This is a genomic window from Donghicola sp. XS_ASV15, assembly GCF_041224595.1.
GTDB lineage: Bacteria > Pseudomonadota > Alphaproteobacteria > Rhodobacterales > Rhodobacteraceae > Donghicola.
The window spans coordinates 56664-114334 of sequence record NZ_JBGFGN010000116.1 but is presented as its reverse complement, the minus strand read 5'-3'; the positions used below and the strand labels follow the sequence as shown (position 1 = coordinate 114334).

Genomic DNA, 57671 nt, shown 5'->3' with positions numbered 1-57671 from the left:
CCTTTGGCGTGCCGATCACCGCCCAAAGCATGGGCGTCATGCTGTGCGGTACCGTTCTGGGTGCGCGTCGCGGTGCATTGGCCGTGCTGCTGTTCCTTGTGCTGGTTGCTTTGGGGTTGCCGTTCCTTGCCGGTGGTCGCGGCGGTCTTGGTGCTTTTGCCAGCCCGTCGGTCGGTTTTCTGATCGGCTGGCCCGTTGCGGCATTTGTGACCGGCCTGATCGTGGAGCGGTGCACCGCCAATCTGGCGCTGGTTGCCTCTGTCGCGTCGATCGTGGGTGGGATCATTGTGATGTATGTCTTTGGCATCGTCGGGCTTAGCGTGATGCTGGACAAAACTCTGGTTGATGCGACGCTTCTGGTCACCGCCTTTATCCCGGGTGACGTAATCAAAGCGGTTCTGGCTGGCTTTATCACCGCAGGTCTTGCGCGGTCGCGTCCCTCGAGCGTGCTGTCGCGCTCGTGACCCTGTCGCACGTTGAGAAAGCGCTACTCGCGCGCCATTCGGTTCGGGCCTTTCGGCCCGATCCTGTGCCGCGTGCGGATGTTGAGCGTATCTTGCGTGCAGCGCGGAGCGCCCCCAGCGGGGCGAACCTGCAACCGGGGCGATTTCATGCCCTGACGGGGGGGCCATTGGCCGACCTCAAGGACGCCTTGGCCCAAGCCATCGCCACTGATCGGCCCATGGTGTCAGAGTATAGCTACTTTCCCAAACCCATGCCTGCCGCGCTCAAGGCCAAACAGCGTGCGGCGGGATATGCGCTTTATGCGGCGTTGGGGATCGAAAAACGCGACCTTGCGGGGCGAAAAGCGCAGTTCGCGGCGAATTACCGGTTCTTTGATGCGCCGGTGGGACTTGTGGTCACCATCGATCCGGCCATGGGCAAAGGCTGCTTTATGGATCTGGGGCTGTCGCTGATGGCGGGGCTGCTCGCGGCCGAGGATATGGGCTATGGCACCTGCGGAATTGGCGCGCTGGCAAATTTTGCGGATGTCGTTCACGACCATCTGGCGCTGGACGACACCGAAATGGTCGTCTGCGGGATCGCTTTGGGCAGACCGGATCCAGAGGCACCGGTGAACGCCACGCGCACCGAGCGGGACCCTTTGGACAGCTATGCGACCCTGAGCGGCTTTACCGAGACATAAGGACGGCGGTTCCCAGACCACCGGCCGCTGCAATCGCGGCAATCCCTGTCCCGCCGGTGTTCCGCAATTCGTGAAAGAGCCGCACAGCATTGATCGCCCCTGACGCACCAATTGGATGACCGCGGGCCAATGCGCCGCCGCCGCGGTTCACGATCTCGGGGTCGATGCCCGCGCCGCGAATGCACGCCAACGCCTGAATGGCGTAGGCTTCCATGATCTCTGCTGTGTGTAGCGCGCCCGCTGGGACATCCGCCTGATGCAGGACGTTCCGGATTGCCGCGATTGGGGCCGTACCGGGCATGTCGGGCCGGTCCCCCAAAGTTGCGCCGGCGCGGTACACCATACCTGCATCCGGCAGTCCTTGGGCGATCGCATCGGACACCATGACCACAAACGCTGCGCCATCTGCGGCGACAGCTGCATTTGCCGCGCTGATCGTGCCGCACAGACGCGGGGCGCGGGCGGCCAGCGCTGGCCGTAGATTTCTGGCGAAGGCATCCCGGTCCAGTCCGTTGAGCGGCAATATCTCTGCGGAATGATCGGCGGCCAAGGCGCGGGCGTGGCTGCGGACGGCCCATGCGTCCTGTTCGCCTTGGGTGATCCCGGTCTCTTGGGCCAGTGTGTCGGCGGCGGCGTCCATCTCGGGATCGCGGTCGGCAAACGGAACAAACGGCGGGCGATCATAGGCAACGGGATCCCCCCCATCCGGATCTGTGCGCAGCCTTATGGGCCTGCGGGAATAGGACTCCGCGCCCCCTGCGATCGCGACCTGTGCCTGACCTGACGCGATCAGCGCGGCCCCCAGAATCAGCGCATCGAGCCCGCCGCAGCATTGCCGGTCGATGCTCAGACCCGCCACGCGCTCTGGCAAGCCCGCCGCGAGCGCGATCATCCGCGCCGGATTGCCGCCTGCCCCCAAGGCATTTCCGACGATCACTTCATCCACCATTTCTGGTGAGAGCCCGGCGTCCGCCAAGGCTGCCAGTAGCACCGGAGCGCCAAGCTCGTGCACAGTGAGCCGCGAGAGTGCGCCGCCTCGGGGCGCGACGGGGCTGCGTTTGGCCGCGATGATGTGCGCTGTCATGTCTGATCCTCTAGCCAGATGCCGATGGCGCTCAGGTCCGGTTTTCCCGCAACCGTCAAAGGGAAATCCTCGTGCCAATAAAACGCTCGCGGCGATGCCAAGGGCCCAAAGTGCTGGCGGCACGCCTCTCGCAAATCTACGGTGCCTTCGCCCTGGATCACAGCAACCAGTACGGACCCGCGCACCGGATCCACACGGGGCATGACGGCGCAGTGTCGAACTTGCGACCAACCCAGCAGATAACTCTCGATATCCTCGGGAAAGACATTTTGGTCGGCAATCGTGACCATCCGGTTCTTGCGGCCCAAGACAGTCAAATGTCCGCGAGCGTCCAGACGGCCGATTTCCCCGACGGCCAGATAGCCATCTGACCAGCGCGTCTCATCGCAGCCGCCATTTGCGTATCCGTCAAAGAGATAGGGACTTTTGACCCAGATCTCTCCGGTTTGGCCCTGCGGGGCATCAATGCGGATCGAGACATGGGGATAGGCTTGCCCCACCGACCCTAGGGGCGTGCCGCGCCCACCCCAAGCAATAAAGCTGGTTTCCGAAGCGCCGTAAAATTCCCGAAGCTGCGCGTTGGGGCAGGCCGACTGGATCTGTTCAAAAAGCGCCGCGTCGAGACGACCGCCGCCGCACAGGATGTTGCGCAGAGATGGCAGGTCGATGCCCGTATTGCAGAGGAGCCGCAACTGTGTCGGCGTCGTGTATAGAACCGTGATCTCGGCGTCTCGCAGGGCGTTGGCTTGTTCGCGCGGACGCAGGCCCGAAAAGCTATGCACCTCGGTTCCCAGATGCGCCCCTTCGAGCACGCCATATAGCGCGAGCGAATGGGCGATATCCCCAAGGACGCCGTACTTGTCTGCACCTGTCAGACCAAGGACGCTCTGGTTCACATCAAAGCTCGCAATCCAAGAGGCATGGGTGCGTCGGATCGTTTTGGCTGGCCCCGTGGTCCCGCCAGACCGCGTGTAAAACAAGGCATCCGACGTATCGGCGACGATGCTGGCCTCCTCTGGCCCAACCAAGAACGGGCGGGCGTCTCTGACCGCGTGCTCTAGCGCAGTGATGGATGGCCAGGATCCGCGCCCATGCACCATGACCCCCTGCGGGCTGCGCCACGCAAATCGCAGGTCATGGGGGGGAGGGGGCATCGGGGTCTCTTTCACAGTCAGAATATGCGGCAACTATGCAGAAAACCGCTCTGACTGCGAGAGGATATCGGCGGGGCCGCGCCCGCTAAATGTTTAGAAACGCGCGCGGCCCCCTGTGCCGGCAGGCATATCGGGGCCGCGTGATGGGCCTTAGACCAAGTCGGGCAGGGCTGTGAACAGCCGCTGTTCGTCGAGCAAAGCACCGTCCATTTCGACTTCGAGGATCTGCCCGCCGCTATCTTCGAAATAGTCGAGTTCAATGGCGTAGAAACCACTTTCGCTGAACACAATCTGGGTATGGGTGGTGTCGGACCCCCGCAAACCGGCGTATTCAGCGACCACTGTGCCCCCGATCGTCATCGAGAACCCGTCATCGCTGGTGACGTCAAAGGTGTGGGTGCCTGCCTCTACGAAGATGAAACCATCCATCGACAGGCCAAAGGTCTCTGCCACGGCGGTGCCTTCGCCGCTGATGGACGAGCCTCCGCTTTCGACAAATTCCTGAACCGTGCCATAGGAGCGTGACGAGAATTGCAGCTCGTCCGCAACGAATTCGAGCGCGGCGTCGGTCCCTGCGATGGTTTCGCGGTAGTCCGCGATGGACCCCAACGTGCTGTCCACATCAAAGAGCGCACCGTTCAGGCCATCGCCGTCCGCTGCCGTAGTTGCGGCAAGCGCGATGGTATCAACGGTCACCGTGCGGTCGTAGGTTCCGGACTGGTCCAGATAGGCCATTTCAGCGGTGCTGAAGGCGGTGTCATAAACCGAAACGGCTTCGATCGTTCCTTCGAATGCGTTCCAAGGCCAGATCTGCCCTTCGGAGCCCATGCTGAACGAGGCCCCCAGCATCAGCTCATCGTCAATCTGGCCGAAATCAATGCCCGGATTGACTTCGACATCTACAGCGGCGCCGTTCAGATAGATGCTGACGCTGTCACCGTCGTAGCTGACTGCCGCCGTGTAGTCGGTGCCGGTCTCAATCGTGACGCCCTCGCTCTTCAGGCTCAGCAATTGACCGTTCTGGCCTGCCTCGAGCCGCAGATCTCCGTTCTGCACATAGAGCCGGAAGTAGCCGTCCGTGTCACCCCAAGCGCCCCGCTGGAACAGAGTGAGCTTGCCGGATGCGTCATCTTCCAAAGTAAACCGCGTGACGACCGACCCTTCGCCGCTGTTCGACAGGTAGCGCAGTTCGGCATCCTGTTTGTTCTCGATGCTCAGGTCTGTCCGAGAGAAGAGGGGATCGGCGTCAAAACTCTGTGCGTCGATGGTTTGGCCAGCCAGACTGCCATTCGACAACTCTGTGGCCAAGAGATCCGACAGCCACACAGCAACATCAGACAGACGCTCGTCGGTGCCGCCCGTTTCGGTGACAACACGGTCCCATTTGTAGCCAAAGCCCAGATTATAGAGGCCATCCATCACTGTGCGTACGGCGCGTTCACCATATAGGGCCGTTTGAGCATCCATTGCCTGAGTGAAACCGGAACTGCTGTCTCCGTTCAGGGCTGCCCAAGTGGCGCTATGGTTGTCCTGAATATATGCCGACATTTCCTTGAGATCTGCCGTGGTCAGGGCGCCATCGTCGGCAGCGTTGGTCGCGATGATCGCCTCGAGGAGCAGCGCGTTCAGCCCATCGGCTGCGCGCGCGGCATCGGCGATTTGATCTGTCCCAAGTTTGTTCTGGAGTTGATCATCGTTGGTGATCAGATCTACCAGATCATCCAGACCGGTCCCGGTCGAGCCTGTGACATAGGGGGTGGCGGAGTCGCCTGTCACCAGAGAGCCATCCAGAAGCTCTTGTTCCAGCGCCGCCTCGAGCCAGTATGCCACATCGGTCAGCTTCTGGTTGCTGTTGCCATCCTCGTTGATCAGGCGACCGGACGTATTGTAGCCAAAGCCCAAGTGGTAGACCCCGTCGAGAACGGTATTCACCAGATTTTCGCCGTAGATTTCGGCTGTTGCCCCATCGTTCTGGACCAGATGAAAGCCGGTTTCGACCCCGCTTTCGTCATCACCATGGGCGATCGCAAAGGACGACGTCGCGCTGCCGCCGTAATAGGTCTCGGCGATGTAGTCCGAAAGAACACGGATGTCCGCCGCGCTAAAGCTGCCGTTGCGCGCAATTCCGGTCGCCATAATGCCGTCGACGATCATCGCATTGATCTGATCAGCGTATTGCGCCCCTGTGGTGATCTCTGTGACCGAAATTTTCTGGTTCAGTCCGATGTCCGCAGGGATCAGGTCGACCCATTGGTCTAGCCCTGTCCCTGTTGTGCCGCTGACCACGGTGACGTCCGCGTTCATCAGATTGGTCATGTCATCGGCGAGCAGCGTGTTCAGCCAATCGGTGACATCGGCGATGGTCTGGTTGCTGTTGCCATCTTCGTTAATCAACCGGCCCGAGGCATTGTAGCCAAAGCCCAGATGATAGATGCCATCGGCGACCGTGTTCACCAGATTTTCGTTGAACAAACGTGTGCGCGCCCCATCGTTCTGCACCAGATGGAAACCGGTCTCTTCGTTGTTTTCATCATCCCCGTGCAGGGTTAGCCAGATGCCGTCATTGCCGTTCACATAATTGGCTTTGATGTACTCGGCCAAACCGCGCACTTCGCTTTCCAAGAGTGTGCCGTCATTGGCATAGCCAAGCGCCTGAATGCTCTCGACAATGATCTGGTTCATGCCGTTGGCAGCGGCGGCACCGTCGTTGATCTCGGCCAGTGTGATCCGCTCTTGCAGGCCCAAATCCGTACCGATCCCGCCAACCAGCAGATCCAGTCCCGTACCCGTGGTGCCCGTCAGCACCGGAGATACGGCCGTATTGGCCAGCGTCGCTGCATCTTCGGACAGCAGATTGGTCAGCCATTCGCCCACACTGTTCAAAGAGGCATTCGCATTGCCGTCCTCGTTAATCAGGCGACCAGAGGCGTTGTACCCGAAGGGCAGGTGGTAAATCCCGTCCGCAACAGTGTTGATTGCGTTCTGAGCGTAAAGCCGTTCGCGCGATCCATCGTTCTGGATCAGGTGGAAGCCCGTTTCCTCGGCGGCCTCGTCGTCGCCATGCGCCTCGATAAAGGTCGCAAGACGCGTGGCGTCTGCACGGATCCAGTCTGACAGACCCGCGACCTCGGCTGCCGTGATCTGACCGTCATTGAACAGACCGAGGGCTTGAATGCCTTCGATGATCAGGGCATTCATGGTGTTCATGGCCTCTGTTCCATCGATCAACTCGCTTTCGGCGATGTTGCGATTCAACTCAGGGCTGGCAGCTGCGATCTCGACCAAGGCATCCAGTCCGGTGCCGGTGGTCGCACTGACTTCGGCGACCACCGAAGATGCCAGAGTCCCGTTTGCCAGATCATCGGCCAACAGATCATTGAGCCAATAGGTGACTTCTTCGACCCGCGCATTGTTGTTACCGTCCTCGTTGATCAGTCGGTTCCCCGAGGAATAGCCAAAGCCCAGATGGTAGATGCCGTCCGCGATTGTGTTGATCGCATTCCGCCCAAAGGCATAAGTCGATGCGCCGTCGTTCTGAACCAGATGGAACCCGGTCTCGACGCCGGCCTCGTCATCCCCGTGAAAGGCGGTCCATTCTGTCAGGCGGTTCGCGTTGATCCAGGTCGCGATGTCCATCACTTCGCCGGTGGTGAGCGCGTCCCCATCCGCAGCGCCCGTGGCCTTGATCGCCTCGATGATAATGGCGTTCATTTCGTTCACGGCGTCGATTGCTTCTGCCCGCTCGGCTGCAGTCGTGCGGCGGGCCAGACCGTCATCGGATTCGATCCACTCGATGATCTGGTCCAGTCCGGTCCCGGTTTGCACGGGGCCGTCCACAGTGATTGGCGATCCGGCCTCATAGGCTTCGACGCTGGAATAGAGGCTGGAGCTGTCCAGAACTTCGCCGTCCAGCGAGACTTCGAGCACCTGAGCGCCGCCGTTATCGTAGTAATAGAGATCGACTTCGTACAAGCCGGCCTCGAATGTCTGGGTCGTGCTGCTGGTGGCCGCCGAACGCGGCGCAACATAGGCCAAAATCTCGGTTCCGCCGATGGACAGAGAGAAGCCATCGTCAGAGCGCACAGCAAAGGTATGCTCCCCGCCATCAAGCCAGACATAGCCCGTGGCATGGAACCCGATCTTGTCCATCGCGGCCGCGCCATCGCCCGATGTAATCGCCCCGCCGTCGCCCAAGAAATCCGTCAATTGCTGGTTCTTGGCGCCTGAATAGGACAACTCCGTGAGGGTACCCACATGCGAGGGCGCATCCTCGGCTTTGACCAGTGCGATCAGGCTGTCAACGGTTTGGAAGTTGGAACTGACGTCATAAACATCGAGATTCAGACCGTCTCCGGCCCGTCGAACGGCCTCGACCCCCAGCGTTTCGGCCTCGGGCGGTGTTTGCGCTAGGGCGGTGTCCAGCCCCGCGACTTCTTGCTGGGTTAGGTTCCGGTTATAGAGCTGTACAGTCTCGATCACGCCATCGAACTGGTTCCCATCGGTCAGGCCGTCATTCCATGCCCAAAGGCGCGACTCTCCGATCGCGATCGGGTTGTCGTTCAGGGTCCAATCGATCTGGATCGTGCTGTCCTGAATGGCCAGTTCCCCGTCGATATAGACCTCTAGGCCATCCGCACCGAAGTTCACGACAAGATCCGTGGATTGGTCCGCGCGGAACATGCCTGCGGGGGAATAGACCTTGTAGGTTTCGTCTGCCGCCGCTGCGATCACCTCAATCTTGCCTGCGATGACGGAAACGGTCAGGTGGCCGCCATCCTCGTTGCCGCGATAGTCCTTGGACACGAGTGTGCGGCGCGTCCAACCGTCAATCGACTCTGCGGTAAAGGTGATGGCGATCGCGCCTTCGGACAGCTCTTGGCTGGCGGTATGGGAAATCAGGGTCGCCGACTGGCCCTCGCCCATCTCGACGGGGCTATCGAGTTCCAGCACGAGCGCGTCGGTAAAGGTCGCGGGCGAGACGGCCAGAAGCGCGGTATTGATCAAGCTACCGTTTTCCAGATCATCGGCGAGCAGCAGGTTCAAGGACTCTGCAACTGTGCCCACGTGCGTGGTCCAGCGATTGTTTTCGTCATAGACCGAAGTGTCCCAGCGGATGTCGTGCCCCAGCGCATAAAGGCCGCGTGCCACGTTATCAAGGCTCAGCGCCCCACCCACGAGCGAGGTGCCGCCTTCCCAGCGCAGTTTCAGGAAACCGTCGCTGTCGGTGTTGTCCTCGCCGATCAAAGCGTCCCATTCGGTGATCGCGTTTTCAGCGATCCAGTCGCTGATAAGGCGCACGTCGTTGTCGCTGATTTCTCCGTTGTTTGCAGCACCCGTCGCGCGGATGGCCTGCAACAGGATGGTGTTCAGGCCATCCATGGCGTTGGCCGCTTCGGCCAGTTCCGAGACCGAGAATTTATGGGCCAGACCTTCGTCTGTCATGACGTTCTCGACCAGAATATCCAAACCGGTGCCGGTGGTCGCAATGTCATAGGGGTCTGCCGCGCCGACCAGCGCGCCGCTCGCCAGATCGTCTGCAAGCAGTGCGTTGAGCCAAGACGCCACGGTGTCGAGGCCGGCGTTCCGGTTGCCATCCTCGTTGATCAGGTTCCAGGCGGAATAGCCAAAGCCCAGATGATAGATCCCGTCTGCGACCGTGTTGACTGCGTTCTGAGCAAAGAGCCGCGTGGTCGCGCCGTCGTTCTGAACCAGATGGAAGCCCGTTTCCACTCCGGCCTCGTCATCGCCATGAAGGGTGATCCAGTCCGCAAGCCGGTTGGTGTTGATCCAGTCTGACACCTCGCGCACGTCCGCCGCAGAAAAGATGCCGTTCGCAGCAACGCCTGTTTCCTTGATGGCCTCGATGATGATGGCATTCATGCCTTGCGCCGCTTCCATCCCGTCCAATATTTCGGACAAGGGCAGGCGGTTGTTCAACTCCGCATCCTCGGCGATGATCGAAACGAGCTGGTCCAACCCTGTCGAGACAGGGGTCTCTGCCGCTGCATTCTGCCAGTCAGCCAGGTCTTCGGACAGCAGTTCATTCAGCCAGTAGGCCACGCTTTCGATGCGGGCATTCCTGTTGCCATCTTCGTTGATCAGGCGGTCGCCGCTGGTGCCAAAGACCAGATGGTAGATCCCGTCCGCAATCGTATTGACCGCGTTCGCGCCGAACAGGCGCGTGACCGCGCCATCATTCTGGACCAAGTGAAAGCCGGTCTCTGTGTCGTTTTCGTCATCGCCATGGGCCGCAGTAAAGGCGGCGCGGTGGGTCTCGGCAATCCAGTCGGACAGGGCGACAATTTCAGAGGATGTCAGCGTGCCATCCGAACCAAGCCCAAGGCTTTCGATGCCCTCGACGATGATGGTGTTCATGGTATTGGCTGCCGTGGCACCGTCGTTCAGATCCGCGTCAGAGATCGACTGGCGCAGGCCCTCGTCCTGAACAATCAGGGTCACCAATCGGTCCAGCCCTGTGCCGGTCGTTCCGGCAACAACCTCGGACACCTCTGGGTTGGCCAGTGTTTCCATGTCGTCGACCAGCAGACGGTTCAACCAATCCGCGACATCCTCTAGACTGGCGTTCTTGTTTCCGTCTTCGTTGATCAGGCGGCCTTGGGTATAGCCGAAGACCAGATGATAGATCCCGTCGGCAACGGTGTTCACGCCGTTCTCGCCAAACAGGCGGGTGTTTGCCCCATCGTTCTGGACGAGATGGAAACCTGTTTCCACGCCGTTCTCGTCGTCTCCGTGGCTCGTTATGAACGCATCAGAGTGATTTTCGGCAATCCAGTCGGACAAGGCCATGACATTGGAAGCCGAGAGACTGCCGTCATTCGCAAGACCAAGCGCTTTGATACCGTCGATGATGATCTCGTTCATCGCATTGGCGGCTTCGGCGCCACCTCTTAGGTCGTCCAAGGGCAGGCGCTGGTTCAGCCGTTCATCGGTGAGGATCATTGCGACAATGGCATCAAGGCCGGTGCCCGTGGTCGCAAGGGATGGCAATGGGGTGTCCGCGGCAAACACGCCGTCAGCGACGTCCTTGGCCAGAAGGGCATTCAGCCAGAACGCGGCATCATCTACCTGAGCATTTCGGTTTCCGTCCTCGTTGATCAGGTTGTTCCCAGAGGTCCCGAAACCCAAGTGGTACAGCCCATCAAGAACAGTGTTCACCATGTTTTCGCCAAACATGATGGTCGTCGCCCCGTCATTCTGGACAAGATGAAAACCGGTTTCGGTGCCGTTTTCGTCATCCCCGTGTGCGTCAATCCACACAGCGCTGTAATTTGCTGCTATGTGATCGGACAACGCGAACATATCGGGGGTCGAGATATCGCCATCCGCCGCAAGACCCGTTTCATGTAGAGCATTCACAATAATGGCGTTCAGTTTCGCCATTTCAGTGACTGCGGTTTGAATTTCTGCGGTGTTCACACGGGCATTGAGCCCCTGATCCTCTAGGACCAGAATGAGCAGGTTATCCAGAGCGGTGCCTGTCAGCAAAAGTCCGTCCGGAGCGTTTGTGCGATCTGCAATGGTTTCAATATCAATCGGGTAATCAACATACGTGGCGAGCGACAAGGCGGGCTCCGTCGGTTTGCATTAAGCGTCTGGGATTCGTGCAAAGATTGCATTCTTGCAGATAGGCTTACCGCAAAACGGAAATCATGAAATCTCAAAATTGTATTTATTTGTGCGTTGGTGGTGGTTTTGCTTTGAGAACTTTGGGGGATTTTCGGACAGGCCCCGACTAATCGTAAAATTCCATCAAAGGAAAAGCCGAATGAAATTGATAAATATCTCTGAAACGTAATTAAAACTAAATAATATCAGGCGCCGCAGCATTTCGACTTTGATGCCCAAAAATAACTTCAAATCTGACGTGCGCTCAATTTGATAGAGATCATTGTCGCTGAAAAGCGCTTCAGGCGCTCAGCCGGACGTCATCTGCGACCAGAGTGCGAAGCAGTCGCGCTTCGGCGGATTTCAGACACATGCGCGCGGCCGGGCCGTATGCTGTCCACCCTCTGCGCAGCGCCGGAAAGGTCGCGACCAGACGCGCGGCATCACCAGCCGACATCATCGCCATGGCTTGTGTGCCCGGAAGGAGCGTTTCCGTCAGCATGCCTTCGGCGCTGACAATCTCGTGCTTGTCGCAGGCAAAGTGCACGTAGGTCACGGCGCGGCGCGGGACACGCTGGACGGTCGTGCCGTTCACCAAATCTTTGGCGGCCACCAGAACTTCTGGGACACCAAAGAGCATTTCAACCTCTGCGCCTTTGACCAATACGCGGTGATGCGGCGAGACCAAGACATCGCGTTCATTGCCCATGCTGCGCGCGCGGAACAGGATCGGCGCATTCGCCCCCATGCCGCAGGTCGTGGTCTGCGCGGTCCAGCGCACCTGTGCGGGCCCGCCGTCCGCAGTAACGACTTCGTCGCCTTCGGACAAAGCCTCGACGGGGACGCTGCCGTTGGGTGTCAGAAGTCCCGTGCCTTGGACAAAGCAGATGAACATCTGGTCCACGGCCGACAGGACGATCCCGCCATACTCGACACCGTTCCATGTGCCCAAGGTGATCGCGGTGACGTCCTTGTGGTGGCCGGCGGGCAGGTCGTAATCCATGATCCGGACACCGTAGGTGCCGTCCGTGAACAGGGTCACTTCCATATCGACTGTGTAGGAGACGCCCTTCAAGACAACTGTTGATCCAGTGTAGAGCGCGATTTCCTGCGGGATGAGTGAGAGGTTGGGCCCGTCAACATATTCGCCAGGCGCGGTGCTTGTCCCGTCAAAGCCGTCATTGTCCGAGATGATGCCGTCATTGTTGGCGTCGACCATATCGAACTCGACATAGCCCGCAGGGTTCACCGACAGACCATTTCCGCTCGCGTCGAGGTTATTCTGATCAGAGCTACTGTAACCGGGGAATAGGCTTGGGACGTACCACCCCCAAGTTGCGACTCTAGCCATGACTGTGCTCTCTTCGTTGATGTCAGGCGCAGATATAATTGAGCAAAAGCAACGATCCGAGGCACACAAACGGACGATCCCAGAGCCATTGTGCGGGGCGATACGTTCGATCGAACGTAAATCTGTACGAGGTGGGTGAGAGAGCTTGGTCTTCGGATGCCGCTTCCAAGTAAAGCGCATCCACGTCCATCCCGGCGCAGCGCAATCTCTGCAGTCCCACCACAACCGCTTCGGGCACTGAATCGTTGTCAAGAGCACCGCTAAAGTGACCATCAATGAGACCGTCCAGCTCGTGACGGAAAACCAGTCCGTCTACATCCCCCTCGGGGCTGTCCACCGGATGGAAAACCCAGGCAAAGTCCCCATGGTCCTCATCGAGGTTCAGACCGGCTCTTACCTCGGCGAAGATGACATTATCCGCTGCGAAGATATCTACGCACGCGGACAAGGCGCGAAGGGGTAAAATCCGTTCAACGCATGTATTTGCGGGGCCGGATAAAGAGTTCGGCCTCGCTTTTAGGAGTTGTCTACGGATCTCAGCGATCTTCGGAAGCTTGGACAGTTTGCTGCCGAGGCTACCCCAGTTCAGGTGTATACCTTTCTTTTTGAGCCGAACATTCTATTGCTAGGTACTCTGAAGAATCGGTAATCGGTCCCTTCAGGGTAGGCCTTTTTCACACAAGCATCGTGTTCAGCTCTAAAATTGTCGTATCGCGAATTTCTAGGATGTCGGTATCCGAGAAAGACAGAAGTACATCTGCCCCAAACTCTGTGCCATAGCTGTCCAGATCAGAACGGATGTCGTCGTTGGTTAATTCGTCAAACTCGATGATGAGCAAGTCCGTAGCTTCAGCGTCGTAAATAATGTCTAAGCCTCGGCTATAGACAAAAGTATCCACACCAGAACCACCATACAGGCTGTCGTTTCCAGCGCCGCCATTCAGCGTGTCGTTCCCGGCGCCGCCATTCAGTAAGTCGCGTCCTGCGTGGCCAAGAAGCAAATCATTGCCTTGTTCGCCAGAGATGTCGTCGTTGCCTTTACCGCCATAGGCTTTGTCACTTCCTGTGCCAAGCTTGATCGTGTCATGGCCACCATTTCCGCGGACTTTGTCACGCGCGCCGCCGCTGTCGATTTCGTCGGAACCAGCCCCGCCTTGGATAATGTCTTTTCCCTGCCAGCCGTCGATGCGGTCAGCGCCGCCTCCACCAAGGAGTTTGTCATTACCGGTGGAGCCTACGAGCCAATCCGATCCTGCGGACCCGCGCAGCGTATCGTTGCCGCTATCTCCGAAAAGAGTGTCATCTCCTGTCCCACCGATTAATAGGTCGTGACCCCCGGCGCCATTCAGCCAATCACGGCCACCGGCACCGTTCAACGTGTCGCTTTCGTCTTGACCGCCAACGAAGTCCATTCCGCTATCACCGCGCCACTTAATTCCTGGCGCGTCTGGTTCGCTGATTGCGCCACCCTCATAATATCGAAGCATGTCCCATGTATCGTAGCTCAGACCCGAGTTGGGAATTGTGGCTGGCCCGACTTCAGATACGTAATTTTCGTACATGGACAGTTCATCGCCTTCAATCTCCAGAAGCAAGGTGTGCCGGTAGCCATCGCTGACGACTGGAGTGTATTCGAACTCCAGTACCAGTGTGCGGAAGCGGTCGTCGGGGGCACCGCCGTCTGTCACTTCGGCAAGGTAAAATTCACCCTCTAAGGTGATTTGCAATGCGCCCGGTGAACCATCCTCCGACGGGTCTCCGCCAAGGTTCAGGCTCTCGGTCAGAAAGTTTGAAGAGACACTCGAATAGGTTGCGCCGCTGCCCCATGTATTCAGAAACCCGACATCCAGAGATGCGCTGTTACTTTCGCGCTGAAGGTCGAGCTGCCCCCAGTAGATTGGCGAATAGATGGTGAGGTGATCGTATGACTTTTGAACAAGCGATCCGTCGGTATCCCAAATTCCAGTCGTGACGTCGAAGGTGGTAAAGTAGTACATGCTGGCTCGCTTGTTGGAAACTTCATCGTATGTCGGGGCGCGCAATCTAAGATGGCATTGCGTCACGCAGTCTTAATCTTTGGGTAGTGTGGCGTCTAGAGCAGCGTGGGCTTGGCTGACGACCTCAGAGCGAGAGCGATTGGCAGGCCTTCGCCTAGAACGAAAGTTGGAGACGGATTCTCTGTAGTTCTCGCCTATGCTGTCGCGCGGGGAGGAGAACGCGATGGGGGATCAGCGGCACGTTCAGGAAATCGAGCAAGTTCTCGGAGGCGGCGCGACGGGGCGAGACAGTTTTGTTTCGGCGTCGTGGCGACGGTGTGTTGAGCTATATGGCATGGACCCGACGCGGACCGATCCGGCTCATATCGTGACCGAGATGGAGTTGCGCGAGCATCGCAAGCAGGCCGAATGGCTGATCGGTGCGGCGCGGTCTGGGTTGCAGAGCCTGTTTCGGCAGGTGGCGGGGCAGAACTACGTGCTATTGCTGACCGATGCCAAAGGGGTCTGTGTCGACTTCTTTGGCGATGATCTTTTCGTGGATGATCTGCGCAGTGCGGGGCTGTATTTGGGGTCAAACTGGTCAGAAGATCTGGCGGGCACTTGCGGGGTAGGGGCCTGCATCGTGACCGAGGAGCCCGTGACCGTTCATCAGGATGACCACTTCGGGAATGCTCATACTCGGCTGTCCTGCACGGCGGCGCCGATCTTTGACAGCTTGGGGCAGTTGGCGGCGGTGCTGGATATTTCGCTGCTGCGGTCCCCGACGCCAAAGAGTAGTCAGAACTTGGCTATGAACCTTGTGACATCTGCCGCGCGGCGGGTCGAGATGGCGAACCTGATGGCAGAGAGCCGTCGGGACTGGGTGCTCCGGCTGTCTTCTAGCCCCGAGTTTCTGGATGTGGACCCGGAGGCCGCCGTGCGGCTCGATGGGTCCGGGCGGGTCATTGGCTACACCCGCGGGGCGCGCCGGCTGTTTCCCGATGGCGCGGCGATCATCGGGCAGCGGATTGAAGAGGCTTTGGGATTGTCCGTCGATGATCTGCCCGATCTGATGCGTGACCGTCCGACCGAAGAGCGGATTGTCGAGATGCGGGATGGGGGCGCGCTGTTTGGCCACGCTATTGCCCCGCAAACCACGCGGACGGCGCGGCCCGCACGGCAGAGTGGGGCGGTTGCGGGTTTGTCTGGCGGCGATCCGGTAATGACGCGGCTTTTGCAGCAGGCCGAGAAGATTGCCCGCACCAGCGTTCCTGTGATGATCACAGGCGAGACGGGGACAGGGAAGACCAAGCTGGCGCGGGCGCTGCATATGGCGAGCGGGGCCAACGGCTTTGTCAGTTTGGAATGTTCGATGATCACACCGGACGGGCTGATCCAGATGCAAAGCCAGATCTGCGGGGCGGCCTCACTTCTGCTGCGCAGGATCGAGGAATTGCCAGAAGCCTGCGCCGCGCCATTGACCGCTTTGTTGGACTCGGCACCAGATCTACGACCCTTGGTGACCAGTTGTTTGCCTGTTGCTGAACTTGATCTGCCGCGCCCGCTGTTTCATCGGTTGACGGGAAGCGTGCTGGCGGTCCCGCCTTTGCGGCAGCGCCAAGACCTTGGCTGGTTGGTCGAGCGGATCCTTCGCAGACGCACGGCCGAGGAGGTACGGCTGTCGCCCTCGGCGCGAGCGGATTTGTTAGGCCGGTCATGGTCAGGCAATTTGCGGGAACTAGAGCAGGTGCTTGATGTGGCCTTGGCGATGGCCGAGGGCAATGTGATCGACCTGCCCGACTTGCCCGCCCCTGTCGAGGAGCGCAGCGCAGAACCCGAGGAGTCGCTGGAGCAAATCATGGAAGCCTGCGAGTGGAATATGTCCCGCGCTGCGCGCCGATTGGGCGTGAACCGCTCAACTGTTCTGCGGCGGCTGCGCAAAGCGGGGTTGCACCCGCCAAGCTAACCTGTTGCGCGGCGTTGCGCGTGCAACATGCCGCGCCGCAGAACCAATTTTCTGGTCGTAGATCGCCCCAAACCCCATAGATTGTTGGCCCAACAGGCATCCAAGCTCTGCTCCAAGTACACGCGTAGGAGGAGATGCGATGCTTGATTCAACAGTGACAACCCGAACACAAACCGTGCTGGACAGCCTGAATGCCGCGCTGGCCGCCGGCGATATCGGCGCGGTCAAAGACCTGTTCGCCGCTGACAGTTATTGGCGCGATCTGGTCGCGGTGACGTGGAACCTGAAAACGGTCGAAGGCCCCGAAGGCGTGGCCGACATGTTGACTGCGCAGCTGGAACATACCCAGCCGTCGAACTTCGAAATCCAAGCCGGAGAGATGCCCGCAGAGGAGGGCGGTGTCACAACGGCTTGGGTGACGTTCGAGACCAAGACAGGCCGCGGATGGGGTCTGATGCGTTTAAAAGACGACCGCATCTGGACCCTGCTGACTGCGCTGCAAGAGTTGAAGGGTCACGAGGAAAATCGCGGGAAACGCCGCCCAATGGGGGCCGAGCATGGCGCGCAGAAAAACCGCAGCAGTTGGCTGGAACGCAAGCAAGCGGACGAGGCGTCGCTTGGGTATGACACCCAGCCCTACACGGTGATCGTCGGCGGCGGGCAGGGCGGCATTGCCCTTGGGGCGCGTCTGAAACAGTTGGGTGTGCCGACGATTGTGCTGGATAAGCATGACCGCCCCGGGGACCAGTGGCGCAGCCGGTACAAGTCCCTGTGTCTGCACGACCCGATCTGGTACGACCATCTGCCCTACATCAAATTCCCGGACAACTGGCCCGTGTTCACCCCCAAGGACAAGGTTGGCGACTGGCTGGAAATGTACACCAAGGTCATGGAGATCAACTACTGGACCCGCTCCGAGGTCGAGAAGGCGACCTATGACGAGGCGAGCGGCAAGTGGAAAGTCGAGGTTAACCGCGACGGCGAGAAGGTGGTGCTGGAGCCAACCCAACTGGTCATGGCGACGGGCATGTCGGGCAAGCCGAACATTCCGAATTTCCCCGGCATGGACAGCTTCAAAGGCACAATCCAGCATTCGTCCCAGCACAAAGGCCCCGATGAGTGGACCGGTAAGAAGGTCGTCGTGGTTGGCTCCAACAACTCGGCCCACGACATCTGCGCTGCCCTGTGGGAGGCTGATGCCGACGTGACCATGGTCCAACGGTCCTCGACCCATATTGTGCGGTCGGACAGCCTGATGGAGATCGGCCTCGGCGCGCTCTATTCCGAAGAGGCCGTGGCCAGCGGGATGACCACCGAGAAGGCCGATATGGTCTTTGCGTCCTTGCCCTACAAGATCATGCACGAGTTCCAGATTCCGCTCTATGACCAGATGCGCGAGCGTGACGCCGAGTTCTACGCGGGCCTTGAAAAGGCGGGCTTTGATCTGGACTGGGGCGACGATGGCTCGGGTCTGTTCATGAAGTACCTGCGCCGCGGGTCGGGCTATTACATCGACGTGGGCGCCAGCCAGCTGATCATTGATGGCGAGGTGAAGCTCGTCAAAGGTCAGGTCGATCACTTCGAAGAGGATGCGGTCGTTCTGGCCGATGGCACGCGGCTCGAAGCGGACCTTGTGGTGATGGCGACCGGCTTTGGTTCCATGAACGGATGGGCCGCCGACCTGATCAGCCAAGGGGTTGCGGACAAGGTTGGCAAGGTTTGGGGTCTGGGTTCGGACACCACCAAAGACCCCGGCCCGTGGGAAGGCGAGCAGCGCAATATGTGGAAGCCGACCCAGCAAGAGCACCTATGGTTCCACGGCGGCAACTTGCACCAGTCCCGGCACTATTCGCTGTATCTGGCGCTTCAGCTCAAAGCGCGGATGGAGGGCCTCGAGACCCCTGTCTATGGCCTGCAAGAGGTGCATCACCTGTCGTGATCCACGGATGCGAAAACTGGGGCAAGCGCAAGACGCTTGTCCCATTCGCTTTGGGTTAGACGGTCCCCTCGGGAATCTTGGGCGCATAGGGAGCTAACCGCTCTTCGGGGCGCTGCTTGACTTCACGCTGGGAAAGGCTTTCCTTCGCAGCATGACTGACCTTTCGACCCACTCGCTGGATGACCTCACCCTAGACGAAGCGGCCCGCCCTTTGGCGCCCAAGGTTCCCGCCGCGACGGATATGCATCGTCGCCAAGGCCGGCAACTGGCGGCCATCCATCGTCATTATCTGATGGAAATGGCGCAGATCGGTGCGGTGCTCGCGCGGATCGAAGCGGGGGATACGCCTCCGAAAGACCTCAAGAGGATCGTGCTTTCTAGTGATATGGCAGAGAATTTCCGCGCCTTCGGGTCCCTGTGCGGGCGCGAGTGTCAGGTGCTCAAGTTCCACCACGACATCGAAGGCAGCGACATGTTTCCGCGCATCAAAGCGGCGGGCGGCGGCGTGTTCCAAGAGATCATCGCCAAGCTGCTGTCAGAGCATGAAGTGGTGCACGAGTTGATCATTCGCTTGGATCGCGCCGCAGACGCGCTGATTGCAGAGCCGAGCGAGGATAACTTTGCGCGTGCGTCCGACACCTATCGCAAACTCGAAGAGGTCGTCCGCTCTCATTTCGGATACGAAGAAACAGAACTGGCAGAGGCCATCGGGTTCTACCTCGGCGGCATCTAGGGGCTGGGTCACGCGAGCGGACCCAGAAAGCGGGCGGCGCGTTGCATCGGCGCGCCGACCCAAATCGTTTTAGGCGGTGATGATTTTCACGCTTAGCGGCTCGGACCCGCCAGCAATCTCGAGCAGACGGTCGATATTAGGGTGGGCGCCGGGGCGGTTCTTGGCGTCTTCGGTATGCTCGGCAAAGACGGCCAGCGCATGGGTGGCGGCGTCTGCGTCGAGTTGCGCAAAGGTTTGGGCCAAATACTGATAGACCGCCAGCGAACCTTGCTTGCCGGGCTTGTTCTCGATCGTGTCCACGACAGCGCCGCCCGTGTTGACCAGGTCGATACGCACGACGCCGTCAATCGAAGGCAACAAGGCCAAGTTTGCTTTGAAGTCAGAAGTAGGCTGGATCATATGCCGGTCCTTTGGTTCGCTTTTCGGCTCCTGACATAACAGGTGGTTGCGCAATTCGCCATGTCAGCCCGAAGACCTGCGAACCCCGCATCCTAAAGTCCGGTTCGGAAAGTACCGAAAGTATGGTACCATACTGAGTCATCGAAATCGCGAGGAGGAGCGGGATTTTGTTGGAAGATGCCCTTGTTCGGGATGCCGCAGGCACCCCTATTTTTAACGGTGATGGCACACGCTCTCGGGACTGGGACGAGGTTGGCGCCTTCTGCCAGTCCGTTTATATGCCCTATCGGGTGCGGCCTCTCGACCGATTATCACGGCCGGACGCGACGATGATCTCGGCCCATGCAGGTCAGGTCATCATGACGCGGTTTTCCTACGGGACAGGTATTCATTTGGACCGCTTTGACCCAGAGGCGGGGAATATCCTTGTGCTGAATACCCTGCAGGGCGCGTTGGATCACAAATCCGACCAAGGGTCCGTGTCGACTGGTGCGGGCGAAAGCTTTGTCGTGGATTGTTCCCGCACGGACTATTGGCTCGAAGGGGATGCCAATCACATGCAGCTGAACCTGACCATCCCGCATCTGGCGATGGCGGACACCGCCGAGCGGTGGTTCGGATTTGTTCCCGATGACGAACTTTGGACGCGCAAAGTCAAATTCGGTGGGCCGGGGTCGGCTTGGCTTCCCTTGTTGGACTATGCGTCCAAGTCAGTGGTGCAGGGGGCGGGCAGCGCCGCGATTGCCCGCCATATCGAGGAGATCCTGTGTGTTGAACTGTTGCGCCATTGGGCCGGTGCGGCTGGTTTCTCTTTGGAAAACGGCGCGCGATGCGCGGCCCCCGGCTATGTGCGCCGTGCCGAGGAAATCTTGGCAGCCGAGGCCCGAGAGGCCCCAGCGATCGGAGATGTGGCGCAAAGGGTTGGTGTGACCGCACGGACCCTGTCCGGCGGGTTCGCAAAATTCAGAGGGATCTCGCCTCGGGTCTTTCTTGCGGCACGCAGGCTCGAGGGGTTCCGCGCTGACCTGAAAACCCTACCGCCAGAGCAAACCGTGACAGCCATCGCCAGCAATTGGGGGTTCAGCAACTTTGGGGCGCTGGCGGGACGCTACAGGGAACGGTTCGGCGAGAGTCCGTCGCAAACACGCAAACGCGCCAACAGGCACCAAGCGTAATTCGGTTTCCGAAAGAGGACAGCGCCTGCCGATGGGTGACAGCGCGGATCGGCCCGCGCGGGCATCCTGAGGATCTGTTGTTCTAGGGAGGAAACCATGAAGGACATACAAACTCAGGATTTCACTGCGGCGCTCGACACCGTGCTACGCGGTGTATGCGAGGGCCCCGCACGGGTCCCCGGTGTTGTGGCGATGGTCACGGACCGCGATGAAAACATCTACTCGGGTGCGGCGGGGGAGCGCCGTCTCGGAGATGATGCGATGACCGAAGACACTGTCTTTGCGATCTTTTCCACGACCAAGGCCATCGCGGGCACCTGCGCTTTGCAATGCGTCGAAGAAGGTTTGCTCGACCTTGATGCGCCGGCCAAAGAATACGCACCCTACTTGGGCGAGGTTCAGGTGCTCGAAGGGTTCGACGCAGGCGGGCAGCCCCGCCTCAGAGCGCCCAAATCCGATGTCACCACCCGTCAGTTGATGCTGCACACCGCAGGGTTCGGATACGACTTTTTTAACGAAATGTACAAGCGCATGGCAGAAGACCACTGCCAGCCCTCGGTCGTTACTGGAACGCGCGCGGCGATTGAAACGCCGCTGCTTTTTGATCCCGGTGCGAAGTGGGAATACGGCACCAATATCGATTGGGTCGGGCAAGTCGTCGAAGGCATCCGTGGCAAGCGTTTGGGCGAGGTCATGCGCGAACGGGTCTTTGATCTGCTCGATATGCAAGAGATTGCCTTTACCCGCACCGACACCATGAAGAGCCGCACGGCGACCATTCATGCACGTGGCGAAGATAATGGCCTGTCGCCCATGGACGGCTTTGCGCTGCCGGACGATCCCGAGGTCGATATGGGCGGTCACGGGCTTTATGGCACGGTCCCCGAATATATGAAGTTCATCCGCATGTGGCTGAATGACGGCAATGGTCCGAAGGGCCGCGTCCTTAAGCCGGAAACCGTGGAGTGGGCCGTGCAGGGGGCCTTGGTCCCGCCGCAAAAGGTGACGATGTTGCCGGGCGTGATCCCATCTCTTTCGAACGACGCCGAGTTCTTTCCCGGCGTGGAGAAGGACTGGTCCTACACGTTCATGGTGAACAAGGAACAAGCGCCCACAGGGCGCCCGGCTGGTGCCATCGGATGGGCCGGACTTGCAAACTGCTATTACTGGATAGACCGCGCAGCTGGCGTTGGGGGATATTGGGCGACCCAAATCCTCCCCTTCGGCGACCCGACCTCCTTTGTCGGCTACCTCGATTTCGAGCGGGCGGTCTACGACGCGATCCGCAACAGCTGATCGCCTTTGGGGCGGGGGTGGCGTGGTTGCCCCCGCTTCTCAGATTCTTAGCCCCATTTCTCCAGTGATGCCCGAAGCTCGGGGTGAGAGTGTGCCATTGTTTCAAGGGATTGCCCGCTGGCCGCGGCGTCCCATGCCTGACGGATCGCGCGGACCCCTGCGGCGATCCCCATGGGGTGTCCATGAATCCCGCCGCCGCCAAGGTACATCAGGTCCAATGTGCCGCCCGTCCGGTTATAGGTATCGACCGCTTGCCCGCCCCATTGGCCAGAACAGACAACGGGCAAAGGTCTGTCGTCTTCGTGAAACATGGGCGTCATGACATCTTTGAACGATGCGACAAAGCTTTCGTCCGGCTCCCAGTATTTTGCGCGGATGCCATTGATCTGAAACTGATCCACACCCAGCAACCGCCAGATCTTCTGGTAGGCTGTGAAATCCATTCCAAGCCCCGGATGGCGCGTCAGGATATCCCAACCGTTGCGATGGGCATGAAGGCACAAAGCGGACCGCTTGCGCAGAAAACTCATGCCGCCATATCCAACAGAGTTGATGTTCACCACCGCAGCATTACCACCATGCGCGACAACCGTGTCATGGTTGCGCATCATCACATCCGGATCGGCCGAGGAAATTCCAAAGGCATACATCACCTTTTTGCCGGTCTTTTCGGCGTGCGCGTGGATCACCGGCATGATGGCTTTGACCCGCTCTTCGAAAGGCGAGTAGGCGGGGCTCATCAGCTTTTCATCGTCCTTGATGAAATCAACGCCTGCCTCGCAGAGTGTTCTGACGACCTCGGCGGTTTCGGAAGGCGTCAACCCGAGCGACGGTTTGATGATCGACGCGATCATCGGGCCAGCATCCACACCCATGAGCCTGCGCGAGCCTCGGATGCCGAACTGCGGACCGGGGTGGCAGGCCCATGCATCGGGCAGTTCGATGTCTTTGACCCGAATGCCGCTTGCGCCTCGGACAGCGTAAACGCCCCCGACGGTGATCGTCATCAGGGCGGCAATGTCCGTGCCCACAGCCTCGAGCGGGTAGGCGATGGTCACGTCTGCACGGTGGTAGGGGCCGGTGCCGTCGGGATCGGGGAAGGACGGGGTTTCTGACGGCTCTAGGGGTGTGATTTGCGTGACAATGGCGGCACAGCGCGCGCGCACCTCGTCGGTTTCATTCGGGAGTTCCGTGAATGTCCCCGTCGATTGATCTGATGCGATCTTGGCAGCGAGCGCCTCGATATCCCCAGCCGTTTCAATGCGATACGTGACGTTGATCGTGCTGCGTGACATACTGCTCTCTCCCCCAGAATTGGGCCAAAGAGTAGTGGTGATCATACCAGTTGGCAAGGCGCTAAAACCTTATGCGCGCCCTGTGTCGTCACGCCGCCGCGGCATTGGCATCTTTGCGTTTGTCCATTTTGTGCTGGTCCTCAGAGCGCCCGACACGCCAATAGCTGGACAAGTAAAAGCTATCGCGCCCCACGCCGCGTTCTGTCCGGTAATAGGTCCGCAGCGCGCGCATGGTGTCGAACTCGCAGGCGGTCCAGACAAAGGGGGCGCCGTCGAACCACTCTGCGGATTTGATCGCGTCCAGCAGGGGGTGGGTCAATGCCTGAGGCGCGGGGTTGATCACCCACTGCAGCGACATGCCATCGGGCAAAGCCAAGTCTTGCTTGTCTTCCGCGCTCGGGATTTCAAGGATCACGTGACCCTGCGCGCTATCGGGCAGCATTTCAACATTTCGCAGTGCGGCGGGCAGTCCGGTCATGTCTGCCGCGATCAGATACCAGTCGGCATCCTCGGGCACCATTTTGACTTTGCCCGGACCCGTGATGGCGATCTCGTCGCCGCTGGCGACCGATTGCACCCATTCCATCGCGACACCGCCTGTGTCGGAGTGGGAGGCAAAGTCTACCGTGATCTCTCCGTTTTCAGGGTCGTGGGCGCGGATCGAATAGGTCCGCATCACGGGTGAGTCTGGCAGGCTGGCGGGGTGGTCCAGAAACACAAGCTTGATGTAGCCGCCCTCGAAGCCTTCGGGGAAGCCCTGCATCATGTCTCCGCCCAAAACCACACGGCGCATATGCGGGGTAATGTCGGTCACAGAAAGGACCGTGGCGCGGCGAAGACGAGGATTGATTTCGGCGGCTTGTTTGAATTTCTCTGGGTTCACGGTTTGCCCTTTCGCATCAGAGTGTCCGGTCCGAACTGGTCGGCGGGGATATCGGTTTGGCTGGCCGTTTTCATAAGCGCGCTGTGTCGTTCAGACCTAAGCCAAACAGAGCGTGTCGCCAATCCTTTTGAGTGCACAATGTGGTGTGCTTGCCCGCCGCCCCGAACTGGACGGATGAGGAGGGAGTATATAAAAGCAGTCTCATAGTCATATGAGGTAGAGACGGCCATGGCTTCGACGTCGAGCAGGAAGGCCACTTCCGATAAAATCGTGCGGCGGAAGCTGTCTGATCAGGTACTGGACAAACTACGTGACATGATCCTGTCCCACGAGCTGAAGCCCGGGGATTTCATGCCATCAGAGCGGGCGCTGATGGAGCGTTTCGGCGTGGGCCGTCCTGCCGTGCGCGAGGCCCTGCAATCCTTGCACAATAGTGGTTTGATCAGCATCAATCACGGGGAACGGTCGCGGGTGAATGCCATTGATGCGAGCACTGTTCTGAACCAGTCCGATGAAATTGCCCGCCTCGTCCTGAGCACTGTTCCCGCGAACCTAGAGCATCTGAAGCAAGCCCGTCAGATGTTTGAACTTGGGATGGTGCGTCTGGCAGCCCAGAATGCCACCCCCCAAGACATTGCCGATCTGCGGTCCATCCACGAAGAGCAAAGCCTGAACATGCAGGACGCAAACGCCTTTATCGAGGCGGACATGCGGTTCCACACGCGGCTTGCGCAGATCAGCGGAAATCCGATTATCGTCGCGGTGTCCGAGGCGATGTTGAAATGGCTGTTCGAATATCACGTCAGCCTATTGCACTGGAATGGCAAAGAAGACGTGACGCTGGCCGAACACGCGCAGATGATCGACCTGATCGAAAAGCACGACGCAGACGGCGCGGTCGAGATGATGACCCGCCACCTTGCGCGTTCTGCTGCGGTGTTCGAGATCAAAGGTTAGCGTGCGCCGCCGCCCTCTCTGATCCAGCCAAAGAAATCCATGCTGCCCATCTGGCCGCCTTTCAGCGCGATCTCTAGTCCGTCGTGATGCAAGCCGCCGTACCCGATGCACAAGGACGCGCCGGGAATGGTCGGCGCAATGGCCTTGATCGCCTGTAACCCCAGAGCCCGCATCCCATGGCCAGAGGTGTCTCCGCCGGAAATTACGGCACGGCGCAGGTCCGATCCGCGCAGGATGCCGTCCAAAACCTGTCCGAGCGCAATGCCGATTGTTTTGTTCACGGTTTCCATCGGCACGTTGCATCGGGCCGCCGCCGCGCGCACTTGGGCGACGGCAGGATCTGCGGGTCCGGTGGCTGAACAGACGAGGGGACTTTGGCCCTCTGATACCGCCCTGAGCGCGGCCTGAATGACATCGGCGACCAAGGCTGCGGCGTCATCGGGCGCCTCGATCAGCTTGGCGGCATCCAGTCGGATCAGGGCAAAGCCATTCTGGACGGCCCAATCAATCTGCTGCGCTGTACTTGGGGACACGGACCCAGAGACCACGGCAATCTGATCGACTTTGCCGGCAGAGCCCGGTGGCTCTGCGCGTGGGATCAAGCCGCTCTGTTGCCAATGACGCACAAGCGCGAATTCGATCCCCTGAGAGCCGATGACAAAGGGCAGATCGTCTTTGTTGTCCCACATCAACTGACCCGCTGCGGCTTCGGATCGTGCTTCCATACTGTCGATCGACAAAAGCCGCGCACCGCTGTCCAAAGCGCTGGCAAGTGTAGGCGCGGGGCTGGACCAGAGCGCCTCAAGGTCAATCAGCGCTGAGGGCAAGTCTGTCTGATCCGCGAGATGCCGCATCAGGTCCGCTTCGGCCATGGGTGTCACGGGATGTTGAGACATCACCGGATGACGATCGAGCCGGAAGACACCTTCGAACGTGCCCGCAAATAGATGTCCGAAGGCTTGATAGCGGCGCATCTGCGGTGCGGCCGTCAACACCGGCGCCGCTTTGGCACCGGTGACGCGCAAGCCGATTTCTGCGGCGCGGCCGATACTTCCGGTCTGGGCCGAGGAGTCAAAGGTCGAGCAGACCTTGTAGTGCAACAGCGGTGCGCCGAGACCCGCAAGAAAGCTGAACGATTTGGGCAGATGTGCGTCCATCCATGCAGGCCCTTCGGTGCGAGCAGTGGATGCCACACCAATGGCCTGTGCATTTTCAAAGCGCGCCAGCACGTCGGCGTCGGGCAGATCGGAAAAAAGGACAGTGTCCAGCCCCGCAAAAGCCAGCACCTCCATCACGGCGGCTGCGCCTGTAAAGTCGTCTCCGTACCACGTTATCAAAGGGTTCAACGGTTTTCCTCCCAACTTTGGCAACGCAATCTGCCCGCATTGACAATCAGATGATAATATTATCTGATCATACCAGTTATGCAAGACGCCCCGCCTGTCGGGGTTCGGGAGGAGAATTTAAAAATGACAAACGTGGCGGTATTTGGCGCAGGCGGCAAAATGGGTGTGCGGTGTTCATTGAACCTGGCCAAGACGGATTTCACCGTATCCCATGTCGAAGTCAGTGAGGTCGGCCGCACGCGCCTCAAAGAGGCTGTGGGCGCCGATTGTGTAGAGGCCGATGTCGCGATTGCGGATGCGGATGTTGTTTTGCTGGCGGTGCCGGATACTGCGATTGGCGTGGTTGCCAAGGGCATCGTGGACAAGTTGAACCCCGGTACGATGGTTGTCATTCTGGATGCTGCGGCGCCGTTTGCCGGTCACCTGCCAGAGCGCGAAGACATCACCTACTTTGTGACTCACCCCTGCCATCCGATGATCTACCACAACGAAGAGACCGAGGCCGCGCGACTGGACCGCTTTGGCGGCGTGGCGCATCCGCAGGGCGTTGTGAACGCCCTGATGCAAGGCCCCGAAGAGCACTACGATATCGGCGATCAGATCGCCAAAGCAATCTATGCGCCGGTCCGTCAAACCTATCGCGTGACGGTCGAACAAATGGCCTATCTGGAGCCGGGCCTGTCGGAAACTGTCTGTGCCTCGCTTTTGGTGGTGATGAAACAGGCAATGGACGAGGTTGTAAAAACCGGCGTGTCCGAAGAATGCGCCCGCGATTTCCTGTTGGGCCACATGAACATCCTTGGGTCGGTGATCTTTAACGTCCAAGAAGGCGTCTTTTCTGACGCCTGCAACAAGGCGATCGAGTTCGGAATCCCTGCCTTGATGCGTGATGATTGGAAGACCGTCTTTGAACGGGACGAGATCATGGCATCGATCCGCCGGATCACGTGATCCTTTGAAAACCAATGCGGCTTGAGGACTGACTAAAAGTGGCGCTGGCGATCCAGCGCCATTTTTTCTGGGGTGCCGCGCCCGTCATGGGCACATTCTGCCCTGATCTGGACCGAACACTCGAATGGGCTTGGCAAAAGATGACGCGCAATCTCGAAAACGCGCTGTTGCACGAGATTGTTGGCGCTAACCAAATTCATCCGCTACCCTCATGCCAATTCAAAAGGGAGGGGAGACGATGGATATCATCGCCAAGGCAACAGCATTGGTTGGCGGCACGATCGCCACTGTGCGACGTATGAATGCGCCGTCAAAGCAGGCTTTCGGAGAGGCACCCGATATTCCTCTGGCCCGCAAACAAGGTATCATGACGCTCAAGATGCCCGCCGCCGAGGGCTGGAAAGACGGGCACGTTCCAACCTGTGCGCCGGGACTTGCCGTGAACGCCTTTGCCACCGGTCTGGATCATCCGCGCTGGATCGAGGTGCTGCCGAACGGGGACGTCTTGGTCGCCGAATCCAAAGAGCAAGCAGGCCCGCCCAAAACATTGATGGACCACGCCGCGCAGGCGACCATGCGCCGGGTCAAAGCGATCGGGAAAAGCGCGAACCGCGTAACCCTGTGGCGGGATGCGGACGGAGATGGCACTGCAGAGATCCGCGAAGTCTTTGTCGAAAACCAGAACCAGCCATTCGGTATGGCGCTGGTCGGGACCCAATTCTATTTGGGAAACACCGATGGGGTCCGTGTGTTCGACTATTCTGATGGGGACACCGCCCTGAAAGGCAGCGGAAAGCCATTGGTCGACTTCAAACCTCATGGCCACTGGACCCGCAGTTTGCTGGCCTCGCCGGATGGCACCAAGATCTATGCGGGTGTCGGGTCTCTGTCGAATATTGCAGATCAAGGCATGGAGGTCGAAGAGGGGCGCGCCGCCATCTGGGAATTGGATGTGGCCTCAGAGCAGGCACGAATTTTTGCCTCTGGTCTCCGCAATGCGGTCGGCATGGCGTGGGAACCCGTCACGGGCAAGCTATGGACAGTGGTCAATGAACGGGACGGTTTGGGGGACGAAACCCCGCCTGACTACCTGACATCGGTGCAAGAGGACGGGTTCTACGGCTGGCCCTACTGCTATTGGGGGCAAACCGTGGACGACCGCGTGCCCCAAGACCCCGATATGGTCGCCAAAGCGATCACACCTGATTATGCCCTTGGCGGGCACACCGCATCGCTTGGCCTGTGCTGGATGCCAGAGGGCACGTTGCCCGGGTTTGGCGCGGGCATGGTGATCGGGCAGCACGGCTCTTGGAACCGGTCCAAGCTGAGCGGGTATAAACTGATTTTTGTGCCTTTCGAGAATGGGCGCCCAAGTGGGCCATCGCGCGATATCCTCTCGGGCTTCCTGTCCGAAGACGAGAAGCTGGCCTACGGGCGACCTGTCGGTGTCACCATCGGACCTGATGGCAAGTCACTGTTGATGGCGGATGACGTGGGTGATGTGATCTGGCGCGTCACGGGTGCGTCGTAAACTGGTCGTGCCGCGGGCGATGGCGTCGCGGCACACCTTTGGATCACAGAATAGGCGCATTCTTCTGCTTTTGCGGGATTGTCCGTGGCCTTGCTGAATAATTCTTGACTGTTTGGTAAATAATTGGCGTCCTAATCATTGAGCAATGAGGGAACACCATGTCAGACAAGTTGATCACCACTTTCACGGGTCTAGAGTTCGTCAATCCATTCATCCTTGCCTCGGCGCCGCCAACAGAGAGCAAGCGCAAGATCCTGAGAGCCTTTGAGGCAGGATGGGGTGGTGTCGTGACCAAAACGATCGGTTTGCATCCGGTTGAAAATGTTGCGGGTCCCAAGACGATCTATCAACGCGCAAGCGACGAGAAGCCTTATGTGTCGCGCTACAAACGGCCTGACACGGTGTCCCACTCGTCTTGGAATTGGGAGCTGATTTCGGATCAACCGCTCGACCTGTGGCTTCCTGACCTCGCGGAGATCAAGAGCACCTATCCGGATCGGATGCTCATCGGTTCCATCATGGCCGGTGCTGGCAGTGCAGAGGAAATGGCGAACTGGCAGAAGCTGGCCAAAGCCTGTGTCAACGCGGGATGCGATGCGCTGGAGTTGAACATGTCCTGTCCGCATATGGACCGCAAAGACATGGGTGCCAACATTGCCAACGACGAAGACATCATTCGGTCTGTGATGAAAGCCGTGACCGAAGCCGTCGATGTCCCGATCTGGGTCAAGCTCACGCCGTCCACATCGACGCTTGTTGATGCAGCGGGCGCCGCCTACGAGGCGGGCGCTTCTTCGATTTCCTTGTGCAATACCTTTCCTTCATTGCCGCTGATGGACCCCGAAACCATGAAGTTCGAGGTAGAGGTTGATGGCCTTGTTACATCCGGCGGTTTGGGCGGATTGGCGATCCTGCATCAGGCGCTGCAGCGGGTGTCGGATATCTCTCGTGCTTATCCCGACAAGGCGATATCTGGTATCGGGGGCATCAAGGGCTTCCGCGAGGCTTTCAACTTCATCGCTCATGGAGCAGGGAATCTACAGGTCTGCACGGCTGCTATGGAAGAGAAGGGCAGCGGCGGTGTCGGGGTTCAGTTGATCAAAGAGCTGACGACCGACTTGACCGACTACATGGATCGCAAGGGCTATGACTCGATCGAGGAATTCCGCGGCATTGCCCGTGAACGCATCGTCGATCACGCACAAATCCGCCGCAAGAGTGAAAGCTACAACGGTGGATACGCGCAGTCGGCGTAGATCTGTCGTCCTCAACGGCCGTCTCGGAAGTCCTCCGCCAAGTGCCGCGTGCCATATCGCGGCGCCACCATATCCATCCCGAGGGCGGTCAGAAAGAACCGTGCAGGTCCGCTGATCCGGCGCGGCAGGATCGGCAGAGCGGCCAGTATTGCTTTGCGCACGGCATCCGGCAGATAAGTGACACGCGGCGCTGTCCCGAGGGCTGCGAAAGCCGCACGGGCGATCGCGTCTTGGGTCATGACGTCAGGGCCCCCAATGTCCAGCCAGCGCTGGCCCGCGTCCGTTGCATCAGCGACCGCTGACGCCAAATCAGCCCCATGGATCGGGTTCAAGCGTTGCGTTCCCTCTCCGAACAGCCAGACGCGTCCCGCCTGAGCCATTTTCAGAATATCACCCATATCAGAGAAATATCCCGTCGGGGCGATCACGGTTTCGGGCATGTCCGAGTCCTGTAGGGCCGCGACAAACGCAGCTTTGGCGTCAACCAGCGGTACGCCCGCCATAGCCTCGGCATTCAAGACGTGGATATATGCAAACCGGCCAACGCCTGCGCGTTCCGCTTCGCGCAGTAAATTGAGGTTCGCCTGATAATCGACCTCTTGGTAACCCAACCCATCGGCCTGCCTGGTGATCCCCAGCGCCGACACCACCAGATCAATCCCGTCCATCACGCCGCCCAAGCTCTGTGGCTGCGTGGCTTCGGCCTGAATTAGCAGGTCAGCCACCCCTTTGGCGCGGCGGCTGTCACGGACCAATGCGGTCACATGATGTCCGCGCCGCGCGTATTCTGCGCACAGAAACCGGCCCAGATAGCCGGTCGCCCCGGCAACAAGCACATGCATGTTTGATCCTCCGATGTTACAACAGGCCAACGCCAAGAGCCGCCAGAACCATGAGCGCAAGGACGGGTGTCCACAGCAAACGTTCGGGCCGCGACGGGCTGGCGGCATTGGCCAGCAGGCTAAGAGCGGTCACCGCGACAGCGGGCCAGAAGAGTATTTTCAACGGGTCCAAAGCCACGTGTGCACGCGAGAGCGCAGCCAAAGCCATCAGAACAAGGAGGGCGGCCTGCACAGCGGCCAACCCCCGCCAGCGTGGGGGCAGCCGATTGGGAAATCGGCCTCCGACCGTGAAGCGACCCAGCGGGGCGCCTGCAACGATGGCAAGATGCATCGTAACAGGCAGGGCGGCCAATCCCGCGTATGTCAGCGCTAGAGTTTGGGACACTGACATCTGATTATCGCCATTGTAGATGCGTCGGGACAAAGGCGGTGGATCGAGGGGACCGATCAGTCGGGCGACCTAAATCACCCCACAGATGGCGGGGTGGGTATTCGTAGGACGCGGGGCTCTCGTCGCCTGTCAGCAGGTTAAAAAGCGCTTTCATTCGGCAATATACGCCAGAAGCGGGTTCGCGGTGGGGGCTGTGATCAATGCGTTGCATGTCTTGTTTCCTTGGATGTCTTGGACCTAAAGACAGCATAGAACGCCCAATCCTGCAGCGGCATGACCGCAGGACTCAGTTGGTTGGCATGTGGTGACAATTTTGATGAATCGCACGGGATCAAGCGGCAGCGACCCACGTTCCGAATGCCTGCCAATTGGTAAAACGCGCGCCTAAATTGCGGTTACAGCGCCCCACTCTTTTACCATGTCGCAGGCCCGTGCAAAGGCCTCGGGGCGGGGGTCAAATGCCGGATCAGGGGACAAGGTCTCTCCGCTTGGCGGCGCAAGCAGCGGCGTATCACAGGACCGCGCGGCCAACTGTGCCACGCCGAATGCCGTGATGTCCACCATCGTGCTCTTTTGCATGGCGCATCCGGTGATGTTCGCCAAAGCCTGCCCGAACCAAGGATTGGCCGTCATGCCGCCGTCAATGTTCACTGGCGAGACAAGCGGGAGGATGTCGCTCATGGCCTCCAGAACGCTTCGGGTGCGGTAGGCGATCCCCTCGAGCATGGCTTGCATCATGTCGGCTTGGCTGGTCCCGAGCGTCAGGCCGAGCCAACTGCCCTTGGCTGCATGATCCCAATAGGGGCAGGCCAAACCAGCCAGAGACGGCACAAAGACCAAGCCGCGCGCCAGAGCGTGGCCGCTAAACCCGTCCAGTTCGGAATACTCGGTGAAAAGCCCAAGGGACTTTGCCCAATTCACAGCAGCGGACGCGGTGTGAATGCCGCCATCCAACGCATAAAGGGTCGGCGCGCCCGCTTCGCGCCATGCGACGGTCGGCAGCACGCCATTGATATAGTCGGGGCAGGTTTCGCCGGTCAGCGCCAAGGCAAATGCGCCGGTCCCAAAGGTCACTTTGACCTGTCCGGCGCGGGTCACACCGTGACCAAAGAGGGCGGCCTGTTGGTCCACAATGGCCGAACGCAGGGGCAGTCCATCCACCTCTCCCAGATCGCCACTACAGTCTGTGATGGATGGCAGGGTCTCGATTGGAACTCCGTAGACCTCGCACAAGACAGGGTCCCATGCGCAGGTTTCCATATTCATCAGGGCCATACGAGATGCGGTCGCCACATCGGTTTCGAACCGGCCCGTCAGGCGATCGCGGAAAAAGGCATCCGTCGTCCCCATCCGAAGGCGCCCTTTGGCCGCCAGCTCTTTGGCGGCGGGGATATGCGCGTAGATCCACCCCATTTTCGAAGCCGAAAAGTACGCATCCAAAGGCAGGCGCGCGCGCTCTTCGACGGCCGCCCCATGAAGCCGAGACAAGGTCTGGCAATGCTCTTCGGTGCGCGCATCTTGCCAAACCAGAACCGGGCTGATCGGCTCTCCGGTTTCCGCGTCCCACGCCAGACAGCTTTCCCCTTGATTGGAAAGGGCGATTGCCTCTGCTCCGGCCAGACGTCCTGCCTCGATCCCTGCGGCCACATTGCGCAAGAGTTCGACGCCGTCATGTTCCACCCAACCGACCGCGGGATAGGTTTGCCTATGAAAGTCAGTGCGCAGCTTGAGCGCGTCGCTGGTGCCGTCAAACAGAAAACTCGTGGTCGAGGTTGTGCTCTGATCAATGGCAACAATCTTCATGGGGTCTCTTCGAATTGCAGGTCCACCCCCCCATCAGGAAGCGGTAACAGGATACGCCTTGCTGGTCTGGATCGCAGGTTTCCCGAAGCCTGCCCATAGCGAACTGTCCCCGTCATCGGTCGGGCAAGCCCAATCTGCACATTTTCTAGCGCAGGCGATGAAAAATTGGGCGAAATCCTTTGGGGGAGATGCCAAGAGATGCCGGAATGCCCGGCAGACACCGGTTCAGACAGGTCTGGATCAGGCAACCCGCCTGCCAGAGCGGTAATGATCGCGCCGGCAACCATGCGCCCTTCGTTCCAGCACCACGGCGCGGTTTCGACGGGGCGCAACAGATTGCCCGCGGCGAAATAGGCCGGGTCAGAGCATCGGCCATACTGGTCGACCACAGGGCCGCGCGTGCGGGGATCGACGTCGATGGCACTTGCGCGGAGCAGGGCGTTCTCGGGTCTGAACGCCCCCGTGACGACCACCCCGTCACAGTCCATGTCCCACCGGCGCTGGCCGTTCACCAGCGTGACGCCTTCGACCCAACTGCGCCCGTGAATCGCCTCGATCTGCGTGGAAAGCAGCAGAGGCGTTCCCAGCACTCTGGGCAGCCACGTGGCCGCGCGCCATGTCGTGGGGCGGTCGTTCGCTTCGATCATCGCCAAGGGCTGCGCCCCTGCATGACGACATGTCAGAGCGGCCGAGACAGAGACCAGTTCGCTGCCCAAAACCACGGGCCTGCGAAAGGGCCGCTCTCTGTTAAGGTACACCAAGCTCTGCAACGCGCCTGTGTTCATCACTCCGCCGGGTTTCGTGCCACCGATAAATCGCGGCGCGCGGGGTGTTTCACGCGCACCCGTTGCCAGAAGCACCGCACGCGCCTGCACACTCTGAAGGCCGCTGTCCGAAGAGACTGTGACCTGCCCGCGCCGCCCTAGATCCGTCACGGTGACTCCGGTGTGGAGTTGCGCCCCACACGCTTTGGCACGGGCAATCAGCCGTTTGGCATAGGCTTGCCCTCCCATCACCCGCCTGAATTCACGCCAGCCGTAGGGCGAGTGGCCGCAATGTCGCGGGATACCGCCTGCGACAGGCTCCCGTTCTACAAGATGGACGTCCAGACCAGCCTCCGCGAGGCGTGCGGCCGCGGCCAGTCCAGCGGGCCCCCCACCAACAATCAGCACATCACAGGTATCGGGTAAATTTGTCATTCCGCGTCCTCCGGCTTGAGACAGGTGGCGGTCATTTCCTGCAACGCGCCCGAACAGTAAAAGCCCTGACACCGCCCCATCGTGACCCGCGTTCTGCGCTTGAGACCGGCAAGGCTTTTAGCCGCATTGGGTCCAGACATGGCAGCCGCGACTTCGCGGCGCGTCACGCGTTCGCAATGGCATAGAATTCCGCCGTTTCCGGCGGTCTGCCAATCCCGCGTTTGGTCTTCGGCCAGCATTGGCATCGCGGGCCATTCTGGCTCTGGGATCGGTGTCCATGGCGTCTCGTCCATCCGGGCGATGTACTCGGCGATTCCCAGCGCCGCACTTAGTCCGGTCGATCGGATCGCGCCGACCGTGATCATGTTTTCGGGATGACGTCGGATTTGGTATTCCTTGTCGCCGCAGGCAGGGCGGAGGCCCGCATAGGTGGTCGTCACCTCTTCGTCTGCCAAAGCAGGAAGGATCTCGGCCGCCTTGTCCCGCAGCATCTCAAGGGTTTCAGGGACCAGATCGGCGTTGACGCGATCCTGCTGCTCTTCGGCGGTGGGGCCGACCAAGAGGTTGCCCCAAATGGTGCGGCAAACGACGATGCCCTTGGTGGTTGCTGTCGGCACAGGCAAAAGGATGTGGCGGGCCAAACGTGCTGCTGTCTTGTCAAAGACCACGAATTGCCCCTTGCGCGGCCGAATGTCGAAGTCCGCGCGGCCGATCAGCCGCTGATCGACGATATCCCCATAAAGCCCCGCTGCATTGATCACCCGAGTCGTCTGGACGGGGCCGGTGCTGGTGTCCAGCACCCATCCTTGGCCATCAAACACGCCAGAGAGAACTTCGGTATTCCGTCGAAAGGTTGCCCCGTTGATGAGCGCTTGGGTCAAATAGCCATGGGGCGCGGACCACGGATCGATCAGCGCCTCGCGGGGGACAACAAAGCCTGCGCGCACCGCCTGTGATAGATTCGGTTCGCGCGCCAAAATCTGTTCACGGGTCAACGAAGCAACATCATCCACGCCATTCGTGCGCGCCTGCGCCATGAGATCGGGCAGGCGAGCCTCTTGCTCTGGGGTCCAAGCCAGCACCATTGCGCCGCAACGATCAAGCGGCAGGTTCATTTTGGCATGGATCTCTTCGTATTGGCGGTAGCCTTCTTGAATACAGGCCAGCTCGATTGAGCCGACCGGTGCATCAAAGCCCGTGTGCAGAATCGCTGAATTCGCCTTGGACGCGCCATCAAGTGCATCCGCCGCCTTTTCCAGCAGCAACACACGTGCCCCCAGTAGGGTGTATTTCCGCGCAATTGCGCATCCGACCACGCCAGCGCCGATCACGGTGACGTCGAAACTGGTGGGCTGTCCCGATTCGGGCATTGGGTCGTCCTTTTGTGACGGTTTCGTAAAGCTTCTGCTAATTTTCTGCGCAAACATGCCCGAACGGTCAATATTTTTGCCCGAAATATGCCTGAACAGTCGGTGATGTGTTGACCGAATAGGCATTCGGGCACCCATTAAAGGCAGAAGCGCCACGAAATTGCGCAGTAACATCGACTTTGATGGGGACCCATATGGGGCTGAAACCGCAGGACCGCCGCCGGGAAATCGCCGGCCATGTGACCGCCGAGGGCGAGGTCAGCGTCGACACGCTGGCCGAGATCTACGGCGTTTCGGTCGAGACCATTCGCCGTGATCTGGCGCGCCTGTCCGAAGAAGGGCACGTGCGCAAAGTTCACGGGGGCGCGAAGCCCGCGCGCCTTCATTCCGAACCTAGCTTTGCCGAGCGTATGACCGAAGACACGGATGAAAAGCGTGTGATCGGTCAGAAACTCCGCTCCGAGATCAAGCCTGGTGATACGCTCTTCATGGACACCGGTTCCTCTACACTGCTGGCGTGCGAGGCTCTGCTGGACCTGCCCGATCTGACCGTGATCACGAATTCTGTCCTGATCGCGCAAAAACTCTACGCTGCGCCGCGGGTCAAACTGTTCCTCCTTGGCGGTGCGTTTGCTGGGGGAAACCAGCAAACCGTGGGCGCCATGGTGATTGAACAGATCGAGAAGTTTCAGGCGGACCATGCTGTCATGACCCTGACCGGTCTGGACGAAGACGCGGGCGTTACCTTTTCCGACCATCACGAGGCTGACATTGCCCGTGCGATCCTGCGCCGCTCCGAGAACGTGATGTTTCTGGCCCACGCTTCGAAATACGGGCGCCGCGCTGGCTTTCGCGCCTGCGATCTGACCGAAATTGACACCCTTTTGACCATGACCCCACCGCCGGAACCGCTTGCCGCGGCTCTTCAGGCGGCCGGGGTCACCTTGCCTTGATGCGAGTAGCCTATGCCTGAACTCATAAAAAAATACGTCCGGCTGACGGACAGGATCTCGGACGTGACGGGCATCATCGCGATGTACCTGATCTTTGCGATGGTCTTTATCCTGATCCTTGATGCCGTCAGCAGTGGGATGCAAATCTATCTGCATTGGTGCATCGAACTGGCCCAGTTCATTCTGGCCGCCTACTACTTCATGGGCGGGGCCAAAACGATGAAAGACGGGGACCATGTGCGCATGGACCTGCTGTATGACCGCCTGTCGCCCAAGGGCAAGACATGGATCGATCTGGTCACCATCTTCTGCCTGCTCTTCTATCTGGTGGTCATGCTGATCGGGGGCATCTCTTCGCTCGAATACGCGATCCAGACCGACGAGCGCAGGTTCTCTATGTGGAACCCCTCTTTGGTGCCGATCAAAGCGCTGATGGTGGGCTGTCTGGTGCTCATGATCCTTCAAACCGTTGCTGAAATTATCAAACACATCGCCGACCTGCGGGGCACTCCGTTGACCGCTTCGGCCAAGGACGCCGCATAATGAGTTACGAACTAATCGCCCTAACCATGTTTGCATCAATGATGGTGCTGCTGCTGACGGGTCAGCGCGTCTTTGCCGCCATCGGATTTGTGGCGTCGATCATGGTGCTGCTGCTCTACGGAAATGGCGGGATCGAGATCCCGTTCTCGGCCACCTTCAAGCTGTTCAACTGGATCCCCATGCTGACGCTGCCCCTGTTTATCTACATGGGCTACGTTTTGTCCGAGGCGGGCATCGCCGAAGACCTCTATAAAATGCTGCACGTCTGGCTGGGTAAGCTCGGGGGCGGGTTGGCCATCGGAACGATCTTCTTGATGGTCATCATCTCGGCCATGAATGGTCTGTCGGTGGCGGGTATGGCCATCGGTGCGACCATCGCCCTGCCCGAGATGCTGCGCCGCGGCTATGACAAGGTGCTGATCACCGGCGTCGTCCAAGGGGGCTCTTCGCTGGGTATTCTGGTGCCGCCCTCGGTCGTGATGGTGCTGTTCGCGATGATCGCACGCCAGCCCGTCAGCCAACTGTGGCTTGCCGGTGTGGTTCCGGGCCTGATGATGGCGGTGATGTTCGTCGTCTACGTGCTGATCCGCGTCAAGGTGAACCCCTCGCTCGCGCCGGTTCTCAGCGACGAAGAGCTGGACATGCCCCTGCGTGAAAAGCTGAAGCTGCTGCAAGCGGGCATCATCCCCTTTGCCATCTTCTTTGCCATGACTGGCCTGTTTGTGATGGGCGTGACCTCGCTGGTGGAAAGCTCGGCCGTGGGCGCGACCGCTGCGACGCTGGCGGCAATCATCAAACGCCGTTTCACGTTGAAAATGATGCACGAGATCGCGCGTAAAACCCTTGGCGTGTCCTGCATGTTCTTGTGGCTGATCCTTGCCGCTCTGGCCTTTGGTGCCGTCTTTGATGGGATCGGCGCGGTCCGCGCAATCGAGAACCTGTTCATCAACAACTGGGAACTGACCCCGTGGCAGGTGATCATCATGATGCAGATCAGCTTTGTCATCATGGGCATGTTTCTGGATGACACCGCGATGCTGGTCATTGTGGCGCCCCTGTACGTGCCGCTGGTCAAGACGCTGGATCTGGGTTTTGACAACCAGCTGATCTGGTTCGGCGTCCTGTACACCATGACCTGCCAGATCGCGTATATCACGCCGCCCTTTGGCTATAACCTGTTCCTGATGCGGGCCATGGCGCCCAAGGAAATCACCCTTCCCGATATTTACCGTTCGATTTGGCCGTTCGTCGCGATGATGACGTTCACCATCGCGCTGGTAATGCTGTTCCCTCAGATCGCGCTCTGGCTGCCAGAGGCTGTGCGGAACTGATCACCTGTCCCCCTCGCGTTCCAACTTTAACCAACAGTGAGAGTACAAATGACTGATAAAAAACAGAAATCGACCTCCGAACAGATTTTGACCTCGCGTCGTAAGTTCATGACAACCTCGGCTCTGGGGGCTGCGGCCTCGACCCTGGCCGCGCCCGCGGTGATCGCGCAGCAGGGCCCGCTCAAGTGGCGCTTGCAGACCTACTCGGGTGCGCCTCTGGGGGCCCACGTGATCAAGCCCCAGATCGAGGCGTTCAACACCGCCGCGAATGGCGAGATGGAAATCGAGCTGTACTACGCCGACCAGCTGGTCCCCACAGGCGAGCTGTTCCGCGCCCTGCAGAACGGCACCCTGGATGCGGTCCAGTCCGACGAAGCCTCGATGGCGTCGCCCGTCGATATCTCGGTCTTTGGCGGTTACTTCCCCTTTGCGACCCGCTACTCGCTCGACGTGCCGGCGCTGTTCAACTACTACGGCCTGAACGAGATCTGGAAAGAAGCCTATGACGAGGTCGACAATGTGACCTGGCTGTCGGCTGGCGCATGGGATCCCCTGCACATCTTTACCAAAGATCCGATCCGTTCGCTGGCGGACATGCGCGGCAAGCGCGTCTTTGGCGTGCCGACCGCTGGCCGTTTCCTGTCCCAGTACGGCCTGATCCCTGTGACCGTGCCGTGGGATGACGTCGAAGTCGCGCTTCAGACCGGTGAACTGGACGGCGTGGCATGGTGTGGCTTTACCGAAGCCTACGAGGTCGGTTGGGCCGATATCTGTAACTACGCTCTGACCAACTCGGTCACCGGCGCTTGGTTCGGCTCGTACTTTGCGAACACCGAAAGCTGGAACAAAGTGCCCCCGCACCTGCAAGAGCTGTTCAAGATCACCATCGACCAGTCGCACTACTACCGCGCAACTTGGTACTGGGGCGGCGAAGCGAAACTGCGCGTCGAAGGCGAAAAGATGGAACTGACCTCGATCCCGCAGGACGAATGGTCGACCGTCGTAAAAGACGCAGAAAAGTTCTGGGACCAGATCGCCTCCAAGGGCGGCCGTCCCCAGCGCGTGGTCGATGCGTTCAAGACCTATGCCGCGACCATGGAAAAGGCGGGCTACCCCTACCGCTAAGACCTGTTTCGGGAAATGGGCAGGTGCTCTTTTCCCGATGCACACCCGAACGGCGGTTGGTCCCTGCCGCCGTTCGGTCTGACGATTTAACTTTTCGGCTTTGATATGACGCTTTATCGCATCGCCCTCGGCGGCGAGTTCCACCGGTTCGAGACCCTTGCCGCGCTGCTGGCGGCTGCGACACCTGCCAGATCCGGCGATGCGCTGGCCGGGATTGCAGCAGAGTCCGAAGTCGCCCGCGTCGCGGCCCAGATGATTTTGGCCGATGTCCCGCTCAAGACATTCTTGACCGAGGCTTTGGTGCCCTACGAGGCTGACGAAGTCACCCGCCTGATTATGGACACACACGACTCCGCTGCCTTTGCGCCTGTTGCCCATATGACGGTGGGGCAGTTTCGTGATTGGCTCTTGTCCGATGCGGCAACGGGGCCGGTTCTGGCGGCTCTCGCCCCCGGTTTGACGCCCGAGATGGCCGCCGCTGTCTCCAAGCTGATGCGCAACCGCGATTTGATGAACGTGACGCGAAGAATTCGGGTCACAAGCGCCTTTCGCAACACGCTCGGGTTGCCCGGCCGTTTGGGATCGCGTCTGCAACCCAACCACCCCACAGATGACCTGCGCGGGATCGCGGCCTCGACACTGGATGGTTTGACCTTTGGTTGCGGGGATGCGGTGATTGGCATCAACCCCGCCACAGACAATGTCGCCACCGCGTCCGAGCTGCTGACCATGCTCGAGGATTTGCGCACGCGTTTCGACATACCCACCCAGACCTGCATTCTGACCCATGTCACCAACACCATCGAAATGATCGAGGGCGGCGCCCCCGTTGATCTGGTGTTCCAGTCCGTTGCCGGATCACAGGCCGCGAACGAAGGCTTTGGCGTGACGCTGTCGATGTTGCAAGAGGCCCGCGAGGCCGCCCTGAGCCTGAACCGCGGGACTGTGGGCAACAACGTCATGTATCTGGAAACGGGGCAGGGGTCGGCCCTGTCTGCCAATGCCCATCACGGGATCGACCAACAAACGATGGAGGCACGCGCCTACGCGGTTTGCCGCGCTGTTGACCCGCTGCTGGTGAATACCGTGGTCGGCTTTATCGGACCGGAATACCTGTATGACGGCAAAGAGATCATTCGCGCCGGCCTCGAGGATCACTTCTGCGGCAAGCTGCTGGGGCTGCCGATGGGCTGTGACGTCTGCTACACCAATCACGCAGAAGCTGACCAGAACGACATGGATGTTCTGATGACCCTGCTGACCGTCGCGGGCGCGCATTTCCTGATCGCCGTGCCGGGCGCGGATGACATCATGCTGAACTACCAGAGCCTGTCGTTCCACGACATGGCCTTTCTGCGCAATTCCCTTGGCTACAAGGCAGCGCCCGAATTCGAGGCATGGCTGTCGAAAATGGGAATGCTGACCGAAGAGGGCCACCTGATTGACAGCGCTGCCGGTGCGCAGCGCCTGATTGGAGCAAACGGATGAGCGATCTGGCCAAAGACCCATGGGCTAAACTGCGGGCGGCGACTCCGGCACGGATTGGGCTGGGGCGGGCAGGGGCGGCACAGCCGACCAAAGCAACGCTCGATTTTCAGTTCGCCCATGCGCGCGCGCGGGACGCGGTGCATTCCGAATTAGATGTGGACGCGTTGACCGCAGAGCTGAAACCACTCGGGACCATTCAAGTCGCCTCTGCGGCACCTGATCGCGTGACCTATCTGCGTCGGCCCGATCTGGGGCGCACATTGGGGCAGGGCGAGGCGGGCAAACTGACCGGCCAAAGCCCCTGTGATGTCGCGTTCGTAGTGGCTGATGGTCTTTCATCGACTGCCATGCAGTCCCATGCGTCCCCAGTCATCCACCACACTCTGCCGAAACTTCAGGGACTGACGGTTGGACCGGTCATCATTGCCACCCAAGCCCGCGTTGCCATCGGCGATGAAATCGGCGCGGCCCTGGGGGCCAAGCTCACGGTTCTCTTGGTCGGAGAACGGCCGGGTTTGACGGTCGCTGACAGCCTTGGTGCTTATCTGACCTACGCCCCAACCCCCGGCACGCGGGATTCTGCCCGCAATTGCCTGTCGAACATCCACATGCAGGGCGGCATGGACTATGAAACGGCTGCCACCAAGATTGCTTGGCTCTGCCGCGAAGCGCTGCGTCGGGGCTTGACGGGTACGGGGCTCAAGGAAAACGCGGCGGCAATTGCACGCGGTGACAGCGGGCCTGCTTTGCCGTCCGGGCTCTGAAGCGACACCTGCTTTCCCTTGGGCGTGCGGCACTCTATCCTGCCCCGAACCCGCGCCCTTGGAACAGAACCTCTCTGCATGTCCCCCACATTGCCCATTCTCTATAGCTTTCGCCGGTGTCCCTATGCGATGCGCGCTCGTTTGGGGCTGCTCAGCGCCGGCGTCCGCGTCGAGCTGCGCGAGGTCGTGCTGCGGGACAAGCCTGCGGCATTTCTGGACACGTCGCCCTCTGGTACGGTTCCGGCGCTGCGTATCGGTGCGGAGGTGATCGACGAAAGCCTCGACATCATGGTGTGGGCGTTGCGGCAACGTGATCCTGCGGGTCTGCTCGAGATGCCGTCAGAGGGATGGGACCTGATTGCCGTGAACGATGGGCCTTTCAAATCTGCGCTGGACCATACCAAGTACACGACGCGCTATCCCCAGCATGACCCCGAGGTAGAACGGGCCAAAGCCGTTGCGCATCTGATGGATCTGGAGCGCCGATTGGCAGCGGGACATTGGCTGTTTGGAAAGCAGGAGACACTGGCCGATTTGGCGATCCTGCCCTTTGTCAGGCAGTTCGCCTATATTGATCGCCCTTGGTTTGATGCGCAGCCGTGGCCCCATCTGATCGGCTGGCTGGATCGCTTTCTACAAAGTGATGCCTTTGCCCGCGTGATGCCAAAGTACTCTCAATGGCACGAAGGCGATACGCCGGTGATCTTTGGTTAGACCGCCAGAACCGGTCCCTCAAGAACCCGCATCAAATCCCCGAAATATCCATCGGATCGCGCTGGTTGCAGCGGGTCTGACGTTACGGCAATCGCAAGGTTCCGCTCCGGATGCGCCGCGATGATCTGCCCGCCGTATCCTCTGCCCAGAACATAACCGCTGTCAGACAAAAACCAGCCGTAGCCGTAGCCTAGGCCGGACCAAGGCGACCGCGCCCGAGGCTGCATCGACGCCGCAATCCAGCTTGTGGGGATAACTTGCGTGCCGCCAAAGGCCCCGCCATCACGCACCATTGCCGCGATTTTCAGCATGTCACTTGGACGCAAGGCCATTTCGTTGCCGCCCATGTAGTAGCCTTGGGGATCACGGGTCCACGGCGGGATTTCAATGCCCATCGGGTTGCCGATCCGGCTTCGGGCCAGAGCAAGCAAGCTTTGTCCCGTTGCTTCGGTCAATGCGGCGCCCAAGACGTGGGTGGAGCCGGTGGAATATAGCATTCGGCCGCCGGGTTCAGCGACCATGGGGCGGCGTAGGGCATCGGCGACCCAGTTCTGTGAGTTGACCCACGCGCCGTAGTTGCCACCTGATGTCCGCTCGAGACCTGCGCGCAAGCTCACCAGATCCTCCATGGTGATCGCCCCGACACCTTGGGTCGCGCCCGATGGGATCAGGTCGGGTGCCACTTCGGCCAAGCTGGCGCGAACGTCAGGGATTTCGCCGGTGTCCAGCACACTGCCTAGCAACAGGGCAACGATGCTCTTGGAACACGACTTGATGTTTGCGGGGGTATGCAATCCGCGCCCGCGCGGCGCTTTGGCGAAAATGACGTCACCCCCCCGCTGGACCTGCAGGGAATGCATCTGCGGCAGATCCGCAAGCACGGTGTCCAAACTGCCTTGGGCCCGCACAACATGCGGGGCGGCTAGGGCAGCACTCGAGGTCAACAAAAAGGCGCGTCTGTTTATCATACCCCGATCCTGAGAGAGCGACGCAGCCTTGTCTAATAACACGGGATCACAGCTCGGTGTGATCAGCCTCTGACCAGTATCAAAGGGTCGTAGGGATCAGGCTGCGCATTTGCCCTAGGGTGACACAGAGCCTTGATCGGCGGCGTTGGCCGCGCGCCATCCCTGTTGCATTTTGCATCGATTTTGCGGATACGCCGAGACATCTTGAACCGAAAACCGGAAGCCGCACGCCCCATGACCCAGCCCGATCTGCTCAAGACCGACTGTTCGAAATGCGCGGCGCTGTGCTGTCTGGTTCTGGCCTTTGACAAGGGCGAGGATTTCGCCTTTGACAAGAACCCTTGCGAACCCTGCCGCAATCTGACGGGGCACAGCTGCTCTATCCATGACAGGTTGCTGCAAGAGGGCTTCCGCGGCTGTGTGGCTTATGACTGCCTTGGGGCGGGCAACCGTGTCATCCAAGAGGTGTTCGGCGGCCGAAGCTGGCGCCAAGACCCCATGCTGATGCGGGTGATGATGGAAGCGTTCTCTGGGATGCGCGAGGTACACAAACGCATCGACCTGCTGCGCGCCGCCGAGACGCTACCCCTGAGCGACCGTGATGAGCAGACGCGCCATGGCTACCTCGAACGGCTAGAGCGCCACCGCTGGAGCGGGTCGGAGCTCAATGAATTCGAGTTCGGTCTGGCTTTGGAAATCGACGTGTTTTTCCACGGGATCAAAGACTATCTACCTATGTCTTTCTTTGATCAGACCTGACAGGCGCAGAGCCAGAATTCTACATAGAACTGCCCCCTGCAGGCCAGAAAACGCGACACTCGCTGGCAGATAGTACTTGCTATGTGCAACTTCTCGCATAAGCTGAGAGGATAATTTTCAAAACAACTATTTTGCTATGCGTTTTCTATTTCCAAACGGGACGCGGTTTTTGGCCGCGCTTGGGCTTATGGGATTTATATTCGGTTGCTCCGCTCCCACTGACAGGCATGTACCAGCCTCGGAAGAAAAGGCCGTGCGGACAGATGGCGTCATCTCGCGATACCATGCCTTGCTGAACGAGCCGCATTCCATGCCATTGGCCCATCGCGGGTTCATTGTCGGGATTGAGAAAGCCCCCCGCGCCTTGATTGGCTATTCGGAGAAAACGCCAGAAAATGACACCCTCTTGCGCAAACCTTGGCGTACACCAGAGGGCGCAGGGCCAAAGGATCTGGAGAACCAGCAACAGACATTTGATCGCGCCTTAAGTGATCCGAAGCTGATGTTCGTCTCGCACATTCTTCAATATGGACCGGACCCGCGAGGGAACGGCCATTCAGTGCGCCAACTCCACAACAGTTATTCGGGCAGCGCCCTGACACCTGTTAAGCAGCCACACAGCGCACCATCGAAACTGCCGCAGAACCTCTACGCAGAAGGGTGGGCTGCGATGGATCGATTGGAGCAGGCGATCGACCAAGAGATCAGGCAAGCCACACAGGACAAGCGCCCGTTTACACATGTTCTTTTCGTATCAATGGGCTGGAACAACGACCAGATCGAAGCGCTTGAACGGTACAACGCAATCATCCAGACCACGCGTAATGCAGCAGGCGGAAGCGAAAACTTTGATCCCTTGGTGATAGGGATCACTTGGCCCTCTGTTTGGGGCGGAACCTCTGTCCTGGACATTGCCAATCGGGCGCTGCACATCGGCAGTTACGCGGCAAAGTCTGTGGATGCCGATGAAATCGGCTATTCCTACGCTAACCATATTCTGAACGGTATCCTGGCGCGGATCGAGAACCGGCATGGGATTGGCACAGTCGCGATCGGCCACTCTATGGGCGCACGGATCGTCACGCGGGCCTATTATTCGGCGGATATGCTGCGCGATGCCCCGGCACGGACAGGACAAGGGCCGTTGGTGATCGGTCTACAGGGCGCCTTTAGCGCGAACCGGTTTCGCCCCGGTTACGAACTGGTGCCTGTAGTCAGATGGTTGTTCAGTGGCGAAGGCGCACCCTATCAGGATCACAGCGCCCCACGCGGTGATGTGGTTCTCACGTGGTCCACACATGACCGCGCCAACCCGATTGCCCGGTTCGCGACCGGTGCGCGGCATGTGGGTGGAAAGGCCGGCCACACGACGATCCAGGATACTCCTGCGTTAAAAGAGAAATTCGAGCCTTTTACCTGGCCCTATGACGGGTTGGGGGACAGCTATTGCCCCAAGGAGCAACAGAAAACCAAGGTTGCCTACATTGATGCCAGCGAGATTATTCGATCGCATGGGGATATCCGGAACCCGCAGGTCGGCAAGCTGATTTGGCAGACCATTGCCTGCTACCGGGGATGAGAACTGCGTGAAACAACCCTATATCCAGCAACCGGTTCAAAACGGTCAGTTTCGGGTGCAGCCTGCAATGGAACTCTTGGCGTGGACCGTTGTGATACGCTGATTTGCGAAAAGAGCGCTATTTGCAGCGCTCTATCTGTGCAATTTCTGTGATAACGCAGGCGCCGGGCAAGGCGTCTGCGTCCGCACTGACGGCGATCACGCTCAAGCTCTGCGCGGCTGGAAAGGCGGTCGTTAGGGTGTCTGTTAGCGCCTGTGGTGTCATCTCTTTGACCTGCTGCTCGAACGGCGTCGCTTGCGCTGGGTCCAGACCGTCCAAGGCCAATTGCAGTATCACGTCAGCGGCCACATCAGGGTTTTGAGTGTTTTCTTTCACATCTGCGGCCAGATCGTCGCGCATCCCTGCAAACGCCTGCGTCTCTGGACCCGTGCGATAGGCTGAGTACGTTTCTCGGACCACATCCACTGTCTCTTGGAGTTTGGCTGTCTCGACCTCTCCTGCGATATTCAGCACGCGGATCGCCCTATTCATGTTGGCATACCAAGCCCCAAAGCCATAGCTGGCGCGTAAATTCGTCCGAACAGCCTCGAACAGCGGGCCATCGCCACTGCGGGCAAAGAGCTGCAACGCGAGATGGGTCTCAAAGTCGTGCCCGCGATCCGCTGACGGCAGTTCGCCGGTGAAGGCAACGAGGGTCTTTTCCGCCTCGGGCCGGTGAAGCAAGACTGTGATAGGTTCAAAATCGGGTTCAGTTGTGGGCTTTTGCACCGCGGGTCCGTCGGGCAAGCCTGCAAGCAGGCTATCTACAGCCTCTCCGGCGTCCTGAGCGGACAAGGCGCCTGTGACGACGATGGTCAGGTTATTCCCAACAATCGTTGTGGCGTGCCAAGCCTTCAAATCTGCGGGCGTGACCTGCGCGATAACCGAGCGGTCCGGCAGATCAATCCCGCGCCAGATGGGCACGTCGCCCAAAATGGCCCGCCGTGCAAGCACCCACATATGGGTCGAGGACTGTGTCCAGCTGTCTTCGACTCTGGCGCGAAAATCCTCTGTCATGCGCGTCACCCAGTCCGGGTCAAGCTGGGGTGTCACCAGCATTTCGTTGGCGATCGCGATCACCTGCGGCCGATCTTCGGGGGCAAACACCAATCGTCCGATCACATGATCTACCGTCGCGTCCAACCGACCAAAGGCATTGTGATCATTGAAAAACGTCATCACATCTTGGGGACGAAGATCCTCTGTGCCGCCGCTCAGGATGGTCTGCGCTGCGATGTGGGGGACCGCAGGGTTATTGCCCGCGTCATAGACCCAGTCTGTGGGCCATGCGATGGTCATTGCGACCTGATCGACACCTTTTCCCCTTGCCTCCATAAAATAAAAGGACCGCCCCTCTGGTGTCTGAGCCAGAACGACCTCTCGGACCGGATCGTCTTTGCAAGACCCAAGCCCGAGCACCAAGACAAGCGCGACAATCCACCTGATCATTTTATCCTCCTACCGAGATCAGCCGTGTGACCTCTCGCCCGTCTCCGAGCAATGTTGTCAAAAAGGCATTCACATCCAACGTCGAAACGGTCTCTGCGGCCTGCCTGAGTTCGACCAATGGAACAATCGGATTGGCCGTCGAAATGGCGAAAAGCACGTGGTCGTGTGTCCGAGAGGGCCGCGCATCTTCTGGGATGTCATCCAGGTCCGCAACGATCCGCGCGCGGGTGCGCTCTATCGTGTCGTGGGGCAAGCCTGCCCGAAGCGTGCCTTTGAGTGTTTCAAAGAACACGCGTTCCAGTTCGGCAAGACTGACCCCAGTATCCGGTGCAGCCTCAAAGGACAGCAGCGCATATTGGCCTGCGATCATGTCGAGGCCGAGGGAAAAGCGGCGCGCGATAAACGCGTCGAACCGCAAAGGCCCTGCGAGGCCGCCTTCTCGTGTTGAGTCCAGAGCGGCATAGGCGATCCTGAGGATCATGCTGCATTCTGCTGGGGTTCCGCAGTCGCCCAAAGGCACGATCTTGCGATAGAGAAACGTGCCCTCGGTCAAACCGTCCAGCGGGTAGGCGCGCCGATCGGACAAAGGGGCTGGCGCAACCCAAACGGGGGGCACACTGCGCTGCTCTTTGGGGCTGGCGGGTAGGCGTGTTAGGGCCTGCTTCACCTCTGCCTTGTTCACATCCCCGTAGATCAGCAGCGTCGCCTGCGACAGCCTGTGGCTTTGTTGGTGTAACGCGCGGGCGTCGTCCAAAGAAAACCCAGCGATCTCATTTGGCGCGCCGATCACAGATCGGGATAGACCGCCCGCACCGTAAAGGGTCTGATCAACGTCACGCAGCGCAGGGTAGAGCGTATGCTCGGCGAGGGACCGTTCGTATTCACGCAGAACAATATCCCTTTCCTCGAGCGCGAAGCGCTGTTCAAGCGAGATCGGTTCGGCCACGGATGTAAGCTCACGAAGCGCGGAACCCATGCCTTCGGGGCCTATCGCGCGGCGATACACGGTGCTGAACGCGCTGGTCCATGCGTTGCTATGATGGTCCCAGCCTGCCGCGGGCGTATGAAACGCACTCAGAAAGGCAAGGTGCTCAACATAATGGGCAAGCCCTTCTTCATATGGGTTTGCGGCCTCGCCAGAGGGGAACACCAGATGCATCAGGCTCTCGTTCGCTTTGGCGTCGGGTATGACGAGAACGCTGTGAAACGTCTGGGAGGGAACCTGATATATTGGGGGCTTGGGCCACAAGAGCGCCAACAGGGCAGCAGCCAGCAGGCCAAAGCCAACACCAAACGCCACGATCCGCATACGACCCAATCTGAACCTCGATCTTGCCATCTTTGGAGAATGAGTGGCACAAAAGTCATTAATAAATATGAGCTTTATATAGCCCCATCCAACGATCAGGCGCAGGTCGCGAAATCCGGACTTTTGCGTGCGTGTGTCGAAATCCCCTTGCTGCGGATTGCGACCTAAGTCGCATGTATCGGGGGAAACGGGGGACATAGGCTTGCGGTCTGACGCGGCGAAACAAAGCAAAGAGAGCGGACGGTGAACCATTTTAGACTCGGGTTTTCGGTCCCGAGCAGCTTTAGCGACCGGCAGATCGCCCTTTGATCTGGCTATTCAGAGCGATAGTGCTGGCGGCTCTCGTCAGCGCGGGCCTTGTGTCCGCCACGCAGGAGCAACGCGTCCAGCATCTGACAGCGCGGATATCCCAAGCGTCTGCGCAGGTCGCCGCGCTCGAAATTTTGGGGCGGAGTCTGCATGATGAGTTGTTCAAGGCGGTTCTAGAGCCGGACTTGCAGCAGGCGACCGATGGGCTTGATCAGTTCGAACGCGATGCCATGCACGCCTTGGGCATTCTGGAACAACTGACCGCGATCGAAATCGACTTTGTTCACGCCTCTGAACAAGCCGAAGAAAGCGCGGAACGCACGCGGCCCGCCATGTTGCGAGAGGCCGCCGTGGCCGCTCTGACGGCGGGGCGGCGGGTGGTCAATCTGCGCCAGTCTGCGGATATCATGCAGGATACGACTTCTGCGCTAGAGCAATTGAACACAGAGCGCGCAAACATTTCGCAAATCGTGAGCGCCTTCCTCGAGGATGAGCAAAACGAGATCCTGCGCGCGTCCGATGCGATTGCCCGCGCTCAGCAGAAAAGCAATCGCTGGATCACCGTTTTGCTCGGGCTTGCTCTGGCGTCTTGGGGCGCAGCGATTTGGGTTCGGGGCCGGGAACAAACACTTCGGGAAAGCCGCCGGACAGAGGCGCTGTCAGCCCTTGCGCAAAATCGCAACCCAGAGCCGCTAGACGATCAAGATCCCATCGGGCCGGCCCTGACAGAGGTGTCCGAACGCATGGACGCAATACACTCTGCGCAGTCCCGCACCAGACAAGACCTCGAGGAACGCACCGCGGCGCTGCAACTCAGTGCGACCAAACTCAAGCAGATCGACGAAACGCGGCGACGCTTTCTGGCTGACCTGGGGCACAGTCTCAAGACGCCTCTGGCCATCGCCAGAGGATCAATAGAAGCTCTGTCCGAAGACCGGACCAAGCGGGAGGCCGCGCTTGACGCGGTCGATCAAGTCACGCGCCGCGTCTCGGATCTGTTACAGCTGGCGCGTTCGGATGACGGAAGGCTGTTGCGTCAGAGCCAGCTGCTCGAATTGACAGAGCTGCTGGATAACCGCGTCGCAGAGATGGCGGCGCTGCCACAGGGCGACTGGATCACCCTGACCACCGACGACCAAGGCCCCTATGAAATCGAGGGCGACCGCGAAGCTCTGACACGCATGTTCGACGCGATCATCGAGAACGGATTGCGCTATGCGACAGAAACCTCGCCGCTTGTCATCCACCTGAGCGCCGCTCCCCAGACGGTGACGGTCAGTATCTCTGATCAAGGGCCGGGGGTCACGCAGGGGCAGGTGGTCTTTGATCGGGATACGAGTTTTTATCAGGGCGGCACGGGCATCGGTCTGGCGATGGCCCGCCAAATCGCACAGGATCACGGGGGGCATATTGCCCTGATCGACGCGGGAGGCGGGGCACGGTTCGACATTTCGCTCCCGCAGGCGGGCAGCAATTAATTGAAGGGCGCGGCATGAGCATTCTTGTGGTAGAAGATGATCCGTCTCTGGGCTCTTTGATATGTGACGCCCTGCGCAGCGCCCACCAAACACCTGTTTTGGCCAGTGACGGCGAAGCGGGCCTGATCAGCGCAGGCACCGGTTTTCACAAGGCCATCATTCTGGATGCCATGCTTCCCAGCTATTCCGGCTTCGAGATTTGCCAGCGACTGCGCGAGGGCGGTGTGACCACGCCGATCCTGTTTCTGACCTGCCGCGACTCCGAAGCTGACATCATCCGCGGGCTTCGGCTTGGGGCGGACGACTATATGACCAAGCCCTTTTCTACCGCAGAAATGATCGCGCGCATTGAGGCCTTGATCCGTCGCGGGACCGGCTACACCCCGCAGGACGAGTTGGTATTCGGCAATCTTCGGGTCCGAACAGCGCAGCGGCAGCTCTTTTGCGATGCGTCGCTGATCGAACTGACCATGCGTGAATACACCCTTATCCATGCTCTGATGTTGGCACGCGGGCAGGCCCTGTCCAGAGACACCCTGCTTGACCGTGTCTGGGGCGATGACGAGAGCCACACGACCAATGTGGTTGATGTCTATGTCAGCTACTTGCGGCGCAAACTCAAGGCGGCGGGCAGTTCGGTGGGGATCACCACGGTTCGGGGCTTTGGCTTTCGTTTGGATATCTCTGCTCTGGACAGTTAACCGCCAGCCCACCCGACGAACGGAACCGATGGGTCAGAGGCCCACACCAAATTCGTCTCTGCTGAGACTATGGTCGCATCCAATCTCAGAGTTTTCTCAGAATTCTCAAAGGACTCTCTCAGAGAAGCGCGTTACGCTTTGTTTCAACGAGGAGTTCTGCAGGGGGGATCATGTCGGGGCGTTTTTTGTTAGCGATTGCCGGAGCCGTTTCGCTTTGGTCTGGTGCAGCCAGTGCACTCGATATCGACATCAGTTTTGTGCGCATGACGCCAGAGCGGGTGGCCACGCTCTCGAACCTTGATCCAATCCCCGAAGATTTGGGAATCAAGGGCGGCGAACTGGCAATCGAAGACAACGCGACCACCGGCCGCTTTCTGAAGCATAACTACTCACTCGAGATCCACGACCTCTCCGTGGGCGACGATCTGATCGGGGTTACCCTGGACGCCCTTTCAGATCGTCGCATTCTGATTACCGATGTTCCGGCAGACGCACTGCTACAGATCGCTGACCTACCCGAAGCGCAAGACGCGCTGATCATCAACGCCACAGCCGAAGACACCGCCTTGCGTGATGCAGAGTGCCGCGCGAATGTGCTGCACACCGCGCCCTCCCTTTCGATGCGGACGGACGCGATCATGCAGTATTTCCTGTTCAAGCGCTGGACGCGGCTTGCGATGATCGAGGGCACCTATCCTGCCGACATCGCCTTTGCCGACGCGCTGCGCAGGTCTGCGACTAAATTCGGGCTGGACATCGGATCGACCAAGACATGGGCTTTTGATGCGGATATGCGCCGGAACGCCGCCGCCGAGGTGCCGCTCTTTACGCAGGATTTGCGCGATCACGACGTCCTGTTGATTGCCGACGCCGTGGATGACTTCGGGCGCTATGTCCCGTTTAACACATGGCTCCCGCGCCCCACCGCAGGCACCGAAGGGATTGTCCCAGAGGTTTGGGCCCCCGTTGTGGAACAGTGGGGTGCAGCGCAGCTTCATTCGCGGTTTCAGGACATTGCCGGTCGCGACATGACCCCCGAAGATTATGGCGTGTGGGCTGCGATCCGCGCCGTGGGCGAAGCGGTGACGCGGACCAATCAGGCAGATGCGATGGAATTGCGGCGATACATGCTGTCCGAGGACTTTGCCCTTGGCGGGTTCAAAGGCACCCCCCAGACCTTCCGTACGTGGAATGGCCAGATGCGTCAGGCCGTGCCTTTGGTCACGCAACGGGCGCTTGTGATGCAGGCACCTCTGCCCGGTTTCATGCATCAACACAATGAACTGGACACTTTGGGCGTGGATGCCCCCGAAAGTGCCTGCACAGCCTTCGAGGAATAAAATGCGAATTTCGACACTTGCACTCGTGACCGCCATGGCCGCGCAGCCTGCGCTGGCAGATGAAATCTGGGTCAGCAATGAAAAAGACGACACCATCAGCGTCATTGATACCGAAACCCTAGAGGTGACGCACACCTACGAAACCGGTGAACGCCCGCGCGGGATCACGTTCAGCCATGACTACAAATACGTCTATATCTGCGCGTCTGACAGCGATGCGGTCCAAGTCATGGACCCTACGACCGGTGAAATTCTGCACGACCTTCCCTCTGGCGAAGACCCCGAACAGTTCGTGCTACACCCCGATAACAAGCATCTGTACATCGCGAACGAAGACGACGCGATCACCACGGTTGTCGATGTCGAAAGCCGCACAGTCGTCGCACAAATCGACGTGGGTATCGAACCCGAGGGCATGGCTGTCTCGCCTGATGGCAAGATCGCGATCACGACGTCTGAAACGACGAATATGGCTCATTGGATCGACACAGAGACCCAAGAACTTTTTGCCAATACGCTGGTCGACTCCCGTCCCCGACACGCAGAATTCGTCAAGGACGGAACCGAGATGTGGGTGAGCGCGGAAATCGGCGGGTCCATTTCGGTTTTCGACACCGCCAGCCAGACAGAGAAGGCCAAGATCACCTTTGAGCTGCCAAACATCCATCCCGACCGCATTCAGCCAGTGGGCTTCGAGCTCGGCGAAGGGGACAAATTTGCCTATGTCGCCTTGGGGCCGTCGAACCACTTGGCGGTTGTGAATGCCGAAACCTACGAAGTCGAAGACTACATTCTAGTGGGGCGCCGCGTCTGGCACATGGCCTTTAACGCGGACAAGTCGCGCCTTTTCACCACCAACGGCATTTCAGGAGACGTGACTGTCGTTGATGTCGCAAAGCGCAAGGCATTGAAAACAATCAAGGTTGGACGCTTCCCGTGGGGCGCGGCCTTCCGACCGGTCAATTAAGGGAGAGAGACATGAAAAAGTTCATCACGATGCTGGCGGTTGCCGCGATGCTGCCATGTGCTGCAATGGCGGATGATGACGACGACGATGAGGTTTCGTTCGGCATGGCGGGTTTGCTGTCGGCCAGCAACAAACATGATCTGGAGCCGATCCAGCTGAGCGCCGGCACACCACTGACGCAGGCACCTTGGGTGCTGGAGTCCGGCAGCTACTACGAGTTTGAAATTCAAGGGGATGGCAGTCAGGAATTGGCTCTGGTCGGTCCCGAATTCTTCCGTGCCATCTGGATTGACGAAATCGTGGTCGAAGGGCTGGAAATCCGTCCTCTGGGGCTGGACTCGATCGAGTTCGACGAAGCCGGAGAAATGGAAATCGGGTTTATCGCCCTGAAACCGGGCTCTTACTATATGAAGATCCCCGGCAGCACAGGTGAGACCCAGCGGGTCGAGATCACCATCCAATAAGCCCCATTAAGTCCGATGATCTGTGGCCCCTGAAATAAGGCCGCAGGTCATTAGATCACACAGTCGAATCCGTCGGCGCGATCAGATTCCGAAAAAGAATTGGACGGAACGCACTGCGGGGCGCATATTTTCCCTATGGATTTGCCACCGCCTCTTCGAATGACGCATATAGATCCCAGCCAGAATATGCGTCGCTTCTACCGGCTCTCGCTCGAACGCACCCTGTTTGGAGAGATCACGCTGGTGCGCACATGGGGGCGGATCGGGACACACGGTCAAACCATGTTCCAAACCTATGATCACCTGTCTGACGCGAAAACCACCTACCAAGCACTGCGCGCAGCGAAAGAGAAAAGGGGCTATCGGTCGGACAGCCCCAATCCGTAAACACATCAGTGGCCAGCAGAGCGCTACAGGCATCCAAGGATGCCACAGCATATTCGCAATACTCAGGCGGCCAGTTGCAACCCTTGCTCGGCCGCCAAACGGCGCAAAACAACGGCACCGTAGTCGATGTTCCCGTGCACGCCATCTTCGGCACGCAGGTCGGCCGGCAGCTCTGGGTCGGTCCACTCTGCCCCTTCGAATGCGTCAAAGACCTGTATCCCGTCATCTCGCAACTTGGCCGTGATCCGGTCGCGGAATTGGACAGTTTCAGGACTGTGATGGATGATGGGCGGCGCTATCACGGTCAGGTCGCAGCGTCGATCCGCCCAACGCAACAGGTTAAGCAACTGCCCGCGCTTGGCTTCGATGAACGCATCCACAAAGGCGTTCGAGACATACAATGCATCGTCCGAGTCAATGGCTTGATCAATCGAGCTTGTGTGCCCATCGCGCGTGAAGGGGGGCACCATGCGGCCCAGATGATAGCCGATGCTGGCCAGCACAGGGGTCTGATCCGAAAAGATCGAGCCACCAATTGTCTCGCAGAAATTGGATATCGTGCGATTGATCGGTCTTCGGTTCTGGGACATCAGGCCCCATCGCTTGTGCGGGCGCATCTGGTTTTCATGCCAGTGGTTGCCTGACAGAAAGAACATCTCTGACTGAATTCCCGCCGCGCGTGCGGCACTGTGAAGAGCCCCGCAGTGGCTGTCGCCAACGATAATAAGATCAGGCCGCATTGTAGCTCTCCAGTATGGCTTCTTCGCAGACCAAAGCTTCTGCATCCATCGACTCGGCCAGCGCTGCGTCCGCTTGCCTTGCTTCGGCGATCGCGTCGCCATGACGGGCCGGCCCTGTCAGATCGAGCCCCTGAAAGAAGTGCCGCATGACCAGTTCGACCCCTGCCAATTCGACCGATCGCATGTTCGGCGCAAAAAAGCTGGATCGGGTCGGCGCGCCGGTAATGATCTCGTAGGACGGGAAATAGTCGACTTCGGCATAGTCTTCGGCGATTTCGCCTGCCACGCCCCGCAGAACTGACTTTGAACGGGTCGTGGCCACCAGAACATGCTGCTGGCTGGCCGTCGCGGTCAGAGGGACGGGACTCACCGTCAATAGAAGATGGATATTCGGGTTCAGACGCTTCAGCAACGCGAGCGCGTCGTCCAATGCCTCGCGAATGGCTGCCCCGCGATAATTCACGAAGCGATGCGTCTGTGGATCAAAGGTGCCGCCAATCGTTCCGGGGCACGCAGCATAAGGTTGCCCCGACGCGCTCTCCCAGCCTTCGGTAAGTCCTAGTGTAAAGACGAACACGTCAGAATTTTCTACAGATTTCCGAAGGCCCCGCACCATCGCGGACCGCGACAGGACGGCATCATCTTCTGTCCGAAAAGGGGTCGGTTCAATCAGCGGGCGCAGACTGTCGCGATATCCCCCTGCGGTCTCTTCCCAGAGTTCCGGTTCGTGAACCGGCACATCGCCAACAGCCATTTGTAGCAGCAACCGCAGTTGTGCGGCCGTGTAGATATTCGCAGTGCGCGCGGAAAAAACACCATAATTAAATGCTTTGGACAACGTTTCCGGTGTTCCGAGCGGCGCAGGCTCGCCGTTGATCCAGCCGATCTTTCGCTCTTTGAGCGCGCGCGATATGTGCTGTGCGAAACAAGAACCATAGGTCGCGAATTGTACGTCCTGTGGGAGTGTCCATGGGCTTTTCCAAAGATCAGAAAGCCCGTAAAGACCAGTCTCGGCGACACCAGTGCGCCAAAAAGCGGTCTTCGGAAGTGATGCGTATGGATGCAAAGACTTAACCTATACTAATGGTACTACGTCCAAAGCATATATAAATTTCCCCGAAAGTGTTAGAAAATTTATCTCATAAGACAAAGTTTTCACTGTCTTGATTAACCCCTGAGCGGCCTTCGCAGCACCCAGAACACACAGCCCCGCCAAACGAGCGGGGCAAAAACGCGATCCTCTGGGGCCCGTTTCGGATGAATCCGGTCATGCCTTGGGCGGCGACGCATCCCGCCGCCCAAGGACCAGCGTATTAGTAGCCGCTAGCCACGTAGCCGCCAGATCCGTCCTGTGTCAGGACTGTAAGAGAGGGCACGTGAATGTCTTTGTAGGCCTCGTGAGAGGGTGTCAGATACCACAACTCGTCGCCAATCACTGTCCAGAAGCTCGGTGAATCCTGGTCCAGTCCGCGCGGTCCGCACGCCCCCCGCGGTCCGTCGTTCATCATCGCTTTGGATTGGGCGGGGGATACATTGTCCACCTGATATTGCACTGGGTCTGTTCCCGTTTGGACAACAAAACACCCTGACATTTCTGCAGGGGTTTGCGACCACTCTTTTGCACGCTGAAGGATGCCGCTCGCGCCTTTGCCATGGCTTGCGTAGATCTCGGCCAAAACCCGTGGCGGGATGTCATACGCGCTTTCAGAGACGGTCAGCTCTGCAAAACGGTTGCTTGCCGAGACATCCAATTTAGCGGTCTTCTGGTCGCATTGGGCCGCAAAATAAAGCAAAAACCGATCCCCACCGGGCAGGGCAGCTTCTCGCAGAACCCATCGACAGGATTGACCCGGCAGCGCAAAAGGCGGTTCCTCGGGATAGCGCGACAGGTAATTCACCGCACGTCCCTGACATACCCCAGAGCCCGCGAAACGGGGCCCTTCGTCAGGGCACTCCGAAACGGGTTCAATAGCCGCTTGCGGGGCAAGATCGGGATCCGTCCATTCCACGCCCGAACGCTCTTGGCATTCGAGGATCTTTGTCACGACCGCAGCAGTGCCATAGAGTTGTTTTTCTGCAGACTCCCGCCCGATATCAATGATCATGACATTGCCCTGACGGACGCGATCTAATTCTTCCAGCCCGAGCCATGCGATTGTCCAATTCTCGGTTGCGATACCGCTGATGGGCCGTGCAACACCATCGACTTCCCAATTGCTTGACCAGTCAGAATTAGGCCCCGAAGGTGAGGAGGGAATTGCCAGTTGCCATTGTCCGCCATCATAACCCAAGCGCCAACGCAGCGTGCCTGTGCCTGTTTCTGCCGCGCAATAGGCCGGCCGATTGCCGTCAAATCCGTAGACAACATTCCAGCCGCGCACTTCAGCGTAAGGAGATTCGACAATCCCCATGCCTCCGACGATATCGTAGCCACCATATTCGTTTGTTCCGGCACCAGCGACGCACGCGGCCAGAACGCTGGCTGCGGCGCAACCAACAAGGCTCTTTATAAATTTCATTTAACCCTCAATTATATTTGCGAAATAAAATGAATTATAATTGAAAAAGTCTGGAAACATATTTCCAGAATACA

General features: G+C 59.3%; 46 protein-coding genes and 1 pseudogene (1 of these 47 only partly in view). 27 read left to right on the top strand and 20 right to left on the bottom strand.

The genetic code is table 11. From position 1 onward, the window contains the following. Both AB9K37_RS06260 and AB9K37_RS06255 read left to right on the top strand, forming a co-directional pair. Nucleotides 1–464 carry the 3' portion of a biotin transporter BioY gene (locus AB9K37_RS06260; RefSeq protein WP_369836105.1) on the top strand. Its footprint begins 79 nt before the window's first position, so the window shows 464 of its 543 coding nt (coding positions 80–543); the start codon falls outside the window, past its left edge; the stop codon is at nt 462–464. After that, a complete protein-coding gene (locus tag AB9K37_RS06255) occupies nt 461–1147 on the top strand; it encodes a nitroreductase (RefSeq protein ID WP_369836103.1) in 687 nt (228 codons plus the stop codon). Before AB9K37_RS06260 ends, AB9K37_RS06255 begins: the two co-directional genes overlap by 4 nt. Here AB9K37_RS06255 and AB9K37_RS06250 read toward each other — a convergent pair. The 4 genes from AB9K37_RS06250 to AB9K37_RS06235 all read right to left on the bottom strand — a co-directional run bounded on the left by AB9K37_RS06250 (nt 1134) and on the right by AB9K37_RS06235 (nt 12362). Beyond that, a complete protein-coding gene (locus AB9K37_RS06250; protein WP_369836101.1) occupies nt 1134–2231 on the bottom strand; it encodes a thiolase family protein in 1098 nt (365 codons plus the stop codon). The two genes, AB9K37_RS06255 and AB9K37_RS06250, sit on opposite strands and share 14 nt — an antisense overlap. Then, nucleotides 2228–3385, bottom strand: a complete 1158-nt coding sequence (locus AB9K37_RS06245; protein WP_369836099.1) for an AMP-binding protein — start codon at nt 3383–3385, stop codon at nt 2228–2230. Before AB9K37_RS06245 ends, AB9K37_RS06250 begins: the two co-directional genes overlap by 4 nt. Before the next feature lie 150 nt (nt 3386–3535). Then, nucleotides 3536–10969 (bottom strand): LamG-like jellyroll fold domain-containing protein, encoded by a 7434-nt coding sequence (locus tag AB9K37_RS06240; protein ID WP_369836097.1) that lies wholly within the window; start codon nt 10967–10969, stop codon nt 3536–3538. A gap of 343 nt (nt 10970–11312) precedes the next feature. After that, nucleotides 11313–12362, bottom strand: a complete 1050-nt coding sequence (locus AB9K37_RS06235; protein WP_369836095.1) for a Hint domain-containing protein — start codon at nt 12360–12362, stop codon at nt 11313–11315. Nucleotides 12363–12501: 139 nt separating this feature from the next. Between AB9K37_RS06235 and AB9K37_RS06230 the strand changes: the two are divergent. Beyond that, nucleotides 12502–12825, top strand: a pseudogene (locus AB9K37_RS06230) (cupin domain-containing protein); the annotation flags it as partial. A gap of 211 nt (nt 12826–13036) precedes the next feature. Here the strand turns inward: AB9K37_RS06230 and AB9K37_RS06225 are convergent. Then, the gene (locus AB9K37_RS06225; RefSeq protein ID WP_369836093.1) at nt 13037–14359 is read right to left on the bottom strand and encodes a calcium-binding protein; all 1323 of its coding nucleotides are present in this window, start codon (nt 14357–14359) and stop codon (nt 13037–13039) included. Nucleotides 14360–14582: 223 nt separating this feature from the next. On the opposite strand from AB9K37_RS06225, the gene AB9K37_RS06220 reads away from it, so the two are divergent. The 3 genes from AB9K37_RS06220 (at nt 14583) to AB9K37_RS06210 (ending at nt 18976) form a co-directional block, all read left to right on the top strand. Next, nucleotides 14583–16304, top strand: a complete 1722-nt coding sequence (locus AB9K37_RS06220) for a sigma-54-dependent Fis family transcriptional regulator (protein WP_369836091.1) — start codon at nt 14583–14585, stop codon at nt 16302–16304. A gap of 139 nt (nt 16305–16443) precedes the next feature. Further along, entirely contained in the window at nt 16444–18243 is a 1800-nt protein-coding gene (locus AB9K37_RS06215) for an NAD(P)/FAD-dependent oxidoreductase (RefSeq protein WP_369836089.1), read from the top strand. 151 nt (nt 18244–18394) lie between these two features. Next, nucleotides 18395–18976 carry a hemerythrin domain-containing protein gene (locus AB9K37_RS06210; RefSeq protein ID WP_369836087.1) on the top strand — a complete coding sequence of 194 codons (582 nt, stop codon included), beginning with the start codon at nt 18395–18397 and terminating at the stop codon, nt 18974–18976. A gap of 69 nt (nt 18977–19045) precedes the next feature. Here the strand turns inward: AB9K37_RS06210 and AB9K37_RS06205 are convergent, their stop codons facing one another. Continuing rightward, the gene (locus AB9K37_RS06205; protein WP_369836086.1) at nt 19046–19375 is read right to left on the bottom strand and encodes a DUF2322 family protein; all 330 of its coding nucleotides are present in this window, start codon (nt 19373–19375) and stop codon (nt 19046–19048) included. A gap of 167 nt (nt 19376–19542) precedes the next feature. Here AB9K37_RS06205 and AB9K37_RS06200 point away from each other — a divergent pair, with 167 nt between their 5' ends. Next, nucleotides 19543–20550 (top strand): AraC family transcriptional regulator, encoded by a 1008-nt coding sequence (locus AB9K37_RS06200; RefSeq protein ID WP_369836084.1) that lies wholly within the window; start codon nt 19543–19545, stop codon nt 20548–20550. A gap of 96 nt (nt 20551–20646) precedes the next feature. Beyond that, complete coding sequence (locus AB9K37_RS06195; protein ID WP_369836083.1) at nt 20647–21846, top strand: serine hydrolase domain-containing protein; 1200 nt, start codon at nt 20647–20649, stop codon at nt 21844–21846. Nucleotides 21847–21893: 47 nt separating this feature from the next. On the opposite strand, the gene oiaX is transcribed toward AB9K37_RS06195, so the two are convergent. Together oiaX and AB9K37_RS06185 are read right to left on the bottom strand one after the other, a co-directional pair. Beyond that, the gene (gene oiaX / locus AB9K37_RS06190; RefSeq protein WP_369836082.1) at nt 21894–23141 is read right to left on the bottom strand and encodes a 3-oxo-isoapionate-4-phosphate decarboxylase OiaX; all 1248 of its coding nucleotides are present in this window, start codon (nt 23139–23141) and stop codon (nt 21894–21896) included. Nucleotides 23142–23229: 88 nt separating this feature from the next. After that, nucleotides 23230–24024 (bottom strand): siderophore-interacting protein, encoded by a 795-nt coding sequence (locus AB9K37_RS06185; protein ID WP_369836080.1) that lies wholly within the window; start codon nt 24022–24024, stop codon nt 23230–23232. Between the two features lie 228 nt (nt 24025–24252). Between AB9K37_RS06185 and nanR the strand changes: the two genes are divergently transcribed. After that, the gene (nanR, locus tag AB9K37_RS06180; RefSeq protein ID WP_369836078.1) at nt 24253–24981 is read left to right on the top strand and encodes a transcriptional regulator NanR; all 729 of its coding nucleotides are present in this window, start codon (nt 24253–24255) and stop codon (nt 24979–24981) included. Here nanR and AB9K37_RS06175 read toward each other — a convergent pair. Then, nucleotides 24978–26327 carry a four-carbon acid sugar kinase family protein gene (locus tag AB9K37_RS06175; protein ID WP_369836077.1) on the bottom strand — a complete coding sequence of 450 codons (1350 nt, stop codon included), beginning with the start codon at nt 26325–26327 and terminating at the stop codon, nt 24978–24980. The two genes, nanR and AB9K37_RS06175, sit on opposite strands and share 4 nt — an antisense overlap. Before the next feature lie 123 nt (nt 26328–26450). On the opposite strand from AB9K37_RS06175, the gene AB9K37_RS06170 reads away from it, so the two are divergent. The 3 genes from AB9K37_RS06170 to AB9K37_RS06160 all read left to right on the top strand — a co-directional run bounded on the left by AB9K37_RS06170 (nt 26451) and on the right by AB9K37_RS06160 (nt 30065). Then, entirely contained in the window at nt 26451–27278 is an 828-nt protein-coding gene (locus AB9K37_RS06170) for a phosphogluconate dehydrogenase C-terminal domain-containing protein (protein ID WP_369836075.1), read from the top strand. Between the two features lie 238 nt (nt 27279–27516). Next, nucleotides 27517–28809, top strand: a complete 1293-nt coding sequence (locus AB9K37_RS06165; RefSeq protein ID WP_369836073.1) for a sorbosone dehydrogenase family protein — start codon at nt 27517–27519, stop codon at nt 28807–28809. A 158-nt stretch (nt 28810–28967) separates the two neighbouring features. Beyond that, nucleotides 28968–30065, top strand: coding sequence for a tRNA-dihydrouridine synthase (locus tag AB9K37_RS06160; RefSeq protein ID WP_369836072.1), 1098 nt, complete (start codon nt 28968–28970; stop codon nt 30063–30065). 11 nt (nt 30066–30076) lie between these two features. Here the strand turns inward: AB9K37_RS06160 and AB9K37_RS06155 are convergent, their stop codons facing one another. The 5 genes from AB9K37_RS06155 to AB9K37_RS06135 all read right to left on the bottom strand — a co-directional run bounded on the left by AB9K37_RS06155 (nt 30077) and on the right by AB9K37_RS06135 (nt 35670). After that, nucleotides 30077–30907 (bottom strand): SDR family oxidoreductase, encoded by an 831-nt coding sequence (locus AB9K37_RS06155; RefSeq protein ID WP_369836070.1) that lies wholly within the window; start codon nt 30905–30907, stop codon nt 30077–30079. Between the two features lie 16 nt (nt 30908–30923). Then, nucleotides 30924–31292 carry a hypothetical protein gene (locus AB9K37_RS06150; RefSeq protein WP_369836068.1) on the bottom strand — a complete coding sequence of 123 codons (369 nt, stop codon included), beginning with the start codon at nt 31290–31292 and terminating at the stop codon, nt 30924–30926. 390 nt (nt 31293–31682) lie between these two features. Then, nucleotides 31683–33101: an FGGY family carbohydrate kinase gene (locus AB9K37_RS06145; RefSeq protein WP_369836067.1), complete on the bottom strand. Its 1419-nt coding sequence runs from the start codon at nt 33099–33101 to the stop codon at nt 31683–31685. Then, the gene (locus AB9K37_RS06140) at nt 33098–34300 is read right to left on the bottom strand and encodes an NAD(P)/FAD-dependent oxidoreductase (protein WP_369836066.1); all 1203 of its coding nucleotides are present in this window, start codon (nt 34298–34300) and stop codon (nt 33098–33100) included. Before AB9K37_RS06140 ends, AB9K37_RS06145 begins: the two co-directional genes overlap by 4 nt. Next, the gene (locus AB9K37_RS06135; RefSeq protein WP_369836064.1) at nt 34297–35670 is read right to left on the bottom strand and encodes an NAD(P)/FAD-dependent oxidoreductase; all 1374 of its coding nucleotides are present in this window, start codon (nt 35668–35670) and stop codon (nt 34297–34299) included. The genes AB9K37_RS06140 and AB9K37_RS06135 overlap by 4 nt, the downstream gene beginning before the upstream one ends. 194 nt (nt 35671–35864) lie before the next feature. Here AB9K37_RS06135 and AB9K37_RS06130 point away from each other — a divergent pair, with 194 nt between their 5' ends. From AB9K37_RS06130 to AB9K37_RS06100, 7 genes are all read left to right on the top strand, one after another. Then, nucleotides 35865–36623 carry a DeoR/GlpR family DNA-binding transcription regulator gene (locus AB9K37_RS06130; RefSeq protein WP_369836062.1) on the top strand — a complete coding sequence of 253 codons (759 nt, stop codon included), beginning with the start codon at nt 35865–35867 and terminating at the stop codon, nt 36621–36623. A gap of 12 nt (nt 36624–36635) precedes the next feature. Next, nucleotides 36636–37166, top strand: a complete 531-nt coding sequence (locus AB9K37_RS06125; protein WP_369836061.1) for a TRAP transporter small permease subunit — start codon at nt 36636–36638, stop codon at nt 37164–37166. Beyond that, nucleotides 37166–38497: a TRAP transporter large permease subunit gene (locus AB9K37_RS06120; RefSeq protein ID WP_369836060.1), complete on the top strand. Its 1332-nt coding sequence runs from the start codon at nt 37166–37168 to the stop codon at nt 38495–38497. Before AB9K37_RS06125 ends, AB9K37_RS06120 begins: the two co-directional genes overlap by 1 nt. Nucleotides 38498–38584: 87 nt before the next feature. Then, a complete protein-coding gene (gene dctP, locus AB9K37_RS06115) occupies nt 38585–39622 on the top strand; it encodes a TRAP transporter substrate-binding protein DctP (RefSeq protein WP_369836110.1) in 1038 nt (345 codons plus the stop codon). Between the two features lie 105 nt (nt 39623–39727). Then, nucleotides 39728–41110: an ethanolamine ammonia-lyase subunit EutB gene (locus tag AB9K37_RS06110; RefSeq protein WP_369836058.1), complete on the top strand. Its 1383-nt coding sequence runs from the start codon at nt 39728–39730 to the stop codon at nt 41108–41110. Then, nucleotides 41107–41874 carry an ethanolamine ammonia-lyase subunit EutC gene (gene eutC, locus AB9K37_RS06105; protein ID WP_369836056.1) on the top strand — a complete coding sequence of 256 codons (768 nt, stop codon included), beginning with the start codon at nt 41107–41109 and terminating at the stop codon, nt 41872–41874. The genes AB9K37_RS06110 and eutC overlap by 4 nt, the downstream gene beginning before the upstream one ends. A gap of 78 nt (nt 41875–41952) precedes the next feature. After that, complete coding sequence (locus AB9K37_RS06100; RefSeq protein WP_369836054.1) at nt 41953–42588, top strand: glutathione S-transferase; 636 nt, start codon at nt 41953–41955, stop codon at nt 42586–42588. Here AB9K37_RS06100 and AB9K37_RS06095 read toward each other — a convergent pair. Then, on the bottom strand, nt 42585–43556 hold the full coding sequence (locus AB9K37_RS06095) for a serine hydrolase domain-containing protein (protein ID WP_369836052.1): 972 nt from the start codon (nt 43554–43556) through the stop codon (nt 42585–42587). The two genes, AB9K37_RS06100 and AB9K37_RS06095, sit on opposite strands and share 4 nt — an antisense overlap. Before the next feature lie 234 nt (nt 43557–43790). On the opposite strand from AB9K37_RS06095, the gene AB9K37_RS06090 reads away from it, so the two are divergent. Together AB9K37_RS06090 and AB9K37_RS06085 are read left to right on the top strand one after the other, a co-directional pair. Beyond that, the gene (locus AB9K37_RS06090) at nt 43791–44315 is read left to right on the top strand and encodes a hypothetical protein (RefSeq protein WP_369836050.1); all 525 of its coding nucleotides are present in this window, start codon (nt 43791–43793) and stop codon (nt 44313–44315) included. Nucleotides 44316–44568: 253 nt separating this feature from the next. Continuing rightward, nucleotides 44569–45894, top strand: coding sequence for an alpha/beta hydrolase (locus AB9K37_RS06085; RefSeq protein ID WP_369836048.1), 1326 nt, complete (start codon nt 44569–44571; stop codon nt 45892–45894). Nucleotides 45895–46012: 118 nt separating this feature from the next. Here AB9K37_RS06085 and AB9K37_RS06080 read toward each other — a convergent pair whose 3' ends face one another. Together AB9K37_RS06080 and AB9K37_RS06075 are read right to left on the bottom strand one after the other, a co-directional pair. Further along, complete coding sequence (locus AB9K37_RS06080; RefSeq protein ID WP_369836047.1) at nt 46013–47383, bottom strand: M16 family metallopeptidase; 1371 nt, start codon at nt 47381–47383, stop codon at nt 46013–46015. A gap of 1 nt (nt 47384) precedes the next feature. Then, nucleotides 47385–48692 (bottom strand): insulinase family protein, encoded by a 1308-nt coding sequence (locus AB9K37_RS06075; protein ID WP_369836046.1) that lies wholly within the window; start codon nt 48690–48692, stop codon nt 47385–47387. 329 nt (nt 48693–49021) lie between these two features. On the opposite strand from AB9K37_RS06075, the gene AB9K37_RS06070 reads away from it, so the two are divergent. From AB9K37_RS06070 to AB9K37_RS06045, 6 genes are all read left to right on the top strand, one after another. Beyond that, nucleotides 49022–50479, top strand: coding sequence for an ATP-binding protein (locus tag AB9K37_RS06070; RefSeq protein ID WP_369836045.1), 1458 nt, complete (start codon nt 49022–49024; stop codon nt 50477–50479). Between the two features lie 14 nt (nt 50480–50493). Next, complete coding sequence (locus AB9K37_RS06065; RefSeq protein ID WP_369836043.1) at nt 50494–51180, top strand: response regulator transcription factor; 687 nt, start codon at nt 50494–50496, stop codon at nt 51178–51180. Nucleotides 51181–51350: 170 nt separating this feature from the next. Continuing rightward, entirely contained in the window at nt 51351–52520 is a 1170-nt protein-coding gene (locus AB9K37_RS06060; protein ID WP_369836042.1) for an ABC transporter substrate-binding protein, read from the top strand. A gap of 1 nt (nt 52521) precedes the next feature. Next, nucleotides 52522–53487, top strand: coding sequence for a YVTN family beta-propeller repeat protein (locus tag AB9K37_RS06055; protein ID WP_369836040.1), 966 nt, complete (start codon nt 52522–52524; stop codon nt 53485–53487). 11 nt (nt 53488–53498) lie between these two features. Then, the gene (locus AB9K37_RS06050) at nt 53499–53951 is read left to right on the top strand and encodes a hypothetical protein (protein ID WP_369836038.1); all 453 of its coding nucleotides are present in this window, start codon (nt 53499–53501) and stop codon (nt 53949–53951) included. Nucleotides 53952–54110: 159 nt separating this feature from the next. Beyond that, the gene (locus tag AB9K37_RS06045; RefSeq protein ID WP_369836037.1) at nt 54111–54338 is read left to right on the top strand and encodes a WGR domain-containing protein; all 228 of its coding nucleotides are present in this window, start codon (nt 54111–54113) and stop codon (nt 54336–54338) included. A 62-nt stretch (nt 54339–54400) separates the two neighbouring features. On the opposite strand, the gene AB9K37_RS06040 is transcribed toward AB9K37_RS06045, so the two are convergent. From AB9K37_RS06040 to AB9K37_RS06030, 3 genes are all read right to left on the bottom strand, one after another. Continuing rightward, nucleotides 54401–55078 carry a hypothetical protein gene (locus AB9K37_RS06040; RefSeq protein ID WP_369836035.1) on the bottom strand — a complete coding sequence of 226 codons (678 nt, stop codon included), beginning with the start codon at nt 55076–55078 and terminating at the stop codon, nt 54401–54403. Then, nucleotides 55068–56144 carry a GSCFA domain-containing protein gene (locus tag AB9K37_RS06035; RefSeq protein WP_369836033.1) on the bottom strand — a complete coding sequence of 359 codons (1077 nt, stop codon included), beginning with the start codon at nt 56142–56144 and terminating at the stop codon, nt 55068–55070. The genes AB9K37_RS06040 and AB9K37_RS06035 overlap by 11 nt, the downstream gene beginning before the upstream one ends. Nucleotides 56145–56391: 247 nt before the next feature. Next, the gene (locus tag AB9K37_RS06030) at nt 56392–57597 is read right to left on the bottom strand and encodes a hypothetical protein (RefSeq protein WP_369836031.1); all 1206 of its coding nucleotides are present in this window, start codon (nt 57595–57597) and stop codon (nt 56392–56394) included. Nucleotides 57598–57671: the final 74 nt, after the last annotated feature.

Coding starts and splice junctions, on each gene's coding strand:
- AB9K37_RS06155 (WP_369836070.1), bottom strand. CDS start 30,907: ATGCATGTGCTTGTTGCCGGGGCGACCGGCTATCTGGGCCGGTTTCTG.
- AB9K37_RS06215 (WP_369836089.1), top strand. CDS start 16,444: ATGCTTGATTCAACAGTGACAACCCGAACACAAACCGTGCTGGACAGC.
- AB9K37_RS06145 (WP_369836067.1), bottom strand. CDS start 33,101: ATGAAGATTGTTGCCATTGATCAGAGCACAACCTCGACCACGAGTTTT.
- AB9K37_RS06060 (WP_369836042.1), top strand. CDS start 51,351: ATGTCGGGGCGTTTTTTGTTAGCGATTGCCGGAGCCGTTTCGCTTTGG.
- AB9K37_RS06120 (WP_369836060.1), top strand. CDS start 37,166: ATGAGTTACGAACTAATCGCCCTAACCATGTTTGCATCAATGATGGTG.
- AB9K37_RS06235 (WP_369836095.1), bottom strand. CDS start 12,362: ATGGCTAGAGTCGCAACTTGGGGGTGGTACGTCCCAAGCCTATTCCCC.
- AB9K37_RS06130 (WP_369836062.1), top strand. CDS start 35,865: ATGGGGCTGAAACCGCAGGACCGCCGCCGGGAAATCGCCGGCCATGTG.
- AB9K37_RS06100 (WP_369836054.1), top strand. CDS start 41,953: ATGTCCCCCACATTGCCCATTCTCTATAGCTTTCGCCGGTGTCCCTAT.
- AB9K37_RS06250 (WP_369836101.1), bottom strand. CDS start 2,231: ATGACAGCGCACATCATCGCGGCCAAACGCAGCCCCGTCGCGCCCCGA.
- AB9K37_RS06075 (WP_369836046.1), bottom strand. CDS start 48,692: ATGCGGATCGTGGCGTTTGGTGTTGGCTTTGGCCTGCTGGCTGCTGCC.
- AB9K37_RS06170 (WP_369836075.1), top strand. CDS start 26,451: ATGACAAACGTGGCGGTATTTGGCGCAGGCGGCAAAATGGGTGTGCGG.
- AB9K37_RS06165 (WP_369836073.1), top strand. CDS start 27,517: ATGGATATCATCGCCAAGGCAACAGCATTGGTTGGCGGCACGATCGCC.
- AB9K37_RS06195 (WP_369836083.1), top strand. CDS start 20,647: ATGAAGGACATACAAACTCAGGATTTCACTGCGGCGCTCGACACCGTG.
- AB9K37_RS06125 (WP_369836061.1), top strand. CDS start 36,636: ATGCCTGAACTCATAAAAAAATACGTCCGGCTGACGGACAGGATCTCG.
- AB9K37_RS06245 (WP_369836099.1), bottom strand. CDS start 3,385: ATGCCCCCTCCCCCCCATGACCTGCGATTTGCGTGGCGCAGCCCGCAG.
- AB9K37_RS06045 (WP_369836037.1), top strand. CDS start 54,111: ATGACGCATATAGATCCCAGCCAGAATATGCGTCGCTTCTACCGGCTC.
- AB9K37_RS06220 (WP_369836091.1), top strand. CDS start 14,583: ATGGGGGATCAGCGGCACGTTCAGGAAATCGAGCAAGTTCTCGGAGGC.
- AB9K37_RS06140 (WP_369836066.1), bottom strand. CDS start 34,300: ATGACAAATTTACCCGATACCTGTGATGTGCTGATTGTTGGTGGGGGG.
- AB9K37_RS06210 (WP_369836087.1), top strand. CDS start 18,395: ATGACTGACCTTTCGACCCACTCGCTGGATGACCTCACCCTAGACGAA.
- AB9K37_RS06095 (WP_369836052.1), bottom strand. CDS start 43,556: ATGATAAACAGACGCGCCTTTTTGTTGACCTCGAGTGCTGCCCTAGCC.
- AB9K37_RS06205 (WP_369836086.1), bottom strand. CDS start 19,375: ATGATCCAGCCTACTTCTGACTTCAAAGCAAACTTGGCCTTGTTGCCT.
- AB9K37_RS06055 (WP_369836040.1), top strand. CDS start 52,522: ATGCGAATTTCGACACTTGCACTCGTGACCGCCATGGCCGCGCAGCCT.
- eutC (WP_369836056.1), top strand. CDS start 41,107: ATGAGCGATCTGGCCAAAGACCCATGGGCTAAACTGCGGGCGGCGACT.
- oiaX (WP_369836082.1), bottom strand. CDS start 23,141: ATGTCACGCAGCACGATCAACGTCACGTATCGCATTGAAACGGCTGGG.
- AB9K37_RS06225 (WP_369836093.1), bottom strand. CDS start 14,359: ATGTACTACTTTACCACCTTCGACGTCACGACTGGAATTTGGGATACC.
- AB9K37_RS06135 (WP_369836064.1), bottom strand. CDS start 35,670: ATGCCCGAATCGGGACAGCCCACCAGTTTCGACGTCACCGTGATCGGC.
- AB9K37_RS06040 (WP_369836035.1), bottom strand. CDS start 55,078: ATGCGGCCTGATCTTATTATCGTTGGCGACAGCCACTGCGGGGCTCTT.
- AB9K37_RS06080 (WP_369836047.1), bottom strand. CDS start 47,383: ATGATCAGGTGGATTGTCGCGCTTGTCTTGGTGCTCGGGCTTGGGTCT.
- AB9K37_RS06090 (WP_369836050.1), top strand. CDS start 43,791: ATGACCCAGCCCGATCTGCTCAAGACCGACTGTTCGAAATGCGCGGCG.
- nanR (WP_369836078.1), top strand. CDS start 24,253: ATGGCTTCGACGTCGAGCAGGAAGGCCACTTCCGATAAAATCGTGCGG.
- AB9K37_RS06030 (WP_369836031.1), bottom strand. CDS start 57,597: ATGAAATTTATAAAGAGCCTTGTTGGTTGCGCCGCAGCCAGCGTTCTG.
- AB9K37_RS06050 (WP_369836038.1), top strand. CDS start 53,499: ATGAAAAAGTTCATCACGATGCTGGCGGTTGCCGCGATGCTGCCATGT.
- AB9K37_RS06160 (WP_369836072.1), top strand. CDS start 28,968: ATGTCAGACAAGTTGATCACCACTTTCACGGGTCTAGAGTTCGTCAAT.
- AB9K37_RS06110 (WP_369836058.1), top strand. CDS start 39,728: ATGACGCTTTATCGCATCGCCCTCGGCGGCGAGTTCCACCGGTTCGAG.
- AB9K37_RS06065 (WP_369836043.1), top strand. CDS start 50,494: ATGAGCATTCTTGTGGTAGAAGATGATCCGTCTCTGGGCTCTTTGATA.